The sequence below is a fragment of the Cyanobium sp. CH-040 genome, from assembly GCF_024346135.1.
Classification (GTDB): domain Bacteria; phylum Cyanobacteriota; class Cyanobacteriia; order PCC-6307; family Cyanobiaceae; genus NIES-981.
In genome coordinates, this window is sequence record NZ_JAGQCJ010000008.1 from 1 (window position 1) to 57,369 (window position 57,369).

Sequence of the window (57,369 nt, forward strand, 5' to 3'; positions counted from 1 at the left end):
ACGTGCTGAACCGCGCCAACCTGGGTATGGAAGTGATGCACGAGCGCAACGCCCACAACTTCCCGCTGGACCTGGCGGCCGCTGAAGCCACCCCGGTGGCGCTCACCGCACCCGCCATCGGCTGAAGCTGCCTTTTCGGCTCAGTCAGTCTGTCAACAACGCAGGACCTCCGTCTCTCCCGCTTCCCCCCTCCTTCTTCGAGGAGGGGGGATTTTTTGTGCTGAGCTTCATTGCCGAGAGCGGCATGATTCCAAGCCCACCTGTGCTGTCCGGCGGATCACGCCTGCCGCCATCACGCCCGGGGAGATGGGCGCCGCCTGATGGCCGGCTGCGCAGAGCAAAATGGACGTGAACGGATAGAAAGGAACTCTGAAGGCATTGGCATGTCCCGGTTGCCGCCGGCCTCTGAGGATGAACGGCGACAGACCGACGAGGGACAGAAAGGTCCATAACCAGGGTGCAGTACGACAGGGCTTTACCGAGAAGCTGGCCTGAGCGAATTTCTGTGGTGTGGCTGCGGATGGTGATCGTGCCCTCGATGGTCTGATAGCGCTGCCTGATCTCCATCACGACATTTCCGGATTGCCTGTCCCAGCGGCCGGACGGGTGGCCCTCCGCGCGGGCTGGAACAACCCAGAAATAGCCTCAGGCGTCAGGGGGCCTGATTTCGGCATCCGCCTTCCAGTCGCCCATGGCAAAGGAGTGGGACACGACACGTGTGCCCGGTGGCATCGCCAGGGACGCAATGTCTGGATTGGATTCAATGCCCACGCCACGAGCGCCAAATTCCTTCACCATCTCATCGGAAGTGGGTATCCAGATCACATTTTTCCCATCCTGGCCCCTGACCGGCTGGTACAGCTCATCGCCGGATTCCTGGGAGTAGGCCATGTCCGGCGCCATCATGCAGGGGAGAGCGCTGAGAACGGCGGCCTCCAGCTGGTGATGGCATCTACCTGCTCGCTTGAAGAAGAATGATTTGTGAAGTATCTGGCATATATCTCTCCAGAAGTCGTTGTCGCTGCGTCTGTGATTCCAGGTTGCCCGCGTCGACCATGGCGGCCAAGGTATTCGGCGATAGGACAGCTCACTTCAGGCGTCGCAGGTCCAGCGAGCTCTCACTTCTGCTGTGAGGTCCCGTTGGGCTAAGTCGAGGAATAAGCCGATGGTCGGACTTGAACCGACGACCTACTGATTACGAATCAGTTGCTCTACCGCTGAGCTACACCGGCGATGCCAAGAAACTAGCATTCAGAGCACCGGTCTGTCCCCGGCGCTCACCCGCACTCCCGCATCCATGGGTTCCCCTCCGCCGGCTCAGTCGGGGTCAAAGGCCGCTCCCCGCTCCTCCAGCGATCTCGACCCGGCACTGCGTGCCCGGTTGCTGCAGGAGGCCCGCACCCCCTGGCGTGGGCTCCGCCGGGGCCTGTGGCTTGCCCTGGCCGCCTCGGCTGCCCTCGGACTGGCCGTGATGACCATGCGGCTGGCAGCTGGAGAGGGCGTGGCCTCAGGCGATCTGCTCATCCAGCTCACGGCCCTGCTGCTGTTCGGCGGTCTGCTCTGGTTCGATCGCCGTGGCTCCCGGCGGGGAGACGACGAGGGCCTCTGAGCGCAAACTCAGGTCATCTCGGGGGGTGTTCAGGTCTCGGCCTGTCCAGGTTCGTCTGCTGGGTCGCTCTCCCCGGGGATCTCGGCCGGCGGCTGCGGGTGGGCGCCGGTGGACTCCGCGGCGGGCGCAGGGCACTCAGCTTCAGTCGGTTCGGGTGGTTCAGTCGCCTGCGCTGGCTCAGCCTGCCCAGCTGGCTCGGCTGGCTCAGGCGGGTCCTCGACGGCGGCCGGCTCGATGGGGCTCCGGTCCTCGAGCGGCGCCGGTGGTGCGTTGTTCAGCAGCGGCTCGAGAAGCAGCAGGGGCAGTCCGAGGCTCAGCCGCTGCTGCTCGATCTGCTCCTGGGTAAGGGGGGTGAGCCCCCGGAGACCCTCATCCGGCAGATAGAGCAGGGCCGCGGCCTGGAGCACCTGTTGCAGCTGCCACACCATCAGGGCCAGGACGGGCGTGGTGAGCAGCAGCGCCAGCATGCGGTTGGCATCCGCGAGCGGGGCCACGGGCCCGGCAAGGGCAGCCCGGGCATCGATCCACCAGAGCACGGGCAGCAGCACCGCCCCTGCCATCACCCCGGCCAGGCGGGCCGCCAGGGTGGGCGCCGCCAGCAGCGTGCGCTGGGCGGTGCTGCGGGCCCTCAGGGGCACCTGCACCAGCAGCAGGGAAAACGGATCCGCCGGCCTGCGCCAGAGCAGCACCGCCGGGGCCAGGGCGCCGATGGCCCAGGCCAGCAACCGTTCCAGGGCAGGCAGCCCACCGGGGTCGCTGCCAGCCAGGAGCAGCAGCAGCAGCAGCAGCTCCAGGGGGAGTGCGGCCAGTCCGACCAGCTGCAGCCAGATCAGAGGTTCTCGACGGGCTGCGGTCACGCGTGCTCCGGCATGGGCTCAGGCCTGGTGGTGCGCCGGCGCCTCAGCTGCTGAGGCTGCGGCGCTGGGTCACCAGTTTGTAGGCCTCGATGCGGTCTCCCTCCTGCCAGCTGCTGAAGCGATCGCAGGCGACACCGCACTCGAACCCACTGGCCACCTCCTTGACGTCGTCCTTGTTGCGACGCAGGGAGTCGAGGTCGCCCTCGTAGACCTTCTCCGTGCCGCGCCAGACACGCAGCTTGGCATTGCGCTGCAGCTTGCCACCGGTGACATAGCAGCCCGCCACGGCGTTCTTGCCGATCGTGAACACGGCCCGCACCTCGGCTTCGCCCAGACCTTCCTCCACCAGCTCCGGCTCCAGCAGGCCTTCCATGGCCAGCTGGATGTCCTCCAGCAGCTTGTAGATCACGTCGTAGTCGCGCACGTCGACGCCGGTGGCATCGGCGGCCCGCTTGGCACCGGGGGCCATCGAGGTGTTGAAACCCACGATCACTGCACCCGAGGCGGCCGCCAGGTCGACGTCGGTCTCGGTGATCTCGCCCGGGGCCGAGAGCAGCACCCGCACCTGCACTTCGCCCTGCGGCAACTGCTCCAGGGCGCCGAGGATCGCCTCCACCGAGCCCTGCACATCGGCCTTGAGGATCAGGTTGAGCTCCTTGAGCTCGCCCTCGCTGGCCTGGCCGGACATCGAGGCCAGCGACACCCGCCGCGAGGCCATCTGCTGGGCCAGGCGGGTGGCCCGTGCCTCGCTGGCACGGTCGCCCACCACGGCCCGGGCCGATTTCTCGTCCGGATACACCTCGAATTCGTCGCCGGCTGTGGGCACCTCGCTGAAGCCCAGGGCCTCCACGGCGTAGGAGGGGCCGGCGGCTTTGACCCGTTTGCCGGTGTCGTCCACCATGGCGCGCACCTTGCCGAGCACCGGGCCGGCTGCCACCACATCACCGGTGCGCAGGGTGCCGTTCTGGATCAGCAGGGTGGCCACAGGGCCCTTGGCCTTGTCGAGGTGCGCCTCGATCACGGTGCCACGGGCCAGGCGATCGGGGTTGGCCTGCAGGTCCTCCACCTCGGAGACCAGCAGGATCATCTCCAGCAGCGTGTCGATGTTCTCGCCCTTGATGGCGCTCACCGGCACCATCACGGTGCTGCCACCCCAGTCCTCGGCCACCAGTTCCTGGGCCGAGAGCTCCTGCTTCACGCGGTCGGGAGATGCTCCCTCCTTGTCGATCTTGTTGATCGCCACCACGATCGGCACCTTGGCGGCGCGGGCATGGCTGATCGCCTCCAGGGTCTGGGGGCGCACGCCGTCATCGGCGGCCACCACCAGCACGGCGATGTCGGTCACCTTGGTGCCCCGGGCGCGCATGGCGGTGAAGGCCTCGTGGCCAGGGGTGTCCAGGAAGGTGAGCTTGCGGGGCTCACCGCTGTGCTCGATCTCCACCTGGTAGGCGCCGATGTGCTGGGTGATGCCCCCGGCTTCCCCAGCCGCCACCCGGGTCTTGCGGATGGCGTCGAGCAGGCTGGTCTTGCCGTGGTCCACGTGGCCCATCACGGTGACCACGGGCGGACGGCGGATCAGGTGCTGGAGGTCGCTCTCCTCGATCATCTCCACCGTCTTGGCGGCGGCCTCCTCGACGTCGTCCTCGAGCACCGGCACGCCGAACTCCTGGGACACCGTCTCGATCGTGGAGAGATCGAGGCTCTGGGTGACGGTGGCGATGATGCCCTTGAAGAACAGGCTCTTGATGATCTCGGAGCTCTCCACGCCGAGCTTCTCGGCCAGCTCCTGCACCGTGAGGTTGCCCTCCGGCACGATCAGCATCTCCGGCCGCTGCTGCTTGGCCTCGCGCGCGGCGCGCAGTTCCATCGCCCGGCGGCGCTGGCGCTGACGGGTGGTTTCCTTCTTGCGCTTGCGCACCGCCACCGTGGGCTTGGCGGCGCTGCCCGGGGTGCTGCGGGGCTTGGCCGGACGGGCGAGGCTGGCCTGCAGCACCACCGCTTCCTGTTCGCCTGCGTAGCCGCTGGTTTCGGCGGTGAGGGCATCATCGTTCTCGCCGATGATGTGCACCTTGGGCCGTTGCTTCTGCGGCGTGCGGCTGCGCAGGGCCTCCAGCTTGGCGCTGTCGTCCCAGTCGGGCCGGCGGGGGCGGCCGGCGGGTCCCACCGGCGGCCGGAAGCCGGGACGGCGGGGGGCCGACGGTGGTGTGGCGGTGGGCCGCACGAACTCCGTGGTCTCGGTGCCACCGGCGGGCGCCTCGCCGCGCTCGCCCGGCCGGCGCGGCGGCGGAGCCGGTGTGCGTCCCGACGGCTTCTGCAGCTGCATCAGCTCCCCGGGCGCCATTGGTTTGCGCATGCCCGTGGGCAGGCCAGGTCGCACCGGAGCTCCGGGCCTGGGGGTGCCGCCCGGTGCGCTGCTGTCGCGGCGGATGGGTTTGCCCACCAGCTCCAGCCTGCTGGCAACGGGGCGGCCGGTCTGGGCCGGACGGCTGGGAGCCGGAGTGCCCGAGCGCTTGGGCGGGCTGGGGCGCGGGCTCACCGCAGGCCGGTTCACCGGCGGGGCAGGCGGGCGGCTGCCGGGAGCCGGGCCGCTGATGGGCTTGCCGACGATCTGGGGCCGGGCCGTGCCCCCCGGCCGGGAGGGAGTCTCGGGCTTGCGGCCCGGGGTGGGGAGTGTGGGTCGTGCCGGCTTGGCGGCGATCTCCACCGGCGGCTTGGCCGAGGGAGCCGGGCGGCCGGCGGCCGGGCGCGGCTCGGGGGCGGCGGCGGCGGGCCGCACCGGAGCGGCGGGTTTGGCGGGTGCGGGTGTCGCCGGGCGGGCAGGCGGGGGTGCGACGGCCCTGGCGGCTGCCGGGGCGGGGGGTGCGGGAGCGTTGGCTGCGGATGATGCGGCCGGCGGCTTGACGGCGGCGGTCCTCTCCGGCGCCCTGGCGGGGGCCGCGGGCCTCATCGCCACCTGCGGCTGGGGCCTGGCGGGCGCGGCTGGCTTGACCTCGCCCTGCGGTCGGGCCGGGGCCGGTGGGGCCGGCCGGGCCGGCGCGGCGGGGGAAGCGGCGGCTGCCTTCTTCACGGTGAGAATGGCCTTGGGCGGCGGCGTGACGGCGGCGGGCTTGGCAGCGGAGCCGTTGCTGCCCTTCTCCAGCAGCTGGCGGATCCGGGAGGCCTCCGTGTCGCTGATGGAGCTGCTGTGACTCTTCACGGCCAACCCCAGCTTCTCGGCGGCGTCGAGCACGTCCTTGTTCTCCAGGCCCAGGTCCCGGGACAGCTCATAAATTCTGACTTTGCCGCTGCTGGTCATTCAGATCTCCAAAGGACGCGGCCTCTGGGCCGCCAGGCGGCTCCAGGGGACACCAACCGCACGCGCTCTGCGGCCAAAGGCCATCTTGCCTCAGGGGGGGGCAATTCAGCTCCGTGGAGCCACCGCCAGTCGCTGCTCGAGCTGATCGAGCAGCCCGTCGTCCACCGGGCAGCGCAGGGCACGCTGCAGGCGCCGCCGGCGCCGTGCCTCCTCCAGGCAGGCGGGATCAGGGCAGAGGTAGGCCGAACGGCCCATGCCCTGATCCAACTGCACCCCTCCCCCGGCCAGGCGGACCACCCGCCAGAGCAGGCTGCGGTCGCTCAGTCGGCGGCAGGCCACGCAGCGCCGCAGCACCGGCTTGCCGCCCATGGCGCTCAGCTCTCCTGGAGAACGCCGGCTTCCTCGACGACGTCAGCCTCGTCCTGCAACTCCTCCTCCTCGTCCTCCGGCAGGGGATAGAGCTCGCGCAGACGGGCGTCCTCCTCGGCCCGGGCCGCCTGTTCGGCGGCCAGCCGGGCCTCGGCCTCGGCCTGCAGCCGCTCCTCCTCCTCCCTGTGGGAGATCAGCTCGGCCACCACGGCGTCCTCGGCCGACTGGTCGTATTCGGCGGCGTTCTTGATGTCGATCTTCCAGCCCGTCAGCCGTGCCGCCAGGCGCACGTTCTGGCCCTCGCGCCCGATCGCCAGGCTGAGCTGGTCGGGCGGCACCAGCACGTGGGCGTGCTGGCCCTCCGGATCCACCAGCCGCACCATCTCCACCCGTGCCGGGCTGAGGGAGTTGGCGATGTACTGGCCGGGATCGGGCGACCAGCGGATCACGTCGATCTTCTCGCCGCGCAGCTCGTTCACCACCTGCTGGATGCGGGAGCCGCGGGCGCCGATGCAGGCCCCCACCGGATCCACTTCGCGCTCCACCGAATCCACGGCCACCTTGGTGCGGGGGCCCACGGAGCGACTGGGGGGATTGGCTTCGCGGGCCACCGCCACGATGCGCACCGAGCCCTCCTGGATCTCCGGCACCTCGTTCTCGAACAGGTACACCACCAGCCCGGCGTTGGCGCGGCTCACGAACAGCTGGGGGCCGCGTCGGGGCACCTCGCTCACCTCCTTGAGGAACACCTTGAAGGTGGCGTTGGCGCGGTAGTTGTCGTTGGGCAGCTGGTCCCGGCGGGGCAGCTCGGCCTCCACCTCGGGGCGGCCCAGGCCGCTGCTCACGGCCATGATCACGCTCTGGCGCTCGAAGCGGATCACCCGGGCGGTGAGCACCGGATCCTCCAGGTCGGCGAACTCCTCCTGGATCATGCGCCGTTGCTGGTCGCGCAGCTTCTGGGCCAGCACCTGCTTGGTGGTGGCGGCGGCCATGCGCCCGAAGTCATCCTTCTCCGGCGTCACATCGAGCACCACAGTGTCGCCCACCTGGGCGTCCTCCGCCACCTGACGCACTTCCTCGATGGCGATCTGGTGGTCGTCGCTCTCCACCTCCTCGACGATGATCTTGGAGGCCAGCACCCTGTAGCCCTCCTCGTCGAGGTCGAGCTGCACGTCGAAGTTGGAGAAATACTCCTCGTCGAACGGGTCCTCGCTGATGCCCAGGTACAGGGTGCGCCGGTAGCGCTCATAGCCCTTGAGCAGGGCCTCACGCAGGGCGGCCTCGACCACCGCGGGCGGCAGTTTCTTCTCTTCGCTGATGTCCTCGATGAGGTTGTTCAGCCCGGGGAGCAGGACCAGAGCCATGGGTCTTCGGTTTTGAGGTGATTCGGTTGTCTGGAAAGGATTCAGTCGTGCTCGGCGGCGCTGACCAGGCGAACCCCGATCACGGCCTCCCGGGGGATTCTCCGGGTGCGGCCGCGGACGTTGATCTGCAGCTCGCTGTCCGTGCGCTCGAGCAGCAGCCCGTCGCAGTGTGTTTCGCCTCCCCTGGCATCGCGGTAACGCACGGCCACCGGAAATCCGCGGAAGCTGCGGAAGTCGCGGTCGTCGTGCAGCTCCTCGCTCACGCCGGGGCTGCTCACCTCCAGAACATAGGGCGCCTCCCCCAGCAGCCCCGCCGCCTCGAGGGCCTCCCCCAGCGGCGCGCTGAGACCGGCGCAGTCGTCGAGGCTGATGTCACCGCCGTCGCCACGGGCCGCCAGCACCTGCAGGGTCATGGGGATCCTGTGGGTGTGCAGCTGCACGCCGCGCAGCTCAAAACCCGCCGCCTCCAGGGTGCTCCGGGCGAGCCGCTCCAGCTCGGGGATCAGCGGATGGGTCACGGCGTGGCGCGGACGCTGATCTCAACCTAGGGAGCCTCGGAACCGCCCCCGGTCTGCCCCATGGCACCGCCCATGTCCAGCAGCGGCGCCTCGGCGTAGTAGTCGCTCTGCACCACGGTGCCGCGCAGGGCCGCGTCCTGGTTGAGGCACTGGGCGCGCTGCTCGTCGCTGCGCAGGTACTGGCACACCCGGGCCCAGAGCTTGGCCCGGGTGCCCGGGGCGCCCTGGCTGAAGTGCACCAGGTCGTTTCCGCCCACCATGCCCTGGATCTCCACCTGGCAGAGGCTGCAGCGCTGACGGCTGCCGGGGGGAATCGCTGCCATGGTGCGCAGGAAGGAGGCACAGCAACTTAGGCGGATGCGACTGCTGCAGCTCAGTGACCCGCACCTGCTGGCCGATGGGGAGGGCACCTACCGGGGGCGCCGCCCCGCCGCGCACCTGGCCGAGGCCCTGCGCCGGGGCGCGGCCCTCGATCCCCCGCCCGACCTGCTGCTGATCAGCGGTGATCTCTGCCAGGACGAGAGCTGGAGCGGCTACCTGCACCTGCGCCAGCTGCTGCAGCCCTGGCCCACGCCGGTGGCGTTGCTGAGCGGCAATCACGACCATCCCCAGCTGCTGCGCGCCGCCCTGGGCCGGCGGGCCGTGCTGGCGCCGGCGGTGCTGGAGCGTGCGGACAGCCGTGTGCTGCTGCTGGCCAGCCACCAGGCCGGGCGCACGGGCGGCGCTCTGGGAAGGCGTCAGCTCGGCTGGCTGGCCGGCCTGCTGCAGGGCTGGGCGCGGCAGCCGCCCCGCCCGCTGCTGGTGGCGGTGCACCACCCGCCCGTGCCGATCGGCGATCCCGTCATGGATGCCATCGGCCTGGACGACGGCGCGGCTCTGCTGGAGCTGCTGCGGCCGGTGCCCTCGCTGGTGGGCGTCGTCTTCGGTCATGTCCACCAGCACTGGCAGGCCGATCTTCCCGGCCGCGCCGGCGTGCCGCTGCTGGGCTGTCCCTCCACCCTCTGCGGCTTCGGCCCGGTGCAGCCCTGCCCTCTCGGGAGTCCTGACGATCCGGGGGGCCGCTGGCTGGAGATCGACCGGCGGGGCAGGCTCCACCACCGCCTGCTGCGCTGGCCGGCGCCCACCCGGGCCTCTGCCTAGCCTCGGGACCTGTCGGCCGCTCTCTTCAACCGTGTCGCTGTTCCCGGTCCGGCTCCTGGCGCTGCTGCTGGCCTGCCTGCTGCTGATCGGGCCGCCCCCGGCCCTCGCTGCCGGTGCCGCCGACGTCCTCGGACCGGCAGGGGGCGATGCCGCGGCACCGCACAGTTTCGTGGCCGCCGCGGCGCGAACCGTCGCGCCGGCGGTGGTGCGCATCGACATCGAGCGCAGCGTGGCGCGTCAGCCCTTCGATCCGGTGCTGCTGGACCCGCTGCTGCGGGACCTGTTCGGGGATCCCTCCGGTAGCCGGCGGGAGCGCGGGCAGGGGTCGGGTGTGGTCATCGACGCGCCCCGCGGCCTGGTGCTCACCAATGCCCACGTGGTCGATCAGGTGGACAGCGTCGAGGTGACCCTGGCCGACGGCCGCCAGGTGGACGGGGAGGTGGTGGGTGCCGACCCGGTGACCGACCTGGCGGTGGTGCGGGTGCGGGGCGTGCGCGATCTGCAGTCGGCACCGCTGGGGGATTCCGAGGCCCTGGAGGTGGGTGACTGGGCGATCGCCCTGGGTAGTCCCTACGGCCTTGAGCGCACGGTGACCCTCGGCATCGTCAGCAGCCTGCACCGCGACATCAACAGCCTCGGCTTCTCCGACAAGCGCCTCGACCTGATCCAGACCGACGCCGCCATCAACCCCGGCAACTCCGGTGGTCCCCTGATCGACGCCGCCGGCCGGGTGATCGGCATCAACACCCTGGTGCGCTCGGGGCCCGGTGCCGGGCTGGGCTTCGCCATCCCCATCAACCTGGCGCGGCGGGTGGCCGATCAGCTCGCCAGCGGCGGCCAGGTGGTGCATCCCTATCTGGGCCTGCAGCTGGTTCCGCTCACGGCCCGCCGCGCCCGCGAGAACAACCGCGACCCCGACGCCCTGCTGCAGCTTCCCGAGCGCGATGGCGCCCTGGTGCAGCGGGTGCTGGAGAACAGCCCCGCCGAAACCGCAGGGCTGCGGCGCGGCGACCTGGTGATCGCGGTCGCCGAGCAGGCTGTGCGCGATCCGGCCGCGCTGCTGCAGCGCGTGGAGCGCTCGGCGGTGGGCGAGCCGCTGCCGATCACCGTGCTGCGGGGCCAGCGGGAGCTGAAGCTCTCGATTCGTCCCGCCCCCTTGCCTCAGGCCGGATAAGCGTTGCTACGGTCGCGGGCCCCCGGCCCCGGATGGATGGCGGATCTTCAGGATCAGATGAAGCAGGCGGTGGCGCTGGCGGCAGCCGGCCAGATCCGCAGCGGCATGGTGGTGGGCCTGGGCTCCGGCTCCACCGCCGCCCTGATGATCCAGGCCCTGGGGGCCAAGCTCAGGAGCGGTGAGCTCACCGACATCGTGGGCGTGACCACCTCCTTCCAGGGCGAGGTGCTGGCCGCCGAGCTGGGCATCCCCCTGCAGAGCCTCAATGCGGTGGATCGCATCGACCTGGCCATCGACGGCGCCGACGAGGTGGATCCGGCCTTTCAGCTGATCAAGGGTGGCGGCGCCTGCCACGTGCAGGAGAAGCTGGTGGCCGTGCGGGCCGAGCGCTTCGTGGTGGTGGTGGACTCCACCAAGCTCGTCGACACGCTGAACCTGGGCTTCCTGCTGCCGGTGGAGGTGCTGCCTGGCGCCTGGCGCCAGGTGCAGGGCCAGCTCGGGGAGATGGGCGGCGAGGCCCAGCTGCGCATGGCGGTGAGGAAGGCCGGTCCGGTGGTCACCGACCAGGGCAACCTGGTGCTCGACGTGAAATTCGCCGGCGGCATCGGCGATCCGGTGGGCCTGGAGGCGGCGATCAACAACCTGCCCGGCGTGCTCGAGAACGGCCTGTTCGTGAACCTCGCCGATCAGGTGCTGGTGGGTGAGGTGGTCGACGGGGTGGCCGGCGTGCGCGATCTGGTGAAGCGCTGAGTCCGCCGCTCAGCCCTCAAGCCGCCGTCGCACCGACTCGGCGTGGCTGTGCAGCCCCTCGCTCTCGGCCAGGGTGATCACGGCCGCGCCGGTGGCCTCCAGGGCCTGCCGGTTGAAACGGATCAGGCTGGTGTGGCGCAGGAAGGTCTCCACGCTCAGGGCTCCGGCGAAGCGGGCGGTGCCGCTGGTGGGCAGGGTGTGGTTGGGCCCCGCGAGATAGTCGCCCACCGCCTCCGGGGTGTAGGGCCCCATGAAGATGGCGCCGGCGTGCTGGATGCGTCCGGCCAGGGACTCGGGATCCTCCACCAGCAGCTCCAGGTGTTCAGGGGCGAAGCGGTCGCTCAGCGCGGCGGCCGTGTCCAGGTCGTCGCAGACCACCACCAGCCCCCAGTCGCGGATGGCGGTCCGCGTGATCCCGGCGCGCGGGTGACCGGCCAGCTGCTGCTCCAGCGCCTCCGGCAGGGCGGCCGCAAGCTCGGCGCTGGTGGTGAGCAGGATGGCGGCGGCCAGGGGGTCGTGCTCGGCCTGGGCCAGCAGGTCGGCCGCCACCTGATCCACGCGGGCCGTGTGGTCGGCGATCACCAGCACTTCGCTGGGGCCGGCCAGCGAGTCGATCGCCACGCGTCCGTAGACTGCCTTCTTGGCCAGGGTCACGTAGAGATTGCCGGGACCGCTGATCACATCCACCCGGGGAATGCTTTCGGTGCCGTAGGCCAGGGCGGCGACCGCCTGGGCTCCGCCCACGCGGTAGATCTCCTCGATGCCGGCGAGGTGCGCCGCCGCCAGCACGGTGGGGTTGGGGTCCCCCCCCGGACCGGGGGGAGTGACCATCACCAGACGCTGCACACCGGCCACCGTGGCCGGCACGGCGTTCATCAGCACGGTGCTGGGGTAGGCGGCGCGGCCGCCGGGCACGTAGAGCCCGGCCCGCTCCACGGGCCGCCAGCGCCGGCCCAGCCGCTCGCCGTGCGGGCCCTGGACGTCCAGGTCGGCGGGAAGCTGGCGCCGGTGGAACTCCAGGATGCGCCGGTGGGCCAGCTCCAGGGCCTCCCGCAGCTGGGGATCGCAGGCGTCCCAGGCCTCCGCCAGGCGTTCGGCCGGGATCCGCAGGGGCTCGGGCCGCACGCCGTCGAAGCGCTCGCTGAGCTCCAGCAGGGCCTGGTCCCCCTCCCGGCGCACCTGCTCGAGGATGGCCTCGACGCTGGCGGCCGCCGCCGCCATCTGATCGCCGCCGGTGCGCCCGGCGATCGCCTCCAGCCGTGCGGCGGCCTCGGCCTGACTCAGACAGGTGATCGTGGCCGCAGCGCCGGCCTCCGGACCGGTCGCCGTGCCGGACGTCATGCCAGTCGCGGTGGCTGGGGAGGCAAGCACGGCAGGGCCTGAAGGGAGATCTCCTCAAAGTAGGTGGCCTGCCGCGGGGGATAGCCCGACGGCCTGCCGGTAGGATCTTCGTTTGCCGAAACAGCTCCCGTCAGCCAGTGGCCAATAACAAGTCGTCGAAGAAGCGCATCGAGATCGCCGAGCGCAATCGCCTGCGCAACCGTTCCTACAAGTCTGCGCTGCGCACGCTGATGAAGCGCTGCTTCAGCGCCTGCAGCGCCTACGGCCAGGAGCCCGGCGACGCGGGCCGTCAGGCCGTGCAGGACAGCATGAACGCGGCTTTCAGCAAGATCGACAAGGCCGTCAAGGTCGGGGTGCTGCACCGCAACACCGGCGCCCACCAGAAGTCGCGGCTGAGCGCGGCGGTCAAGACCGTGCTCGAGCCCGCCGCCAAGGCCTGAGCGGCTGCGCCACCATGGCGTCGTCCGCCCCGGCCCGCCGGTCTGCGCCATGACTCCGCCCAGCTCCAGCGTCGCCGCCCCGGCTTCGGTCGAGGCCCCGCCGGTCGAAGCCTCTGGGGTGTCTCAGCCTCTGGTCGATTCCCATTGCCATATCGTGTTCCGCAATTTCGACGCGGATCTCGATGCCGTCGCCCAGCGCTGGCGTGACGCCGGCGTGAGGGCCCTGGTCCATGCCTGCGTGGAGCCCTCGGAGATTCCGGCGATCCGGGCTCTGGCCGATCGTTTCCCCGAGTTGCGCTACTCGGTGGGGGTGCATCCCCTGGACACCCGCCACTGGGCCCCGGACACCGCGCGGGTGCTGCGCGAGGCCGCCGAAGCCGATCCACGGGTGGTGGCCATCGGCGAACTGGGCCTCGACCTCTACCGCCAGACGAACCTGGAGGAGCAGCTGGCCACGCTGCGTCCCCAGCTGGACCTGGCCTGGCAGCTCGATCTGCCGGTGATCATCCACTGCCGCGATGCGGCCGCGCCGATGCTGGCCGAGCTGCGCGAGCGGGCCGGGCGTGGCTGCTGCCCCCGGGGGGTGATGCACTGCTGGGGCGGCACTCCCGACGAGATGGAGGGCTTTCTGGAGCTGGGGCTGTACATCAGCTTCAGCGGGGTCGTCACCTTCCCCAAGGCCGACGCCACCCATGCCTGTGCCCGCCAGGTGCCGGCGGATCGCTACCTGGTGGAGACCGACTGCCCCTTCCTGGCCCCGGTGCCCCGCCGCGGCAAGCGCAACGAACCCGCCTACGTGGCGGCGGTGGCCGCCCGGGTCGCTGACCTGCGCGGCGAGTCCATCGAGACGGTGGCGCGTACCAGCAGCGCCAATGCGGCACGGCTGTTCCGACTCGACCTTCACAATGTATGATGATCCATTGGCCTGGAAGCGAATCCGCTCCTTGTTGTCGAAGCCTGCAGCCTTGAAGCGAGTTCCCTGAGGGCGCCTGCCGGCAGCCGCTCCCGCGCCGGGAGCGGCTATTCGCGTGGGCATCGGCGTCCCTCTCCCTTCCCTGCTGTCAGGCCGACAGGCCAGTCTCCTCCATCCGTTCCTGCAGGTTCACCGCATGAGCAGCGCGATCCAGGTCGCCAAGACCGCCACTTACCTGCCCGATCTGGTGGAGGTGCAGCGGGCGAGCTTCAAGTGGTTCCTGGAGAAGGGCCTGATCGAGGAGCTGGAGAGCTTCTCGCCGATCACCGACTACACCGGCAAGCTCGAGCTGCACTTCATCGGCAGTGAGTACCGCCTGAAGCGGCCCCGCCACGATGTGGAGGAGGCGAAGCGTCGCGACGCCACCTTCGCCTCGCAGATGTATGTGACCTGCCGCCTGGTCAACAAGGAGACCGGTGAGATCAAGGAGCAGGAGGTGTTCATCGGCGAGCTGCCGTTGATGACCGAGCGCGGCACGTTCATCATCAACGGCGCCGAGCGCGTGATCGTGAATCAGATCGTGCGTTCGCCGGGCGTCTATTTCAAGGACGAGCAGGACAAGAACGGCCGCAAGACCTTCAACGCCAGCCTGATCCCCAACCGGGGCGCCTGGCTGAAGTTCGAGACCGACAAGAACGACCTGCTGCACGTGCGGGTCGACAAGACCCGCAAGATCAACGCCCACGTGCTGATGCGGGCCATCGGCCTGTCGGACAACGACGTGCTCGACAAGCTGCGTCACCCTGAGTACTACCACAAATCGATCGAGGCGGCCAATGAGGAGGGCATCTCCTCGGAGGACCAGGCCCTGCTGGAGCTCTACAAGAAGCTGCGTCCGGGCGAGCCGCCGTCGGTGAGCGGCGGCCAGAGCCTGCTGCACAGCCGTTTCTTCGATCCCAAGCGCTACGACCTCGGCCGGGTGGGCCGCTACAAGATCAACAAGAAGCTGCGTCTCACCATCCCCGACGCGGTGCGCACCCTCACACCCGAGGACGTGCTCAGCACCATCGATTACCTGATCAACCTGGAGCTCGATGTGGGCGGGGCCAGCCTCGACGACATCGACCACCTGGGCAACCGCCGCGTCCGCTCGGTGGGCGAACTCCTGCAGAACCAGGTGCGCGTGGGGCTCAACCGGCTGGAGCGGATCATCAAAGAGCGGATGACCGTGGGCGAAACCGAATCGCTCACCCCGGCCCAGCTGGTGAACCCCAAGCCCCTGGTGGCGGCGATCAAGGAGTTCTTCGGCTCCAGCCAGCTGAGCCAGTTCATGGACCAGACCAACCCCCTGGCCGAGCTCACCCACAAGCGCCGCATCAGCGCCCTCGGGCCCGGCGGCCTCACCCGCGAACGGGCCGGCTTCGCCGTGCGCGACATCCATCCCTCCCACTACGGCCGCATCTGCCCGATCGAGACGCCGGAAGGCCCCAACGCCGGTCTGATCGGTTCGCTCGCCACCCACGCCAGGGTGAACGAGTACGGCTTCATCGAGACGCCGTTCTGGAAGGTGGAGAACGGCATCGTGCTCAAGCAGGGTGATCCGATCTACCTCTCGGCCGACCTGGAGGACGAGTGCAGGGTCGCTCCCGGTGACGTGCCCACCGACGCCGAAGGCCGCATCACCGCCGAGCTCGTGCCGGTGCGCTACCGCCAGGACTTCGAGAAGGTGCCGCCCGAGCAGGTGGATTACGTGCAGCTCTCACCGGTGCAGGTGATCTCGGTGGCCACCTCGCTGATTCCGTTCCTGGAGCACGACGACGCCAACCGGGCCCTGATGGGCTCGAACATGCAGCGCCAGGCGGTGCCGCTGCTGCGCCCGGAGCGGCCGCTGGTGGGCACCGGTCTGGAGACCCAGGTGGCGCGCGACTCCGGCATGGTGCCCGTGACCCGGGTCGCCGGCACGGTCACCTTCGTGGATGCCACGGCGATCGTGATCCGCGACGACGACGGCGTCGATCACACCCACTACCTGCAGAAGTACCAGCGCTCCAACCAGGACACCTGCCTGAACCAGCGCCCGATCGTCAAGCAGGGCGACCGCGTGATCCCCGGCCAGGTGCTGGCGGATGGATCGGCCTGCGAGGGCGGTGAGATCGCCCTCGGTCAGAACGTGCTGATCGCCTACATGCCCTGGGAGGGCTACAACTACGAGGACGCCATCCTGGTGAGTGAGCGTCTGGTGACGGATGATCTCTACACCTCGGTGCACATCGAGAAGTACGAGATCGAAGCCCGCCAGACCAAGCTCGGGCCCGAGGAGATCACCCGCGAGATCCCCAACGTCGCCGAGGAGAGCCTGGGCAACCTCGATGAGATGGGCATCATCCGCATCGGTGCCTTCGTGGAGAGCGGCGACATCCTGGTGGGCAAGGTGACGCCCAAGGGCGAATCCGACCAGCCGCCCGAGGAGAAGCTGCTGCGGGCGATCTTCGGCGAAAAGGCCCGCGATGTGCGCGACAACTCCCTGCGGGTGCCCGGCACCGAGCGCGGCCGGGTGGTGGACGTGCGCATCTACACCCGCGAGCAGGGCGACGAGCTGCCGCCCGGCGCCAACATGGTGGTGCGGGTCTACGTGGCCAAGCGCCTGAAGATCCAGGTGGGCGACAAGATGGCCGGCCGCCACGGCAACAAGGGCATCATCAGCCGCATCCTTCCCCGGGAGGACATGCCCTACCTGCCCGACGGCACGCCGATCGACATCGTCCTCAACCCTCTCGGTGTGCCGAGCCGGATGAACGTGGGCCAGGTGTTCGAGTGCCTGATGGGCTGGGCCAGCTCCCACCTGGGCTGCCGCGTGAAGGTGGTGCCCTTCGATGAGATGCACGGTGCCGAGAAGTCGAAGCAGACGGTGCAGACCTTCCTCGAGGAGGCCGCCGGCCAGCCGGGCAAGGACTGGGTCTACGACCCCGAGAACCCCGGCAAGATCCAGCTGATCGACGGCCGCACCGGCGAACCCTTCGATCAGCCCGTGACCGTGGGTTACGCCCACATCCTCAAGCTGGTGCACCTGGTGGATGACAAGATCCACGCCCGCTCCACCGGCCCCTACTCCCTGGTGACCCAGCAGCCCCTGGGCGGCAAGGCCCAGCAGGGCGGCCAGCGTCTGGGCGAGATGGAGGTGTGGGCCCTGGAGGCCTACGGCGCCGCCTACACCCTGCAGGAGCTGCTCACCGTCAAGTCCGACGACATGCAGGGCCGCAACGAGGCCCTCAATGCCATCGTCAAGGGCAAGCCGATCCCGCGGCCCGGCACCCCCGAGTCGTTCAAGGTGCTGATGCGCGAGCTGCAGTCGCTCGGCCTCGACATCGCCGTCTACACCGATGAAGGCGAGGAAGTGGATCTGATGCAGGACGTGAACCCCCGTCGCAGCACCCCCAGCCGCCCCACCTACGAATCCCTCGGCGTCGCGGACTACGACGACGACTGATTCCGGATCGCACCGCCGGCGGGATGCCGATCCCGCCCCCGGCCGCTGAGTCTTCTCCGCTCCACTCCTCACCGCCGCGCCTGCCGCCATGTCCAACAGCAATCTCCGCACCGAGAATCACTTCGACTACGTGAAGATCACGCTCGCCTCGCCCGAGCGGATCATGCAGTGGGGCCAGCGCACGCTGCCCAACGGCCAGGTGGTGGGTGAGGTGACGAAGCCGGAGACGATCAACTACCGCACGCTCAAGCCGGAGATGGACGGCCTGTTCTGTGAGCGGATCTTCGGCCCTGCCAAGGACTGGGAATGCCACTGCGGCAAGTACAAGCGGGTGCGTCACCGCGGCATCGTCTGCGAGCGCTGCGGCGTGGAGGTCACCGAGAGCCGGGTGCGCCGCCATCGCATGGGCTTCATCAAGCTGGCCGCACCGGTGAGCCATGTGTGGTACCTCAAGGGCATCCCCAGCTATGTGGCGATCCTGCTGGACATGCCCCTGCGGGATGTGGAGCAGATCGTCTACTTCAACTGCTACGTGGTGCTGGATGCCGGCGATCACCAGTCCCTCACCTACAAGCAGCTGCTCACAGAGGATGAGTGGCTGGAGATCGAGGATGAGATCTATGCCGAAGACTCCACCATCGAGAACGAGCCGGTGGTGGGCATCGGCGCCGAGGCGCTCAAGCAGCTGCTGGAGGATCTCGATCTCAGTGAGACCGCCGAGCAGCTGCGCGAGGAGATCGCCGCCAGCAAGGGCCAGAAGCGGGCCAAGCTGATCAAGCGCCTGCGCGTGATCGACAACTTCATCGCCACCAGCGCCCGGCCCGAGTGGATGGTGCTGGATGTCATCCCGGTGATTCCGCCGGATCTGCGGCCGATGGTGCAGCTCGATGGCGGCCGTTTCGCCACCAGCGATCTCAACGATCTCTACCGGCGGGTGATCAACCGCAACAACCGCCTGGCGCGGCTGCAGGAGATCCTCGCCCCCGAGATTATCGTGCGCAACGAGAAGCGCATGCTGCAGGAGGCCGTCGACGCCCTGATCGACAACGGCCGCCGCGGCCGCACCGTGGTGGGCGCCAACAACCGGGCGCTCAAGTCGCTCAGCGACATCATCGAGGGCAAGCAGGGTCGCTTCCGTCAGAACCTGCTCGGCAAGCGGGTCGACTACTCCGGCCGTTCCGTGATCGTGGTGGGTCCGAAGCTGAAGATGCACCAGTGCGGCCTGCCCAAGGAGATGGCGATCGAGCTGTTCCAGCCGTTCGTGATCCATCGCCTGATCCGCCAGAACATCGTCAACAACATCAAGGCCGCCAAAAAACTCATTCAGCGCGCCGACGATGAGGTGATGCAGGTGCTGCAGGAGGTGATCGAAGGGCATCCGATCCTGCTCAACCGCGCCCCCACGCTGCACCGCCTCGGCATCCAGGCCTTCGAACCCAAGCTGGTGGACGGCCGCGCCATCCAGCTGCATCCGCTGGTGTGTCCCGCCTTCAACGCGGACTTCGACGGTGACCAGATGGCCGTGCACGTGCCCCTGGCGATCGAGGCCCAGACCGAGGCGCGCATGCTGATGCTGGCCAGCAACAACATCCTTTCGCCGGCCACCGGCGAGCCGATCATCACCCCGTCGCAGGACATGGTGCTGGGCGCCTACTACCTCACGGCGGAACAGCCGGGAACGGCGAAGCCGGCCTTCGGGGACCGGGCCCGCACCTTTGCCGGTCTCGAGGACGTGATCGCCGCCTTCGAGGAGAAGCACCTCACCCTCCACGACTGGATCTGGGTGCGCTTCAACGGCGAGGTGGAATGCGACGACGAGGAGCACGAACCCCAGAGCCGGGAGACTCTCAGCGACGGCACCCGCATCGAGCAGTGGCTCTACCGCCGCGATCGCTTCGACGAGGACGGCGCCCTGATCAGCCGCTACCTGCTCACCACCGTGGGCCGCGTGGTCATCAACCACACCATCATTGACGCGGTGGCTGCCACCTGAAGTCCGACCAGCCCTTCTCTTCTGTCTTGTCCCGTTCGCCCGCAGCCATGACCGCCACCCCCGTCAATCCCGCCAACGCCGGTGCCCTTTCCCGCCAGGCGCCCCCCTTCCGCAACCGGGTGATCGACAAGAAGGCCCTGCGCAACTTGGTGGCCTGGGCCTACAAGCACCACGGCACCGCCGCCACGGCCTCCATGGCCGATGAGCTCAAGAACCTGGGTTTCCACTACGCCACCCAGGCCGCCGTGTCGATCTCGGTGGACGACCTGCGCATCCCCGGCGACAAGGCCGCGCTGCTGGAGGAGGCTGAGGAGCAGATCACCGCCACCGAGGAGCGCTACCGGCTCGGGGAGATCACCGAGGTGGAGCGCCACACCAAGGTGATCGACACCTGGACCGAAACCAACGAGCGTCTCGTGATGGCGGTGCGCCGCAACTTCAACGAGAACGATCCGCTCAATTCGGTGTGGATGATGGCCAACTCCGGCGCCCGGGGCAACATGTCCCAGGTGCGGCAGCTGGTGGGGATGCGGGGCCTGATGGCCAATCCCCAGGGCGAAATCATCGACCTGCCGATCCGCACCAACTTCCGTGAGGGGCTCACCGTCACGGAATACGTGATCTCCTCCTACGGCGCCCGCAAGGGTCTGGTGGACACCGCCCTGCGCACCGCCGACTCGGGCTACCTCACCCGCCGTCTGGTGGACGTGGCCCAGGACGTGATCGTGCGCGAGGAGGACTGCGGCACCACCCGCAGCATCCCGATCGACGCCGATGAGCGCGGCCGCTTCGCCAGCAAGCTGATCGGCCGCCTGGCCGCCGAGCCGGTGCTCGATGCCAATGGCACCGTCATCGTCGACCGCAACGGCGAGATCGACGCCCCGGTGAGCCGCCGCATCGAGGCCGCCGGCGTGAGGACCGTCAAGGTGCGCTCGCCGCTCACCTGCGAGGCCTCCCGCTCGGTGTGCCGCCGCTGCTACGGCTGGGCCCTGGCCCACAACGAACTGGTGGATCTGGGCGAGGCCGTGGGCATCGTCGCCGCCCAGTCGATCGGGGAGCCCGGCACCCAGCTCACCATGCGCACGTTCCACACCGGTGGTGTGTCCACGGCCGAGACCGGTGTGGTGCGCTCCCACGCCGGCGGCAGCGTGGAGTTCGGGGCCACGGCCCGGGTACGCCCCTTCCGCACCACCCACGTTGTCGATGCCCAGATGGCCGAGACCGACTTCACCCTCACCCTCAAGCCGAGCGGCCGGGGCAAGGTGCAGAAGCTGGACATCACCCCCGGCTCGATCCTGTTCGTTGCCGACGGGGAGACCGTTGCCGGCGACACGATCCTGGCCCAGATCTCGTCCGGCGCCGCCGTGAAGAAGAGCGTCGAGAAGGCCACCAAGGACGTGATCTGCGACCTGGCCGGCCAGGTGCGCTACGAGAGCGTGATCCAGCCCAAGGAGGTCACCGACCGCCAGGGCAACATCACCCACAAGGCCACCCGCCTGGGCCGGCTGTGGGTGTTCTCGGGGGATGTGTACAACCTGCCCCCCAATGCCCTGCCGGTGGTGGAGGGCAACAAGCCCGTCAAATCCGGTGATGTGCTGGCCGAGAGCCGGCTGGTGAGCGAGTACGGCGGGGCCGTGCGCCTGCGCGAGAGCGCCGGCGACTCCCGTGAGGTGCAGATCGTCACCGCCAGCCTCACCCTCAAGGACCTCAAGCTGGTGGGCGAATCCAGCCATACCGGTGAGAGCTGGCATCTGGAGGGCAAGGAGGGCACCCGCTACCGCCTCAACACCATTCCCGGCAGCAAGATCGGCACCGGTGAGGTGATCGCCGAACTGGCCGATGACCGCTTCCGCACCCAGACCGGTGGTCTGGTGAAGTTCGCCCCGGGGCTCACCATCAAGCGGGCGCGCAGCGCCAAGCACGGCTACGAGGTGAGCAAGGGCGGCACCCTGCTCTGGATCCCGCAGGAGACCCACGAGATCAACAAGGACATCTCCCTGCTGATGATCGAGGACGGCCAGTGGATCGAGGCCGGCACCGAGGTGGTGAAGGACATCTTCAGCCAGACCGCCGGCATCGTCACGGTCACCCAGAAGAACGACATCCTGCGCGAGATCATCGTGCGCTCGGGCACCCTGCACCTCACGAGCGACAGCAAGACCCTCGCCAAGTACGGCGAAGGCAAGCTGGTGATGCCGGGCGAGGAGATCGCCAAGGGCCTCAAGGCCGAGGCGATGGCCTTCGTGGAGGCGGTCGACACCCGCGACGGCGGCGCCCTGCTGCTGCGGCCGGTGGAGGAGTACACCATTCCCGATCAGGCCCACCTGCCTGAACTCGGCACCGTGAAGCAGCCCGGCGGGCCCTCGCTGGGGCTCAAGGCCACCCAGCGGCTGGCCTTCAAGGACGGCGAGCTGATCAAGAGCGTGGAGGGGGTGGAACTGCTGCGCACCCAGCTGAGCCTGGAGACCGTCGACACCACCCCTCAGATGACGGTGGACGTGGAGGTGGTGCCGGACAAGCGCGCCAAGACGATCGAACGGCTGCAGCTGACGATCCTGGAGTCGCTGCTCGTGCGCCGCGACACCCTCTCCGACGCCAGCCATGGCTCCACCCACACCGACCTGCAGGTGGCCGATGGCGACTCCGTGAAGAGGGGCGATGTGGTGGCCACCACCCAGATCCTCTGCAAGGAGGACGGTGTGGTGCAGGTGCCGGAGGTGGACGAGGCCGAGCCCGTGCGCCGGCTGATCGTGGAGCGCGAGGGCGACACGCGCCGGGTGTCCCTGGGTTCCGCCCAGCCCCTGGTGAGCGTGGACCAGCGGCTGGTGGAAGGCGATCCCCTCGCCGATGGCGTGCCGGCTCCCTGCTGCGGCCAGGTGGAGGCCATCGACGGCGACACCGTCACCATCCGCCTCGGCCGGCCCTACATGGTGTCGCCCGATTCGGTGCTGCACGTGCGCGACGGCGAGCTGGTGCAGCGCGGTGACGGTCTGGCCCTGCTGGTGTTCGAGCGCCAGAAGACCGGCGACATCGTGCAGGGTCTGCCCCGCATCGAGGAACTGCTGGAGGCGCGGCGTCCCCGCGACTCGGCCGTGCTCTGCCGCCGGGGCGGCACGGTGGAGATCAAGCAGGGCGAGGACGACGACTCGATCACCGTCACGGTGATCGAGGCCGATGACGCCATCGGCGAGTATCCGATCCTGCTGGGCCGCACCGTGATGGTGAGCGACAGCCAGCAGGTGAAGGCCGGTGATCTGCTCACGGACGGCCCGATCAATCCCCACGAGCTGCTGGAGTGCTATTTCGAGGATCTGCGCAGCCGCAAGCCCACCCTCGAGGCGGCCCAGGAGGCGATCTCCAAGCTCCAGTTCCGCATGGTGCAGGAGGTGCAGAACGTCTACAAGAGCCAGGGCGTGTCGATCGACGACAAGCACATCGAGGTGATCGTGCGTCAGATGACCAGCAAGGTGCGGGTGGAGGACGCCGGTGACACCACCCTGCTGCCGGGCGAGCTGATCGAGTTGCGTCAGGTGGAGCAGGTGAACAGCGCCATGGCGATCACCGGCGGTGCTCCGGCCGAGTTCACGCCGGTGCTGCTGGGCATCACCAAGGCCTCGCTCAACACCGACAGCTTCATCTCGGCGGCCTCCTTCCAGGAGACCACCCGCGTGCTCACCGAAGCCGCCATCGAGGGCAAGAGCGACTGGCTGCGGGGTCTCAAGGAGAACGTGATCATCGGTCGCCTGATCCCCGCGGGCACCGGCTTCAGCGGCTTCGAGGAGGAGCTGCGCGCCGAGGCCGGCCCCCATCCCGACATCCTCGAGGAGGACGGCATGGGCTACCGGCGCATGCAGAACCTGCGGCCCGACTACACCGTGGAGATGCCCACACCGGCCGCCTCCACCGCCGTGCTCGACGATCCCTCCGATGCGGATCTCGAGGCCACCCGCAGCCGCCATGGCATCGAGGCCAGCAGCAGCAACCTGGCCGCCTTCACCCGCCCCAGCGTGGAGGAGGGCCTGGAGGAGGAGCTGATCGCCGATCCGGCCGCCCTCGAGGGCCTGCAGGAGGAGGGTCTGCTCACCGATGACTGAGCCCGTCCTCACCGAGCTGGGGACGCCCATTCCCCAGCGGCGCCTGCCCCGCTTCGGCTTCCACACCCACACCGAGCGGCTCAACGGCCGCCTGGCCATGCTCGGCTTCATCGCCCTGGTGGCGGTGGAATGGAAGCTCGGCCACGGGCTGCTGGTGTGGTGACGACGTCCGAGCCGGCGGCCGCTGTGCTCAGCCGTCCCCTGCTGGGCCTGGGCCGCCAGCAACTGGAGACGTGGGCGGAGCTGCAGGGCCAGCCCGCCTTCCGCGGTCGCCAACTGCACGACTGGCTGTATGCCAAAGGGGCCCGCAGCCTGGACCAGATCACGGTGCTGCCCAGGGCCTGGCGCCAGCAGCTGGCCGCCGCTCCGCCGACAGGCGCCGCCGACTGGATCGGCCGCTCCCGGGAGGTGCACCGCAGCGTCGCCCGCGATGGCACCACCAAGCTGCTGCTGGCCACCGCCGACGGCCACACGATCGAAACCGTGGGCATTCCCGCCGAGGGCCGGCTCACGGTGTGCGTCAGCAGCCAGGTGGGCTGCCCGATGGCCTGCCGCTTCTGCGCCACCGGCAAGGGGGGTCTGCAGCGCTCGCTGGCGGTGCACGAGATCGTCGACCAGGTGCTGAGCGTGCGCGAGGCCATGGACGCCCGTCCCAGCCATGTGGTGTTCATGGGCATGGGCGAGCCCCTGCTCAACAGCGAGGCCGTGCTGGCGGCGATCGACTGCCTCTGCACCGACCTGGGCATGGCCCAGCGCCAGATCACGGTGAGCACCGTCGGGGTGCCGCAGACGCTGCCCCGGCTGGCTGAGCTGGCCCTGGAGCGCCTCGGGCGGGCCCAGTTCACCCTGGCGGTGAGTCTCCATGCCCCCGATCAGCGCCTGCGCGAGGAGCTGATCCCCACCGCCCACGCCTATCCCATCGGCGAGCTGCTGGCCGATTGCCGCCGCTATGTGGCGATCACCGGCCGGCGGGTGAGCTTCGAGTACATCCTCCTGGGCGGCCTCAACGACCAGCCGCGCCATGCCGAGGCCCTGGCGCGGCTGATCCGCGGCTTCCAGAGCCATGTGAACCTGATCCCCTACAACCCGATCGCCGAGGAGGAGTTCAAGCGCCCCACCCCGGCGGCGGTGGAGGCCTTCCGCCACGCCCTTCAGCAGTGCCGCATTGCCGTGAGCGTGCGCGCCAGTCGAGGCCTGGACGCCGATGCCGCCTGCGGCCAGCTGCGCCGGCGCCTGGAAGCCAGCCTGGAGCCGGCCCCGGCCGGCCGGTCTTGACCCACCCGCTGCCGCTGCCGCTGCCGCGGGCGCCGCGCCCGGTGCGCCCCCGCCCCCCGTTCCTGCGGGCCCTGGGGCGGCAGGAGCCGCCGGTGCTGATCGAGGTGGAGGGCCGCAGCTGGCGGCTGGAGCGGGTGTTCAAGCACGATTCCTGGGCCGCCACGGCCCTCTACCGGATCGCTCAGCGGACCGCCACCACTACCGCCGCCGCCCCGTTCCAGGATCCCGCTGCCGCTCCGGCTCCGGCCCTGGTATGCAAGTTCAACCGTCAGGCGGCGGTGTTCGGTCTGCCGCTGGCCTGGCTGGGGCCGCTGCTGGCCCGGCGGGAAGCCTGGTTTCTGGAGTCGCTGGCAGCCACCGGCCGGGTGCCCAGGCCCCATCACCGCATCACGACGGAGGGCCGGCTGCTGTGCCATGCCGTGGCCCATGACTTCGTGGACGGCGAACCGCTGTCACGCCGCTCCCACCTTGATGACCGCTTCTTTCCGGCTCTGCGGGAGCTGCTGGAGCAGATGCACGCGCGCGGCCTGGCCTATGTGGACCTGCACAAGATGGAGAACGTGCTCGTGGGTCCCGACGGCCTGCCCTGGCTGATCGACTTCCAGGTGTCCTTCGCCCTGGCCCGGCGTCAGCCCTGGCGGGCTCTGGGCCGGCCGCTGTTCAAGCTGCTGCGCAGCGGTGACACCTACCACCTGATGAAGCACTGGATCCGCCTGCGACCGCAGCAGTGCGGCCTGGGCCCGGCGGATCTCGATCGCTACCGGCCCCGCTGGATCCGCTGGCACCGGCGCATCGGCGTGCCCCTGCGCCGCCTGCGCCGCCAGCTGCTGGTGTGGCTCGGGGTGCGGGATCGCAGCGGCCATGCCCACAGCGAGGAGTTCGCGGAGGACGCCATCCGCCGGCGCCATCAGAGCTGATCACCACACGTTCTCGATCACGTTCATGGCCTTGAGGTAGGCCGGGATCTCCTCGCTGCTCTCGCTCTCGTCGCTGCCGCTGTCATCGGGGATGGCCCGGCGGGCGTTGTCGGCCACCACGGCATTGGCCAGCAGCTCGAGGGCGCCGGGGCGATCGAGGTTCTGCAGGGCCTCGGAATAGCGGCGGCTGTGGGAGGGGCGCACCGATTCCTGGCAGTAGTTGGAGAGTTCGCGGCTCTCGGTCATCACCCGGAAGGCGATCGCCTTGGTGTCGCGCTTGCCGAAGATCGCCATGTAGAGCAGGTTCACCATCGAGGCGTCGTGCACCTGGATGCCGTAGTTGCGCAGGATCTGGGGCCAGTAGCGCAGGGCCTTGAGGCCCTCCAGCCCACCCTTGTGGAGCCCGCCCAGCTCGCACCAGCGCTCGAATTCCTCCACATCCTGCGGGCAGCGGCCCAGCCGCCGCATGCCCTCGGCCAGCACCCGCCCGGCCTGGAAATTGCGGGTGGGCTTGCCCACCACCGGCAGCATCATGCTGCCGCGCACGTCGGCCACCATCGCCGTGAGCTGGGTGAACGTGTGGTCGCGCACCTTCTCCATGTCGCCGCCGCGGTTGAGGGCGGCTTCGATGCGCTGCACCCCGTAGCCCAGTTCGGTGAGCGGGAAGGGCTGGCGGCCGTAGAGCCGCTGGCGGTCGCGGCGCCGCATCGACACAGACGAGGCCTGATCGAGGCACTGGTCGAGCAGCAGCGTGAGCAGGGTGGGCAGGATGCCGGTGTTTTCGGCGTGATATGTGTAACCGAAGCCGGCGAAGATTGAGGAGATGTTCTTGGCGGCCTTGATGTACTGGGCCTCCACGTTGTGCACTCCCGGTGACACCTGGATGTTCGGCGAGATGCGATCCAGCAGCCGCGCGCCGAGCAGGGCGGTGATGGCGTTGGGATGGCAGAAGTTGGCGGTGAAGCTGTCCACCGGATCGCGCAGGGCGTCGTGGCGGTGGAAGCCGGAGAAGAAGGCCAGATTCGGCTGCCGCTCGCAGAGCACGTAGGAGTCGTTGCTGAGCGGGTCGTGGCTGAAGGAGCCCGCCAGACAGGCCAGCACCACCTGCTCCCGGCCCAGCTCACGGCGCAGGTCGCAGGCCTCCTGCAGATCCTGTTCGATGTGGTTGCTGTTGGCGCTGAGCAGCACCAGATCGCAGTCCTCGATCAGCGAGGCCAGGCTGTGGGGCCGCGGCCGGCCCTCCACCCGGTGCCAGGCCATGCGTTCCATGGTCGCCACGTGGGCCGGGTCCATCCCCTGGCGGTCGCGCTCGGAGAAGGCCCCGAACAGGGAGCGGCCGGGCCGGGCGGCCATCCTCAGCCGGTCGGCCCCACCGTGCATGGCGCTGTTGTAGGCCATCGAGGCCGGGTAGAGGCCGATGCTGTAGAAGCCCACCCGGCCCCGCTCCAGCTCCAGGATCCGCCGCTTCACCGTGTCCTGATCCAGGGAGTCGGCAAAGAAGCTGTTCTGCATGGGGTCTGCTGAGGAGGGCGGTGCAGCGGCAGCGCTGCGTCAGGTTCTCTGAAGGGGCCGGCCTGGGTGCAGCCTTCATACTGCGGCCACCGGCGGCACGCGGTGTGCACACGATCGACTGGCTGATCCTCATCGGCTATCTGGTGGCAAGCCTGCTGCTGGGCCTGTGGCTGGCGCGCCGCAACCGCAGCGAGGACGACTACTTCGTGGCCGGTCGCCAGCTGAGCGGCTGGCTGGCCGGCGCCTCGATGGCCGCCACCACCTTCTCGGTGGACACCCCGCTGTACGTGGCCGGGCTGGTGGGGGTTCGGGGTCTGGCCGGCAACTGGGAGTGGTGGAGCTTCGGGGTGGCCCACGTGGCCATGGCGGTGGTGTTCGCACCCCTGTGGCGGCGCAGCGGCGTGCTCACTGACGCCGCCTTCACCGAACTGCGGTACGGCGGCGCCACGGCGGCCTGGCTGCGGGGCATCAAAGCCTTCCTGTTCGCCCTGCCGATCAACTGCATCGGCATCGGCTACGCCTTCCTGGCCATGGCCAAGGTGAGCGAGGCGCTGGGGCTGGCCCCCACACCCCAGGCGCGGCTGACGCTGCTGGCGATCGTGGGGCTGCTGGTCCTGATCTACACGGCCGCCGGAGGTCTGTGGGCGGTGGTGGTGACCGACATGCTGCAGCTGGTGATGGCCCTGGCCGGCGCCGTGGCGGTGGCGGTGTTCGCGGTGCAGGCAGCCGGTGGCATCGACGCCATGCTCACCAGCCTGCGGGAGCTGAACCGGCCCGAGCTGCTCTCCCTGGTGCCCTGGCAGCTGGAGGGCGGCCGGCTGAGCTGGATCGACAGCGCCGGCATCTCCATGGCCACCTTCAGCGCCTACATCGCCCTGCAGTGGTGGAGCTTCCGCCGCAGCGACGGCGGCGGTGAGTTCATCCAGCGGCTGCTGGCCACCCGTGACGAGCGCCAGGCACGCATCGCCAGCTGGGTGTTTCTGGGGGTGAACTACCTGCTGCGCAGCTGGCCCTGGATCCTGGTGGCCCTGGCGGCGGTGGTGCTCCTGCCCGACTCGACCGACTGGGAGCAGAGCTACCCGCTGCTGGCGGTGAAGCTGCTGCCGCCGGTGGCCCTGGGGCTGGTGGTGGTGTCGCTGGTGGCGGCCTTCATGAGCACCGTGAGCACGGCGGTGAACTGGGGGGCCAGCTACCTCACCCACGACCTCTATCAACGCTTCATGCGTCCGGCGGCCGGCCAGCGGGAGCTGCTGCTGGTGGGTCAGCTGGCCTCGGTGCTGCTCGTGGCCCTGGGGGTGCTCACGGCGCTGCTGAGCAACAGCATCGGCACCGTGTTCCGGCTGGTGATCGCGATCGGCACCGGCCCCGGGGTGGTGCTGGTGCTGCGCTGGTTCTGGTGGCGGATCAACGCCGCCGCCGAGCTGGCGGCGATGCTGGGCGGCTTCCTGGTGGGCTTCTCCACCTCGGTGGTGCCGCTGCTGCGCATCGACGACTACGGCCTGCGCCTGCTGGTGACCACCGCGATCACGGCCGTGCTCTGGATCCTGGTGATGCTGGCCACACCGCCGGAGAGCGCCGCCGTGCTGGAGCGCTTCGTGCACCAGGTGCGGCCGGCCGGGCCGGGCTGGGCGGGCTGGCGCCGCCGCACCGGGGTGGAACCCCAGGAAACGCTGCTCGATCTGCTCAGCCAGCTGCTCTGCAGCTGTGCGGTGCTGTTCGGGGCGCTGCTGGGGATCGGCGGCTTCCTGCTCAAGCTGCCCCTCTGGGGCTGGGGCGGACTGGTGGCGGCGGCGCTGGGGATCGTGGCGCTGCGTCAGCGGGGCCGGCTTCAGGGCGGGCTGCGCCAGGCACTGGGCCAGACGCCGCAGGGGTGATGATGGGCACGGTGACCGGCACCGCTGCTGCCCGTGCAATTTCTCCGCTCCACCCTGCTGCCGGCGGCGATCGTGCTGCTCTTCGCCCTCGCCCTGGTGGCCGTCAGCGCCCGCATCTGGCTGCCCGGTGACATGGCGGCTCCCGCCCCCCTGGGTTGAGCGCGGTCGTGACCAGCGGCCCCTATCCCGAGCAGAGCCCGCAGGAGCTCTACCTCGATCCCGAGGTGCTGGCCCAGGAGCTGGCCCAGGAGCTGCTCGGCGATCCCCTCGACGAACTCGACAGCAGCGATCCGGCCCCGGGCGCCGTGGCGGCCGAGTGCGACCGGGGCCTGGACCTGCTGCGCACGGGGGACCCCAGTGCCGGCCACGAAGCCCTGATGCAGGGGCTGCGCATCTTCTGCGAGCACCGTGACCCGCGGGCCGTGCCGCTGCTGCTGCCGCTGCTGGCGGCCAGCTGCCCGATCCTGCGCATGAGCGCGGTGTATGCCCTCGGCCGCAATCCCAGCCCCATGGCCGTGGAGGCGCTGCTGGCGCTGCTGGCCGGCGACGACAACGGCTACGTGCGCAAGGCGGTGGCCTGGAGCCTGGGCAACTACCCCGACGCGCCGGTGCTCAACCCGCTGATCCGCGCCCTGCAGGTGGACATCGCCGCCGTGCGCCTCTGGGCCGCCAGCTCCCTGGCCGACGCCGGCGGCACGGGGCCGGCCAAGGCCGATCCCGCCGCCGCGCAGCTGTTGCTCAGCCTGCGCATCGACAGCGAGCCGGCGGTGCGCAGCAACAGCGCCTGGGGACTGGGGCGGCTGTACCCCGATCTGGTGGAGCCCCGCCAGCGCGAAGTGGTGGAGACCCTGCTGCACACCATGCTTCACGACGGCGAGTCGGGCGTGCGCGACGAGGCCCGCCTGGCCCTGGAGCAGCTGGAGCGGCCCGAGGTGCTGGAGCGACTCCAGACCCTGGTGGATGAAGGGCTGCTGAGTTGAACCAGTCTGCTGAGTTGAGCCGGTCTGTTGCGTTCAGCCCAGCCGCCGCTGAACGCGGCTAGCATCCGCCAACCCCACCTTGGCCTGGGATGGCACAGCAAACCATCCGCTTCCGCATCCGGCCCGACGGTCGCGTCGAGGAGCTGGTGGAAGGCGTGGCCGGTGCGGCCTGCGAGCAGCTCACCGAGCGACTCGAAGCTCGCCTCGGCGCCGTGCAGCAGCGTCAACCCACCGCCGAGGCCTTCCAGGCCGCCAGCGCACCGCAGCGCCTGGTTCAGCCGGCCTCCCAGTCCACCCCGCTTCCCTGACGGAACCTCTCTGCGCCATGTCCCACTTCAGCACCGTGAAGACCGAGCTGCGCGACCTCGACGCCCTGCGCGCCGCCCTCGGGGATATGGGCCATGAGCCCCGTGAGGGCAGCATCAGCGTGCGCGGCTACCGCGGCCAGACCGAGACCGCCGAGCTGGCCATCGCCCAGCCGGATGGCACCGACATCGGCTTCCGTCTCAATGCCGACACGGGCTGCTACGAGCTGGTGGCCGATCTGCAGCTGTGGAAGCAGCCGGTGCCCGTGGAGCGCTTCCTGGCCCAGCTCAACCAGCGCTACGCCCTGCGCAGCATCCTGGCGGCCACGGCGGAGGAAGGCTTCCAGGTGAGCGAGCAGACCAACAGCGCCGACGGCAGCATCGAGCTGGTGGTGACCCGCTGGTCCTGAGCCCGGGGGCGCTGCCTCTGACCGATCGACGCGTGGAGTCCCCCCTGGTGAGCCCCGTGGATCCCGCACTCGCCTTTACCGCGGTTGCCGCGGGGGAGGAGGGTCCCAGCGGCGACGAACCCCTGCTCGGCGGTGAGCTGCGGCAGAAGGCCGTGTGGGTGGATGAGGCGGTGTGCATCGGCTGCCGTTACTGCGCCCACGTGGCCTGCAACACCTTCGTGGTGGAGTCCGAGTGGGGCCGCTCCCGTGCCATCCGCCAGGACGGCGACAGCACCGAGCGGATCCAGGAGGCGATCGACACCTGTCCGGTGGACTGCATTCACTGGGTGGCCTACGAAGACCTGCCAGGGCTGGCCGAGCAGCTGGCACAGCAGGACATCCAGCCCCTCGGGCTGCCCACCCCCGCCCGGCTGAAGCGCACCCTGCCGCGACGCGAGTCCACCTGAAGACCCTGAAGCCGATGCCCGGTGTGTCTCCGGCGCCGATCCCCACCCGGCGGTTCGGCCGCACCGGGCTGCCCATGCCGGTGCTCTCCCTGGGTGGCATGCGCTTTCAGCAGAGCTGGAGCGATCTGCCGCCCGAGGAGATCACGGCGGAGAGCCAGGCGAACCTGCGGGCGCTGCTGGAGAAGGCGGTGCGCCACGGCCTGCACCACATCGAGACGGCGCGGCACTACGGCAGCAGCGAGCGCCAGCTGGGCTGGCTGCTGGAGCAGGTGCCCGATCCCCGGCGCATCCTGCAGACCAAGGTGCCCCCCCATCCCGAGCCGGCCGCCTTCGAGGCCGAGCTGGCCACCAGCTTCGAGCGGCTCGGGGTGGAGCGGGTGGACCTGCTGGCGATCCACGGCCTCAACCTGCCCGAGCACCTGGAGCACACCCTGCGGCCCGGGGGCTGTCTGGAGGTGGCACGGCGCTGGCAGGCCGAGGGGCGGGTGGGCTCGATCGGCTTCTCCACCCACGCCCCCCTGGAGCTGATCGGCGAGGCGATCGCCAGCGACGCCTTCGACTACGTGAACCTGCACTGGTATTTCATCCGCCAGGCCAACTGGCCCGCCGTCGAGCTGGCCAGGGCCCACGACATGGGCGTGTTCGTGATCAGCCCCACCGACAAGGGCGGCCATCTGCACAGCCCGTCGGCGCGGATCAGCGAGCTGTGTGCCCCCCTGCACCCGATCGTGTTCAACGACCTCTTCTGCCTCAGCGCAGCGGGCATCCACACGATCAGCGTGGGCGCCGCCCGGCCGGAGGATCTCGACCGCCACCTCGAGGCGGTGGCGCTGCTGGAGCAGGCCGATGCCCTGCTGCCGCCGCTGCTGGAGCGCCTGGAGGCGGCCCGGCTTCAGGCGCTCGGCGCCGACTGGCTGGCCAGCTGGGAGCGGGGGCTGCCGGCCTGGCAGGACACCCCGGGCCAGATCAACCTGCCGGTGCTGCTCTGGCTGCACAACCTCCTGGAGGCCTGGGATCTGGAGAGCTTCGCCCGCGCCCGCTACGGCCTGCTGGGCAACGGCGGCCACTGGTTCCCCGGCGCCAGCGCCGACGCCCTCGACGCGGCGGTGAGCGAGGCCGAGCTGCGGGCCGTGCTGACGGCCAGCCCCTGGGCCGGGCGGATCCCGGAGCTCCTGCGGGGGCTCAGGGAGCGCCTCGGCGGCCAGGCCGTGCGCCGCCTGATGGCCGAGTAGTCGGGCCCGTGGGGCCGGGGGCGGGGCTGCCCAGGGGCTGGCGCGCCGGCACGCCCACCGCCCGGGGGTAGGCGGCCGGGCAGGGGCCGGTGGGCTGCAGCACCACGGCATGGCGGATCCCCCGGCCGCAGGGCAGCTCGAGGGGCTGGCAGCGTTCCACCCGGGCCCGCAGCGGCAGCAGGGCCGCGTCCAGGGCCTCCCGGTCGGTCGGCTGCCACTGGCCCCGGTAGAGCAGGGCATGGCCGTCCGGCCTGAGCAGCGGCACCAGGTATTCCGCCACCACCGGCGCGCCGGCCACGGCCCGGGCCAGGGCCCAGTCGAAGCGGCCGCGGCAGGCAGGGTCGCGCCCGGTGCGCTCGATGCGTTCGCAGCGCAGGCTCAGGCGCCCTTCCAGCCCCAGGGCGGCGGCCATGGCCCGCACCGCCTCCAGCTTGCGGCCCACCGAATCCACCAGGGTGAGCCGGGCGCCGGGCAGGGCGATCGCCACCGCCAGGCCGGGGAAGCCGCCGCCGGTGCCCACGTCGATCAGGCGCAGGGGGTCTGCCGCGCTGACGGCCTGGTGCCCCTGGAGCAGCGGCACCAGGGGCCAGAGGCTGTCGAACACCTGGGCGATCCAGTAGTCGTCGCCCTCCACCAGGCGGGTGAGGTTGACGCGGCTGTTCCAGGCGCGCAGCTGCTCCTGCAGGGCCTCCAGCTGAGCCTCCTGCTCGCCGCTCGGCTGCCAGCCCAGCTGCTGCCAGAGCGCCTGGCGGCCGGCGCTTGCGGGGGATGGATCCATCCGGGCTGACGGGCGGGTGAGGCTCCCTAGGATCCACCAGATCGGCCTTTCCGCCGTTGGCCACCCCCGGCAGCACGCCCCCGTCCGGCCCCAGCCACCAGCCGTCCGGCGCCAGCCACTACCAGTTGCTGCAGCTGCCGATGAGTGCCTCGGAGCAGGACCTGCGGCGGGCCTTCCGCAGCCTCAGCAAGCTCTACCACCCCGACACCACCAGCCTGCCGGTGGCGGAGGCGGAGCAGGCCTTCCAGCGGCTGCAGCAGGCCTACGCGGTGCTCAGCGATCCGGAGGCCCGGCGCCGCTACGACGCCCAGCTGCGCCTGGCGGCCCTGGCCGCCGCCGCAGCCGCCCGCAGCCGGGCCGCCGCCCTCATGCCGCCGGCCGCCCCGCCCCCGGCGGCGCCGGATTCGGTGCGCCGGGCTCTCTCCGGCGGCGAATGGCTGGCCCTGCTGCTGCTGGGGATGGCGCTGGTGTTCAGCCTGGTGCTCGGCGTGGGGCTGGCCTGGGCGCGGGGGGCGGCCCTGGTGCAGTGGCCGAGCTGGTGGCCCTCCGCGTGAGACCCTGACCTCCATGAGCCAGCTGCCCAGCCCCGACACACCCCTCTACAACCATCCGCTACCCGCCCTGGAGGACTGGCTGCGCCAGCTGGGCGCCCAGCAGCAGCGCGGGGAGCCCTGCCTGTGGGACCTGCACCGGCCGGAGTGGAGCGCCCGCATCGAGCTGGAGGTGGAGGAACTCAAGGTGAGCTGGCATGCCGATGGCCAGGCGTGCGTGCGCCACTTTCCCTATGGCCTCTCCCGGGCGGACACCGAGGCGGCGATCCTGGCCGGCCCCTGAAGGAGTGCGGGCAAAAGGCTTCAGCGGCAGCGCCCGCTGTCGCGCCCAGCAGGGCTGCCCATCCCGCCGCAGCTGAACCAGCGCACCAGGGGGTCCTCCACGTTCGTGAACAGCACCAGGATGGCGGCGCAGATCACGAGCACGGCACCGGTCACCAGGCTGTCGCGGCGGGTCATGGCATGTGCTCCTGGGGCCAGTGTCGCTCCATCCCCAGCAGCTGCCACTGCTTCCTCAGGGTCGTGGCGGCGGGGGTGTCGAGCGTTGGCAGCTGAGCCAGCACCGGCACGCCCCCCAGCTGCTCGAGGGTGCGGGGATTGTCGGGGTGCGGCGGGCCGTTGAGCACCAGCCCCAGCACCGGAATGGAGCGCAGGCGCAGGGCCTCCAGTGACAGCAGGGTGTGGTTGAGGGTGCCCAGACCGCTGCGGGCCACCAGCAGCACCGGCAGACCCCAGCTGCGCAGCTGCTCGATCTGCAGCCACTGGCGGCTGAGGGGCACCAGCAGCCCGCCGGCGGTCTCCACCACCAGTGGCCCGGGCCCGGGCGGCAGCGCCAGCCGCTCGGGCTCGATCGTCACCCCGTCGATCTCGGCGGCCCAGTGGGGCGAGGCGGGCGTGCGCAGCCGGTAGGCCTCGGGCAGCAGCCGCTCGGGGGGCAGGTCCAGCAGGCGCTGCACCGCGGCGGTGTCGCCGCCGTCCTCCAGTCCGCTCTGCACCGGCTTCCAGTAGCGGGCCCCGAGGCCCTCCACCAGCCAGGCGCTCACCAGGGTCTTGCCCACGTCGGTGTCGGTGCCGCACACCACAAGCCGGCGGGGCAGGCCCGCCTGCGGCCATGCAGCCGCGCTCATCCGGATCTCTGGCCGATCAGCAGCAGCAGCTCCCATGTGACCGGCTCGTCGGTGGGCCAATGCTGCAGCAGCCGGCGCAGCTGTGGGGCGCTCAGGGGCGGGTGGGGGCTGGTGCCGGCCCCCAGGGCGCGCAGCTGCCGCAGGAAGCGGTGGCCTCCGCCGTGGCGGCGGCTGAAGCGCAGCCGCTGCTGCCGCCGCACCACCAGCTCACGCCTGGTGACCGCCTCCAGATCCGCCGCCCCGGGCAGCTCCAGGCCGGTGAACGGCACCCCGGACCGGGCGGCGGCACGGCGCCACTGGGGGAAGCTGGCGGCGGTGGGCACCGCCAGCGCCAGCCAGCCGCCGGGGGCCAGGTGCCGGCACCAGTGCTCCAGCTGGACCGCCGGCCGGCTGAGCCACTGCAGCGCGAAGCTGGAGCAGAGCAGGGCGGCGCCGCTCAGCTCCGCCGGCAGTCCCTGCTCCAGGTCCCAGTGCCGGCCTCCCCAGCGCCGCGCGGCAGGGTTGCGGGCCAGCAGCTCGGGGCAGAGGTCGAGTTGCAGCAGGCCCCGCCCCTCCAGCCAGCTGCAGCCTCTGCCGCTCTGGCTCTGCTGGCTCAGGGCCTGGGCGAGCAGGCCGCTGCCGGCCCCCAGATCGGCGGCCGGGCCCGCCGGCAGGGGCAGGTCGCGGCAGTGGCGGGCCAGCCGCCAGGCGATGGCGCGCTGCAGGGCGGCGTGGCGCTCGTAGGCGTGGGCCTGCGCGGCGAAGCCGGCCCGCACCCGGGCGCTTGGAACGCTGGCGCCCGGACTCATCGCGCTCAGAGGTCTTTGATCCACGCCAGCAGGTCGTGCACGACGGGGGTGCCCAGCAGGCAGTGGCCCGCCGCGGCGTAGTGGATCACGGCCGCGTGAGGGCGTTCCCGGCGCAGCAGCTCCCGGGCCTCGGGAACGACGATGCGATCGGCGCCGGCCTCCACGATCAGGCAGGGGATGGCGGCGGGCAGGGCCGCCGGCAGCCCCGAGCTGTGCTCCAGCAGCTCCAGATCCTCACGCAGCCGTTGCCGACCCTCGGGCGCCAGGGGCGCGTCGAGGATCGTCACCGGCAGCTGACTCACCGGCTGGGGGGCCGCCGCCTCGGCGAGAAAGGCCCAGAGCATGGTTTCCGGCTCCGGACCCGCCAGCGCCTCGGCCATGCCGGCCAGGGCGGTGCTCAGCCGGCGTCCGCCGGGTCCCGGGGGCACGAAGCGCCCGAAGCTGGCCAGCAGCACCACCGCATCGGCCGCCGCCAGCACCTCAGGGGGCAGCAGATGGGGCCCGAGGGAATGGACCAGCAGCACCCGGCGGCTGGCCTGCGGCTGCCACTGGGCCTGTTGGGCTGGGCTGGGGCCGTAGCCCCGGTCGGGGGCCTGCCACAGCCAGCCCCGCTCCCGGGCAGCCAGCGCGAACGGCTCCCAGCCGCGGCTGTCGCCGGCCCAGCCGTGCATGGCGAGCAGCTGGGTGGTCATGGCGGGTGCGCAGGCGGTGGAACGGTCAGGGCCTGCCGAGGGCGCTCAGCAGCCGCTCCAATGTGCCCGGTGGCAGGTCGGCCCGCAGCACCAGCCGCAGCCGGGCGGTGCCCTCGGGCACGGTGGGCGGCCGGATCGCCACCGCCAGCAGGCCGGCCGCCTCCAGCTGCGACTGCAGTTCCAGGGCCCGCCCGTCGCTGCCCACCAGCAGCGGCAGGATCGGCCCTTCCCCCGCCGGCCGGGGCCAGCCGGCGGCCTCGAGGCCATCGCGCCAGCGCCGCGCCCGCTTCAGCAGATCGGGCAGGGCCGGTGTGCTGCCGTCGCCTTCGGCGGCGGCATGGCTTTCCCGCCGCTGGATCAGCCGCAGGGCCGCGAGGGCGCCGGCGGCCAGCGGTGGCGCCAGGGCGGTGGTGTAGCGGAAGGCGCCGCTGCTCTGCAGGAGCCACTCCATCACCAGCTCGCCGCCGGCCAGAAACGCCCCGCCGCTGCCGAAGGCCTTGCCGAAGGTGCCGCTGATCAGGGCGATCGAACCGGCGCCGTGTCCCAGCCCCCGCCCGCCGGGACCCAGAACCCCCAGGGCATGGGCCTCATCCAGCAGCAGCGCCGCCCCGAAGCGCTCGCAGAGGGCAGCCAGGGCCGGCACGTTGGGGCTGGTGCCCTCCATCGAGAACAGGCTCTCGCTGAGCACCAGCAGCCGCTGCTGGGGTCTGGCGCGGCGGGCCTCACTCAGCCGGTGCTCGAGCTGGGCCAGGTCGTTGTGGGCGAAGCGCCGCAGCCGGGCGCCGCTGGCCGCCACGCCGGTGAGCAGGGAGTGGTGGATCAGCCGGTCGGCGATCACCAGGCTGTGGCGGTCGGCCAGGGCCAGCACTGCGGCCAGGTTGGCCTGGAAGCCGCTGGGGAACAGCAGCGCTCGCTCGCGCCCCAGCCAGCCCGCCAGCTCCGCCTCCAGTTCCATGTGCACCGGCCGGGTGCCGGTCACCAGACGGGACCCGCCGGCGCCCACACCGTCACGGGCGGCGGCCGCCTGGGCGGTGGCGACCACCACGGGGTGGCGGCTCAGGCCGAGGTAGTCGTTGCTGGCGAGGTCGAGGAGGGGGGTGTCTGGCGCTTCCGAAAGTTGTTGGAAGGTTGCCTGCGAGACTGCTCTCATCGGCTGCAACTTGCGGCGGCGAGCAAGAGTTAAGAGGGTGAGGGGATGTCGGATGTGTCCCTGCCAAGGGGATTTCAGAAAGTGGTCGACGGCGCCAGGCATGGTCTGGTTGAGGTGAGAAAGGTACCGGAAAGGCACCCTTTCTATGGGAGTCTTCTCGACATGGAAATGCTTGCATACATTCACCCAAAGGCGTCGTTTCTCCCTTGTCGATCTTGAGGGGCTTGCGATCTTCTATGAATCAAGTAATTATTCGTCACCCTTCAAGGCGGGCTTGATTGTGCCTATGCCTTCCAGGGGCGGGCAGGATCACTCTGGCAGTGCGTTCTCAATGACAACAATCGAAGGCTGTAGGTTTGTCGTCACCGTAGGCTCGTCTCAGCAATGGGCCTGATCGTTTCTCCTAATGCTATTCTGTAGGTACCAATCACATGGGCATGACTGACCAAGAGGGTTCCTGTGGGCATGTCTGAAAGCCATGCAGGCGTGGGTCTTGATTTTGTCATCTGCGGCCTTGAGCATAGTGGCACAACGTTGGCTTCCGATCTGTTTCGACAGGTTCCGGGATGTGACTCGGGTTTTGAGTGTGGCGTTTTACTTTGTGAATCACCACGCGAGTTCCCTTCCTTGCAGCCGTTTTACAACAACATGATCGTTGGCTGGCAGATTACTGAAAAGGACTTAGAAAGTGCTTGCTCTACAGATAGCTTCACTGGCTTTTATGACTGTCTCTATAATTCGTCAGGTCTCTTCCGGGACAATAAGCCTAGCATACGATTCGACAAAACACCTCGTTACATCGTCAATCTTCCCGCAATCTGTGACACACTTGATGTTCCCTTTGTGGTAATGATTAAAGACCCTAGATCTTTGCTTTGGTCGGACTTTCGTCGCTCTAAGAGACCCCTTGAAGAGATTCATTTATGGTATGAGGAGTGGGCACCTGCCAAGCTTGGTTATATGGAGAAAGCCTATAAAGGTTATTTGGAAGCTTGGCAGAGTGATCAGTGTATCGTTATTAGGCTTGAAGACCTGTGCCTCAGGGCTAGAGAGACTTTTGAATCAATGTTTGCACATGTTAACATCGAGCCTCGAGTTAATTATATGTGCATAAGAGATAAGCGGTATCTCAATACCGTCGGCAAAAGTATTAGTGTATCTGTGGCTGTTGAGCACCTGCTTGGGCTCCCTCCGGAGATTCAACAAAGGGTACAAACTGACTTTGGCCACCTTGATCGCTGGTTTTATGATTTCTAAGTGACTATTCGAACTGTATTCAATCACTATGTCTTTTGCCTGCATTGACATGACACAAGAGGGGCATGAGCAAGAAGCGGCGCAATCGCATTGTGCCGTGATTCAACTTGAAGGTGTTCATGAAGAAGTTATACCCTCTCTTGTGTTGGCACTGAATGCCTGCGGCTATAAGCCAGACGTCTACGTCAATAAACGTTGCAAACAGCAAAGGGGAGATATCTTCAAGAGGCTAAAGACCCCATTGGACTGTACTATTCGCTATGTCTCCATTACAGAGCCTCAACATTGGAAGAATCTGGCGAGAAAAATAAAATCATCTGGCTACAACTTTATTGTGTTGTCTACGTATCAGCATGAAAGTATCGCCAAGTGGACCGCGGCTATTGACCTGCCAATCATTGGTCTAGTCCATAATGTAGAGCTCTTTCTTAGATCTCCTTCTTGTCTTTCGTCTTTTCAGGCAAAGCAAGCTCAGGTTCTTCTTTTGGCTCCGCATGTTGCAGCATTCCTGAATCAGCATATAGGCTTAGAGTTGGTTGATAGGACAGGGGTTGTTGAATCAGTTTATTGGGGCGAAAATGCTACTATTAGATCTAAGACCCAATCTGAAGAAGGTAGACGTGTTGCCATACCTGGTGGTGTTAACTTTAACGTACGAGCATTCAGAGAGCTAGTAACCTGCCTTGATTCATACCGTGATTTCCCAATCAGATTCTGGTTTCAGATACTCGGAGGCGGACCGGACCGAGAGTCCCTTGAAAAGCTTATTCTGGAGAACGACCTGTGTGATTTTTTCAGATTTTCAAAACTAGGTACTACAGGTAGAGTCCGCTACAAAACCTATATCAAAGATCTGAGAAAATCAGATATTGTGCTTCCTTTGGTTCCCCTCGCGAATATCCCTTATCGTGAGCACAAGATCACATCAGCAATCCCTACAGCTGTGGGATTTGGTGTGCCACTCATGGTGGACCGATGGACTGCTCGCATCTATAGAGTCCCCGCAATCGAGACAGATGAAACTGTCTCTGCTGCGTTGAAAGCCATAGTTGAAACCAGCAATGATGATTTAAAATTCTACAAGAATGAAATTCTGGAGTATAGAAAAATAATTCTTCGCAAGAATGCTTCTGAGATGGGAAGGCTTGTTGGGCAGATCGCCTAAGAATTGATATTAACTAATCTGCCCTTGGGAACCTTCTTAAGTTCAGCATGCACTACCCTGGACCTCGGATATACGTTGAGAGAATGTCGCTATAGTTCAATCAGGTACTTCTTGCATCAAGAGTCTTGCCGGGTTCCGCCTAAATCCCAGGATAGGCTGTATTGATGGCTGCGGCGTACAATAAGAGCTTTACTGGCTAATCTAGCTCTCGATATTCTTCGTTATGAGCATAGATAGGCTCCGATGGCATGGAATAATTGTAAGTATCGAAAAGCCAAGAAGAAGTTGCCCGAACTCTTTGGGATGAGATTATGAAATGTATTGTGCGTCAAGATGCTAGATAGACAGGGTGGCTATATCTGCTAATCTCAGGAAAAGTCCGAATGTAGTCTTTGTGCCAAGAACTGACTGATGAGATGTCGTCTAGATGAGAACTCATGTCTTCTTCCGCTGTGAACACGACTAGGCACCCTAGGTTCTAATGCCGACGGTCTCATCTTTGAAGTGCGCACGTCGCCCTGAATCCTCAAACTTCTCAACTGCTAGCAAAAAAGAATTGACTAAGTTCTCGCTATAGTGAGCTTTTATGATCCGACTATAGTCATTGATCTGACTCTCCGTAAGGCGAGTGACATTAGTCCAAGGCATCAGCAAGGCATCGGCTAGAGCGCTTTCAACTTCCGATACAGGCATCCCCTCCAGTCTTAATGCACCAATATCGTCCTGACTGCTTCGCAGTCTGAGCCGAGACGGAAACTGGTCAAAAAGATACTTTGGACCAATGCCAATAACTGGGTTTTGCTTCTTGAATAAATCTAAATCATCAAGGATCACAAGCTTGCCCGATACGAGATATGGAAAAACTGCAATTAAATCTAGAGTCGGCCATGGATGCTGATGATTTGCGTCGATGAAGCACATTTCAAAGCGATGCCCAATATCAGGAACATCCTTGGAGGTGGTAAAGGGCTTGAAGTCGACATGGACTTCGCCGCCATCGTATATATCTCGAATCAGAAAACCATTGGGTTTGGTTGGGTCCCCGAAAAATGAATTATCATGGTCAATGGTTATGAGATGTCTCCCATTGTGATCAGACATGAAATTAGCAATAAACCCTCCACTTAGGTCGGATGCGGTCCCGACTTCAAGAAAAAGGGAGGGACTGTATGTGGCGACCAGGTCCTGAATGAAAACTAAATCGTCAATGCTTGCCGAGCCCCAACCTTTCCTCCAGTGCTGACGAAAAGTCGATGCAATTTCAGCTTTGGCTAGCATTTTCTTTTGATCAGCTCGCGCAATCTTAAGCCAAGACAGTCTTCTTCGCCTAGGGGAAACCTAGAACCCCCCGCTTGATCACGGGATATAAGCGCTGTGATGATAGGCCCGGACTAGGGTGATGACCCGCAAGCAGTTGGAGTTCGGCGATGACGAGCAGACCAGTGCCAAGACAGACCAGTGCCAAGCAGCGCACCAAGCGTGAGAACTGTCGGACCGAAATGGAGCCTGCTGAAACTTTGAATCAGTCCTGCGCCTGGAAAGCAGGCCGCACAGTGACATGCATCCCTTTGTCGCTCCAGGCCTAATGAGAGTGGGTGGTCATGCATGAGCCGCCTCCAGGCCCGTACACCCCTGGAGATCCTCCAGCAATGGAAAGCGCCCTGACCACCCACCAGCTCTCAGAGAAACTGAACCAGTCATGGGGGTCACGGTACTCTGGTGGTGCGGTGGGTTCATCCGCCATCTTACATTGAGGAGAGTGATTCTTACTGGACAGCCTCGCTATAGCGACACATTGCTCATCACCTCAGGCCCCATCGTGACCAGAAAGGGAAGACAACAACTTTCCTGAGGGAGAGGGGCATGAAGGTATGCTGAGCGGGCTCAGTATTCCTTCTTCTTAGATATCAGTCGACCTGCTTGGTTGGTAAAATGATTGCAAATCGTATTCCCCGATCAATGTTGTCTGGCCTCGCCGCTTAGGCGTGCAGTAGCTTAGGCGTAGCGATGACACGATTACTCGCTCTAAATGAACTCGATTCGTTCAAACAAGTCAACGGGTGGATGCACTCCAGCGTTCCATGCGCAGTAGATGCTTGGGCGGATTATTATATTAACGAGCTTAAGGAGAATTTTTCTTCTACTCTTGAAATTGGCGCTCACCATGGTAAGCTCTTTCTTGTTTTAGAGGCGGTCACTCCTCTGCCCATTGAATGCTACGCATACGATCTCTTTGAGGATCTGCAGAGCCTGAACATTGATTCTTCCGGGAAAGGAAGCAAAGTCAACTTCATTGAGAATGTATCCTCCATAGCCAAAGGGCCTGACCGCTTAATTCCTATCCATGGAGATAGCTTTTCAATTCGCCACTCCCAATTGCCTCATCGATATAGCCTCCTATCGATTGACGGCAGCCACACCCGGGAGCATACTTGTTTTGACCTTCAATATGCTAACGACACTATCTCGCCGGGCGGCCTAATCATATTGGATGACTTCACCAATCCCCATTGGCTCGGAGTTATGGAAGACACTCTTGATTTCCTTGATAATTCAAATCGCAGGATCAAGCCCATTTTGGCGGGCTACAACAAGTTGTTTTTTACAACAATCTCTCAAGCGAGTACAACCCTCAAGGCGATAGACTCAAGGATTCCTCAGCATCTCAACAGACTTTCAACGCTCAAGGGTCATGTAGTTAGATGTGCTTTCTCACCAGGTCATTCAGCGATCTGCAGCCGCTTGAGCGACTGACGGGGCGTGATGCCTCCCAGGGCCATGTGGCACCTGCGACCGTTATAGATCCCGAGATACCGGCTCAGCCACTGGTTGCGCTCCTCGGAGGTCTGGAAGGGCATGCCGTAGGCCCATTCCTCCAGCAGGGTGCGGATGAATCGCTCCGCCTTGCCATTGGTGCGGGGTGTGTACGGCCTGGTGCGGATCGGCTTGAGCTCCAGGGCCTTGCAGGCTTTTCGCCAGTCGCCGGATCGGTAGGCCGAACCGTTGTCCGAGAGGATCCGCTTGCAGGTGATGCCCTGATCGGAGAACCAGCCCACTGCCCGGGCCAGGAAGCCCACGGTGGTGGCCTTCTTCTCGTCGGGGAGCACCTCGACGTAGGCCAGCCAGGTGGCGTCATCAATGGCCACGTGGGCCTTCTCATAGCCGGCACCACGGGAGGAGCCCAGCCGCCGATCGCCGGTGATCCGGTGCCCCACCTGGCGGAACCGCGCCAGCTGTTTGGTGTCGACGTGGATCATCTCGCCGGGCCGCTGCCACTGGTAGCGGCGCACCGGTGGCCTGGGCTCCAGGTTCCGGAGACGGCCCAGGCCGAGCGCCTTGAGCACCCTGCCCACGGTGGAGAGGGGCGCCTGCAGCGACCGGGCGATGCGGCGCAGGGTGCAGCGCTGGTGCCGTAGGTCCACAGCGTGCGGCAGTTGCTGCGGATCGAGCGTCCGCCGTTGGCTGCGGCGGACGCTCCGTCGATCCGCCAGTGCCGCTGGACCGCCTTCACGGAACCGGCCCAACCACTTGTAGGCGGTGCGGAGGCTGATTCCCGCAGCGGCAGCAAGGGCCTTGAGCGGCACGCCCTCATCGAGGTGCCGACGTATCAGGCGTTGTCGACTGATCAGTGTCAGTCGCGCATTGGGGTGGCTATGCATGGGGGGTGAGGTCTTGGGACGGGCGGTGACACCCCGACCCTGGCGACCTCACACCCCCTTGTCAGCTGAACAACCTGGTGGGACTACACAGTTAGAGGACTTGGTAAGGTACCCCTTGCATGATCATGCATCTCGGCGCCCCATATTCTGCGGTTCCCTTCAGAACATCTCCATTCTTTGTGCATAAGAAAGTCTGAATGAATGAAGGAAGACTTAATTGAGCGTTTAAGTCTTTCTAGGTACAGCCTCGCAGGAATGCGTCTAATTTACGAGCGCAGGAGTTGAACGCTATTCCCCTCAAGCTCAGAAATCGAGGTAGCCAGCAATTAGATCCTCTGTTGGACCAATAGAGTCTTTACTAGTCACTTGGTGATGGCAGCAACTCAGTATAGTCCTGCGCTCCTGTTATCAATGAAGGAACCTGCTCCTCACATGTATAACTCAGAGTCTTTGCGGTTATTGTGATCTTGCCAGTCCAGCTGCCGTCATCGCCGTCGGGCCTGGGCGGCAATGCTTAGACTTGACTACGTTATCCTTGCTCAAGCCCACCTCAGTAATCAATGGACTCATCCTCACAATCTGCTAGCCATTCCGACCACAAGAATCAACTTCCAATTGTTGTTTATGATATTGGTGCTCGTGGAGGGCTGGGGGCTGAGTGGAATGAATGCCCTGAGCCCATACATGCTGTTCTCTTCGAACCAGATCTTGATGAATACAACAAACTAGTCGCCCGAAGCAACTCGCTATTCCAGCAGACAGTCCTTCCGATTGCCTTGTCAGACCAATCTGGCGAGTCCCATTTCTTCGTAACTACAAACCGGCAATGCTCTTCACTGCTGGAACCAAATATTCAGCTCTTGGAGGCTAGGTATGGAGCCTTTGCAAGGCACTTTCATGTCGAAGAAGTAATCAAAACTAACGTCCGTCGACTTGATGAGGTTATTCTGGAACAGAATCTCCCAACGCCTGATGCCATCAAGTTAGACATTCAAGGCGCAGAGAGCTTAGTTCTTTCAGGCTTGGGAACCATGCTGACTGACGTCAAAGCTGTGCGGCTAGAGGTGCACTTTCGCGAACTGTATTTAGGTGAAGATCTCTTTGACAGAATTCATGCCTATATGGACTCCCATGGCTTTGAGCTACGCCGAATCCTTAATGACAAGGGTAGGCGTTTTCGAGGAGGCGAGATTGTCGAAGTCGATGTATTCTACGTTAATCACAAATATCTACTGCCTAGTGCACAGGCTTGCGCACGACATATCACCAACACTATCTTGCATGTATGGAATATGTAGTTGTGTCTTTTCCCTAAGGGTGCTTCAGCCGTAAGTGTCCCTTGATAGTTTAGACATTTAAGACCCTCTACGTAATTACCGGATTACTCCAATGAGGGTTTCCTTGGGGCCAGACAGCATTAGAGCATAGCATTACCCTTGCAATGGAAGTATTCATGAAGGTAGCTGACGTAGTATGTAGTTTCTATCTTCCCATGAGTTGGCTCTACAGCCAGACTTGTTTGATCGTCATTCTCTTGAGCGTGTTCAGCTGGGCTGGCCGATCTGCCCCGTCCCAAGAGTATCTGAACAGACAACTCAATCTTTTGCTGAAGATCTCTACTGTTTCTGGGGGTCACCCTAAAACCGTTGACGCCATCAACGATATCCTCTGCTAATGCTCCGGCTTCAGAGGCAATGACCCAAAGCCCTGCTGAAAGAGCTTCCCGGACAACCAAGCCAAAACTTTCCGGCCAGATTGAGGGAGCTATTAACATATCATATCCTGAGTAAAACTCTGACATTCTTTCCATGGGAACTATGGGAATAAAATTGGTACATGTTGATCCCCATGTGACTTGCCGAATGGTGTTGTTGTTGGAATGAAGGCGGTGGTCAACAACGTCAACAACTAGATTGTCTACCTCAGAAGAAAGCAGTGCATCGCGAAGTACAAAATAACCTTTGTGGGCTGAAATGCCTCCGATGAAACAGGCACGTATGGTCTCGGATTGATCTCTTCGATTGACAGGTCCATCTCCTCTAGCCATGCTGTCAGCTCTGTTGGCGAGAACCTTTACATCATCTAGTCCACAGCTTCTGTAGATAGTTGCAAACACACTGCTCACGGCTAGGCGTTCATCGGCACCGCTGAGGACTGAAAAAAGATCATCTCTTCTCTTTCTAGCCTTAGCTGCAGCTGTTCTTGATGAATGGCGCCCAAGATGCGAACAGGCATCAGTTGGATCTATGCTGTTTCCATCTTCTGTAGTTAGAAATTGATATGGGCTCAGCCACCATGCATCATGAAGGCTGACAATATATGGAATGTTGCATCGTTGAGCAGCAACTAGTGGTGCAATTGTCACGCCTTGAAGGCAGTGAGCATGAATCAAGTCAAACCTTTCAGAGGTATACCAGGCTTCCATCATCTCTTGCAAGGGAATACTGGTCTTATTGCTCCAATATTGGCTCCACTTTAATCCCGGCAATTGAACTCTAACAATCCTGACATTCTCAACGTAGTTGATAATGATTCCAATTTCTTGGTTGGCAGAGTTGCACTGCTCTTGACACAGGAATGTCACATCATAGTCTTCATGATGTGTGTTCGGGCGAGATGCAGCTAGCGCTTGTTGTTCTGCGATACGCGTTGCCCCGCCATGTGAGTCAGGCCTGAAGAATACGTTTATAACTAGTATCTTCTTTCTCTGACTCTGAGCCGATCCTGCCTCTCTTTCAGATCCTGAGGCCAACTGTTCTGCGGACCTTACGAACTCCTCATAGACCCTTAATCCACTTGCCTTGCCATACTTGTCTTGAGCATCATACAGTGCGCGTTGTGCTATCTTATTGCGCGCCTGAGGATTGTTGATTAGAAACTCAATCTGAGAAATCCACTCCTCTGTATTTTCTGCAAAAAGTACGTTTTGTTTTTCTTCAATTTCTCGCTTGTGTGTGTCTGTAGGTGAAACGATCGACGCTAGTCCACAACAGCTATACTCCATCCATTTGATCGCACTCTTACAGTCTGTTGCAGCATTTCTTTCCACTACTGAGACACCAATATCGCCCCTGCTCATTGCCTGTATATAGAACTCGTAATCCTGAAAAGGAATCCTTTCTATTCTATCTTCGTATGGGCCAAGGCAGGACGGGAGATCAATTCTCCCGAGCAGTAATAGTTTTGTCCGTTTGTGTTTCCGCAAAATCTTGGCTAGTGCAGGTGCAAGCTGATAGTTCCATGATTCTTTGTGGGCGAGTGTTCCCGACGTAAAGACGATCCCTAGCGAATCGTGAGGCTTGCTCTTGCAGGTGTATTGTATCTTGTCATTGGCAAGTGCCTGTCTAAGACTAGGCAACATCAGATTCCCAATGACGAAGGTTTTTGCTTCGGGCTGAAGACCTTCGGAGACTACATACTCTTTCAAGCAGGAAGTCGAAACTATACAACCTTCACTAAGTTCTAAAGCGTACCGAAACAGACCGGTCCCCAAAGCCAGGCTATTGTGAGTGTCTCTTGTAATTGTATTTCCGTAGCTTGTCAGTGCTGGTGGAAAGTGTGCATTCGAAAAGATGAGGTCGTCAATCTCGTAAAAAACCGGCCTTCCGATGCTTTTAGCGAGCGCATAAAGCTTTGCCGTCTGATACGTGTAGGGAAGCCTGCAGACAATGATGCCATCTGCCCATAACAAATGGCGAGTCCAGGCAGTCTGGCCATGCTTTGTCGTTTGAAGACATACGATCCTGGTCTCAAGGCCTAGAGACTCCAGATACTCTTTCTTCTGGAGTACCCGGTAAATCCAGCATTGGAATAAGTCTCGGTTGCCAATAATCAACCATCGCTTCAGCGTTGATTTGGGCTTCGTGGTTCTAAGGGCCGGACAAGCAATGAATTCCTCAGTGAGGCGATTTAGCTGCCCAACTAAACAATCCTGGTAGGATCTTGCTTTGGCAAGTGCAATGCCACTGCTAGCCAGCTTTTTGGCAATGCTGCGGTATCTTTTACAAAACATAAAGAGTTCTTGATCTACTATATGTCTCAGTCTGGACCCATATGGGTTGCCCCATGCTGCCTTGATCGCCAGCTTGGCTGATCTTCTGAACGACCTAAAGCTATCCTGAAAGTCATAACCCGATAGAACCAACTCAAGTTCTGAAAGTGCTAGACTTAGGTCTAGATCATTCCTTGCTGAGTTAACTTGCTGTTCGTCCAGGCCTTTGAGATGCTCTACGGCAGTAACAATTGATTCGTGATATCTGTTTTGCCTAATCTGCCTCAATAGATACGCCTTCGTGCTGCTGCAATAGCTTTCTTCGGTTAATCTACTGTTGCTCAGTAGTTTATTGGTCAAGCGATAGAAGAGTGTGCTGCCTTCGCACTGGCTGTGGCTTGTGTAAATGTACTCCGCCATCAGCCTCAAGAGATCTTGAATTTCTGGTTGGCCTGGATTGTTCCAGCGACCTCTTGGATTGTGGGGTGTATCCGCCATCCTGGTCCCGATTGCATGCTTGAACAATCGGTATGACACTGCACTCGTGAGCAGGCCAATCCTGCTTTTCCAAAGTAAGCCCTCGGAGTCTAGATGTGGGGTCGACATGCTTTCAATGAAGCATTCACTGATCATCTTTATTCCGCCAGCGCTTTCAATCCTCCTGAATCCAGCATCAATGCCATCTGGCTCCCCATTATCACTCGTTAGCGCGCAAAAGATGTTGGCCATATGCGCCGATCGTTCCAAGACCAGCTTGTCAATCCCGTCCAGGTGGGCAGCGCAGCTCAATATTTCTCGCGTACATGACTGTATACAACCGTCTTGAAGTCCAATATGTCTATCGAGTGCGTATCCGAGTGCTTCCAGGAGTGCATTCCTAAGAAATCCTTCCTCATTTCGGCGCTTCGCAAGCGCATGAAGCTCGTGTAGGCGATCTTCGTTGACCAGTCTTTTCAGGCCAATCGCCTGGAACTCGGCCGCTTCGAGCCGTCCTGCACGCCAGCCGCTCGACGGCAGAGGCTTTTCCTTGCCTGTTCTTTTTAGTAATACTGGTGCATCTTGGGAGATCAGCCAATCTGTGGGAGCTTTTTCAAAATCAACAGGAAACTCAAATATGGTTCTAGCATCTATTTCTGGCGTCTTCGTCTGCTGCGCGACGATGTCTCCAGATCCAATCAGCGTGTCGGCTACCCAGGCCTCTAGGGGAATTCTGCGCTTATGCGGATTGCTTAAAATCCCCTTCAGGAGTCCTGTTGATGTAATCGTAGTGATTTTTGCTCTACTCCTTTTTTCTGGCACGTCGGCCTGCGCGAAGCTTCCCACTGCTATTCTAAAGCTGCTTGAAAGTATCCTATCATTGCTATTCTCTTTGGTCAACGCTCCAACCTTTGGTCTGGCCTCTCAAATCTGACTTGCATAGTTTTCATTGCCCTTTGGTGCCGACCTGCGTGGAGCGCATGGTTAGGGTTCACCTGCCACGTTTCGCAGCCAGGCCGCTAAGCGGCAATTCTGTATTTTGGCTGTCCTTATTCTGTTCTCGTCATGGTGCAGGCTGGTCGCGCAATGGGCATTCGCGGAAACCTCTTGTCGTTGTGAGACAGAGTTCTGTCCTCTGCATTTGCTTCCGTTCAGTCCTGATCTTCCTTTCTGGACTGTTTTTGATTGTACTCTGCCACTCTGTTCTTGGCGCCGGTTGCTGTTAAGCCATGACTGGGCTGAGCGTTCTCATGGGCGTTGTTGATTCTGCATGGTCTTGTTTTTGCTCTTCAAGTGGCGCTTCGGTCCTGCGTCTTCTTCCCTGAATCGCTGAGACTGGCATCTGTTCAAGCCTTCCCCCTCAGCAGCTGTTCCTCTGGCTTTCATCTAGATTCTCAACATGACCACCGCCGCCCAGAGCCGGCCCGACCTGGCGGCCCTCTTCCCCTTCCCCCTCGACCCGTTTCAGCTCGAAGCGATCGACGCCCTCAACCAGGGGCACTCGGTGGTCGTGAGCGCCCCCACGGGTTCCGGCAAGACCCTGGTGGGCGAGTACGCCATCCATCGCGCCCTGGCCCATGGCCAGAAGGTGTTTTACACCACCCCCCTCAAGGCCCTCTCCAACCAGAAGTTGCGCGATTTCCGCGAGCAGTTCGGGGCCGAGCGGGTGGGGCTGCTCACAGGCGACATGAGCCTGAACCGCGAGGCCCAGGTGGTGGTGATGACCACCGAGATCTTCCGCAACATGCTCTACGCGGAGATTGACCACCCCGACGACGACCCCCTGGCGGGGGTGGAGGCGGTGGTGCTGGACGAGTGCCACTACATGAACGACTCCCAGCGGGGCACCGTGTGGGAGGAGTCGATCATCCATTGCCCACCCTCGATCCAGCTGGTGGCCCTCTCGGCCACTGTGGCCAATGCCGGCCAGCTCACCGACTGGATCGAGCGGGTGCACGGTCCCACCCGGCTGGTGCACAGCGACCACCGGCCCGTGCCGCTGGCCTTCAGCTTCTGCAGCGCCAAGGGCCTGCACCCCCTGCTCAACGAGGCCGGCACCGACCTGCACCCCAACGCCAAGGTTTGGCGGGCCCCCAAGGGCAGCCGGCGCAATGGCCCAAAGGTGCCCCGGCCGCCCCAGCCCGAGGCGCCCCCCCTGGGCTTCGTGGTGGCGCGCATGGCCGAGCGCGACATGTTGCCGGCCATCTACTTCATCTTCAGCCGCCGCGGCTGCGACAAGGGGGTGCGCGATCTGGGCAAGCTCTGCCTGGTGACTCCCGACGAGCAGGGCCGCATCCAGGCGCGACTCGACGCCTTCATCGCCGCCAGCCCGGAGGCGGTTCGCGAGGGCCACGCCGAGCCGCTGCTGCGCGGCATCGCCTCCCACCACGCCGGCGTGCTGCCGGCCTGGAAGGAGCTGATCGAGGAGCTGTTCCAGCAGGGCCTGATCAAGGTGGTGTTCGCCACCGAAACTCTCGCCGCCGGCATCAACATGCCCGCCCGCAGCACCGTGATCTCGGCCCTCTCCAAGCGCACCGAGCGCGGCCACCGGCCCCTGATGGGCAGCGAGTTCCTGCAGATGGCCGGCCGCGCCGGCCGCCGCGGGCTCGACTCCCAGGGCTACGTGGTCACGGTGCAGAGCCGCTTCGAGGGGGTGCGCGAGGCGGGTCAGCTGGCGCTGGCGCCGGCCGATCCGCTGGTGAGTCAGTTCACCCCCAGCTACGGCATGGTGCTCAACCTGCTGCAGCGCTACGACCTCGCCAAGGCGAAGGAGCTGGTGGAGCGCAGCTTTGGCCGCTACCTGGCCACCCTCGATCTGGCCGACGACCAGGCCCGCATCGCCGAGCTCGAACAGCACCTGCAGAGCCTGGAGACCGGTGCCGATGCCGTTCCCTGGGAGGACCTCGAGGACTACGAGAAGCGGCGCGGCCGCCTGCGGGAAGAGCGCCGGCTGCTGCGCACACTGCAGCACCAGGCCGAGGAGACCCTCGCCCACGAGCTCACCCTGGCCCTGCAGTTCGCCAGCGAAGGCACGCTGGTGAGCCTCAAGGCGCCGCCGCTGCACGGCCGCGTCACCCCGGCGGTGATCGTGTCCAAGGTGCCCGGGCCCGGTCAGTTCCCGCTGCTGCTCTGCCTCACCGACAGCAACCTCTGGATCCTGGTGCCCTGCAGCGCCGTGGTGAGTCTGCACGCCGAACTCAGCTGCCTGCAGGTGAGCCAGATCGATCCGCCGGAGCTGCAGCGCCTCGGTGAACACCACCACGGCACCGAGGCCAGCGCCGGTCTGGCCCTGGCGGTGGCCTCCAGTGCCCGCCGCCACGACATGGCCACCCCCCAGTACGACCTGGCCGCCGAGGTGCAGGCCCAGGCGCGTCTGGTGCAGCAGCTGGAGGAGGAACTCGAACTGCACCCCGCCCATCGCCGCGACGACCGCCGCCAGCTCAGCAAGCGGCGGCGCCGCATCGAGGAGCTGGCTGCCGAACTGGAGGAACTGCGGCGGCTGCTGCACTTCCGCTCCAACCGCCACTGGGACACCTTCCTGGCCCTGATCGAGGTGCTGCGCCACTTCGGCGCCCTGGCCGGTGCCGATGGCCTCGAGCCCACCGAGGTGGGCCGCACCGTGGCCGCCCTGCGCGGCGACAACGAGCTCTGGCTGGGGCTGGCGTTGATGAGCGGCCACCTCGACGATCTCCACCCGGCCGAGCTCGCCGCCGTGCTGGAGGCGATTTCCACCGAGGTGAACCGGCCCGATCTGTGGTGTGGCTGGCCGCCGCCGCCGGCGGTGGAGGAGGCCCTGCACGATCTGCGCGGCCTGCGCCGCGAGCTGGGGCGCCAGCAGGAGCGGGCCCACGTGGCCTTCCCGATCTGGTGGGAGCCGGAGCTCACCGGTCTGGTGGAGGCCTGGGCGCGGGGCACCGGCTGGAGCGAGCTGATCGCCAACACCTCGCTGGATGAGGGTGATGTGGTGCGCATCATGCGCCGCACCGTCGACCTGCTGGCCCAGATCCCCTACGCCGAAGCCGTGAGCCAGCAGCTGCGCGACAACGCCCGCCGCGCCCTGCGGGCGATCAACCGCTTCCCGGTGTGCGAGCTGGAGGATCTCGTACCGCCTTCGGCCGACGTGCTGCCGGAACCGCCGGCCTTCGCCAGCCCCCACAGCGACCTGCCATGAGGCTGGAGCGGCGGCGGCTGTGCCGGGTGGCGCTCGACCCGCCCGCCAGCACCGAGCGGCTGGCCCTGTTTCTCTCCCGTCCCATCCGGCCCCTGCGCGGCCTGCTGCACCCCGACCGTCTGCACCAGGCCGGCCCCCATCGCTACGACTACGTGTCGCGCCCTTACGGCGTGGCCGGCTGGACCCTGCAGCCCCATGTGCGTCTGGAGGCGCGCTGGCAGGCGGGGGTGCTGCATCTGCGCCAGCTGGAGAGCCGGGTGGAGGGCCTGGGGGAGTGGCAGGAGCGGCTGCAGTTCGGCCTGGAGGCCTGGCTGAGGCCCAGGGAGCTGGACGCCGGAGCTCCGGAACGTGGGGTGGTGCTGGAGGCCGAAGCTCTGGTGTGGGCCGAGTTGCCGGCGGCGGCCGTCGTGGTGGCCGGCCCGGTGCTCAGTCTCGGCCTGCAGCAGCTGCTCGATCGCCTCGAGCGTCGCTGCCACCAGGGCCTGCGCCGCCGGGCTGAGGCCTGGCTTGGACCCGTGGAGGTTGCACAATGACCTCAATCTGCGATCGCAGCAACGTGACTGTCTCCGCCGCGATGGCCCTGCCTGAGGAGGCACCGCCGCTCTATGGCCCGCCGAAGCTCCGCTCCGGAGCAGGGCTCGAACGCGCGATCCAGTCGATCACGGTGTCACTTCAGGCCTTGGAACGTCGGCGGCTGCGCTTCCGCCTGGCGGCCTTCACCCTGGCTCGCACCGGCATCCTGGTGATTCGCCGGGCCGTGGACCCTGACGTCCTGGAACCGATCGCCGCCCTGGCTGAGCGGACCTGGGCTGAGGTCTCTGCCCTGGCCCCCGGTCAGTCCCATCCGGTGGCGCTGCTCAACCGTGATCAGCACCGCGTGCTGAAGGGGTACAAAGCCCTTGAGGAGAGTGTTCAGCCGGTGATCAACGTTCGTCATGGCGAAGACGACGGAATGATGGATGTATTCCATCCCGAGGAGCTGGCGGCAGAGCTGCGGGAGCCGATTCTCAGCTGCCTGCATGAGCGGTTAGTGGCTGATCTGGCCGGCTTGGCTTTTGGACAGAAGCTTGAGGTGTCCTGCCGCAACCTCTACGTGAACCGGGGTGTGCGTCACACCCGCTTCTTCCATTGCGATGGCCAAGGTCTGAAGGTGAAGACCTTCGTGTATCTCACACCGGTGCGATCCCTGGAGGACGGACCTTATTGCTACATCCCAGGATCCCATCTCGATGTGCTGTTGCGGCGACGCAACCAGGCCTTCAATAAAGATCATCAATTTAACCTGCATGAATATCGCCAGGTGAGCGATAAGCATGCGCTGCCGATTTTTGCAGAGCCTGGCGATCTCGTGATCTCAGCCCAGCATGGCGCTCACCGCGGCTTGCCTCAGGCGCCGTCTGCACGACGCGCCGTGCTCGTCAACGTATTCAAGCCATGACCGGATGCTCTGCGAGATGCGGGGCAGCACGATGGGTCTGCGAACGACAATAAGCCTCCTTTTATGGGCTTGCCTTGAGGCGCAGCTCATCACTGTCCCGGTCGATCATGGAGGAATCAAGTGGTGACACTGGATCCAGGCTCTGCGATGCACCCTAAGCTTCAGTCACGCCAGGATCCCATCACTTGAACGCGCCTTCACTGTTTTTGCATGTAGGGATTCACAAAACGGCATCAACCTATATCCAGCATCGGCTTAAGCGGAATGAGTCGTTTCTGCTTCGGCACCAGCTGCTTTATCCGAAAACCCGGCGCGACCATCTCCAGTTGGTCAATGCTCTGCGCCAAGGAAACATGCAGCCTTGGCAGAAACTGTTGGACCGAGCAGAGAGAAAGAAGCTGCGGCCGCTGATTTCGGAAGAGGTTCTTTCCTTGCTGCTTGGCCAGCCTAGCCGCTCCAATAATAGCAGCATACTCTCTTGTTTCCTGGATTTTCTGGATCAGCGTGGCTTTCAACTGAAGTTGGTTGGCTTTCTGCGAGACCAGCCCGATTATTTGAATTCGCGCTATACGCAGTTGATCAAGCGTCTTTATTTCACTCGATCCTTTGAGTCATATGTTGCCCAGGTAATGCGTTCGAGCGGAGAGAGTGCTTGTGATTTTGAAGAGTTGTTTGGAGAGGCTCTGGATTGCGATCGAGTGCATTGCACGTTCATCCCCTTTCTTTCCGCTGAAGGTGATCCTTGTGAGCGGTTGCTGAGCGCTCTTGGCCTTGTTGACTGCGCAGGCCTAATGCCTCTGACTCAACGGATCAACCCTCAGCCAGGCTGGAAGGGGGTATGGATTGCCCTTCGAATTGCACGAAAGCTGCGTCAAAATCATCCTCAGGCCTGGCGAAATGCTGCCTGCAAGGCGCGAATCCGCCAGTCCCTGGAGGCCATTGCCCTCAAGGAGGGTTGGCAGAATGAGCCATTTCAAGGACTTGATGAGCAGGTCTTGTGCAGTCTGGAGAATCGCTATGGTGCCAGTAACGATCGCTTTGCACAACGGGTGTGGGGCTGCTCCTGGCGCGATGTGTTTCATCGCCCCATGCCCCAGCTCAGTCCGATTAGGCCTCGCTCACAAGGAGAACGCCACCAACTTGTTGCGCTGTCGGAACGCTTGCTGGCTGAGGGATTGAGAGTCCAGAGGCGCTGAATGGGATGATGAACCAGGGTTTTCCTTGCAGTGGTTCGATTGCTGCATTCTTTTATCGCCCTGCCAATGATGGTCATCTGTGCTCCTGGCAGAATGTCTGCCATCTCAAACACTTTCCTTCCTGGATCAATGTTATTCGTGTCGGGAATGATGGGTTGCTGCCCATAGGGCGATGATCTCTCTCCGCTGATTCTGGCGTGCTATTTCTTGAGGCTTCTGGTGAATGCCTCCCCTCGTGTCGTGATTGAATCACTGCTCTGGTGGTTGGATTAATGCCGACTAGTAGTGATTGTCTGTGCTATTGAAATGCCTTGAATTGGGAGACTGAGTGCCATGGCAGTCGACTGCAGTGCTGTGCTATGTTGAGTGTGCTGACTGAAGAGCGCATCGGCCAGCTTTCCTTCGCTCCCAACTGTTGTAGACAGCGGATCAATGCCTGAATGTTTAGGTCGGCATGCGCCTCTGCCTCTGGAGAAGCACGTTTTCCTTCGCTTCACGACCACTGCCTGGCCTCTGCAGCGCCGTCGTTAGTCAGTCCGGCGCATGAATATCGACATCAGTCAACCTGGCTTGGCGTCATCTCTGGTTCTCACCATTCACTCTTTCTTAATGAGGTTCCCTAAGACTTCTTTTCTCCCCCGCTTTATTCCATTGCTCCCCAGAAACAAGGTGCATCGCAAGATCGAGCAGGGGTTGCGGGGCCTTCACGAGAATCAGGCGCGCAAGGGAGCCCACTACCTTCCCAATTTCATCATTATCGGTGCCGCCAAGTCAGCTACTACAACTCTAGCTACAATCCTTCCACGCCACCCCGATATCTTTCTGAGTCGCCCTAAGGAGCCTAAGTTCTTTGGCCGACGATATGCCAAGGGCTGGCGTTGGTATCGAAAGATTTTCCGTCCGGGCCGCGGGTTTATGTTCCGAGGAGAAGCAAGCACGATGTATGCCAGCACCTTGGGATCGTTTCGTTACGCACCAAGGCTGATCCATCGCTATCTTCCTGATGTAAAGATAATCTATGTTGTGCGCCATCCCATTGATCGCCTTGTTTCTCAGTGGCGCCACCTTAAAGGTCGCCGTCCTGACTATGTTGACTTTCAGGATATCCTGTCGAACCGTCGCGCCAGGGACTTGCTTCTTGGATGTTCAAAATATTTTTCTCGAATTGAAGAGTTCAGAAAGTACTTTCCCGATGATCAAATTCACTGCATCACTTTCGAAGATCTTATCGAGGACCCTAGCCGCGTACTCTCTGATCTGTTGACGTTCCTTGGTGCTTCTGCTCGCCCTGAGCTGCTGCTTGACGATGGACGCCTGCCTCGCGTGAACGAGGCAGGCGATAAGGGCCGCGCCTTCGTCGAGGTTCCTGATTTCCCCGCTAAGATGCGGAACAAAATCGCAAATCTACTGAAGCCGGATGCTGAATTATTTCTCGACTACATAGGAAAAGATCCGGATTATTGGGTTTGGTGACATGTCTTATGAGTCATTGGCCTAGTCCCCTTCTGTGTGGGGTTGACAGTCTGTCTGCTCAAATTAGCATGATACTGTAGTTGTGGACGAACTTTCTGGGATGCAAAACGTTGCCTCAGCGCATGGCAGCATTGTGCTTGAAGCCAGGCAGGCATCAAAGTTTTTGGCGCATGGAGTGGGTGAGGTCAAGAAGGCTTTTGTGGATCTTGATCTTGATGTCCATCGAGGTCAGCGCATAGCCATTTTCAGCGTCAATCCATATGAAGCCAGAACTTTGCTGGATTGTCTTTCTGGAGTCGAGCAACCTGATCAGGGCTCAGTACTGCATCATGGACTGGTTTCCTGGCCGCTGGGCGCCAACCAGGCATTTCACAAAAAGCTTTCCGGCTACATGAATGCCCGTTTCGCCGCAGAGATCTACAGCCAATCGGGCAGCATCGAACATGACTTACTGCTGATTCAAGAGCTCACCGGTGCCGATGACCGCACTTTTCATGAGCCATTGAGCTCATGGCGAGTACCGATGCGGAAAAGTCTTGAACTAGCTGTTTCGCTGGCCTTTGAGTTCGATGTGACTCTTGTCGGCAAAATCAGCGGCTGGGACCACCGCGCTGTTCATCCGGCTTCTGTTCGGATTCGAGATTTGTTTGAACGGAGGATTGACGGACGCACTCTTCTGATTGCAGCTCCAGGGCAGAACCGCCTGGCATTGGATTACTGTGATGAGGGGATGGTGATTCTCGACGGTCGACTGGCTTATCGAGGTGACCCCGAGGTTTGTCAGCTGATGGTCAAAGAAGAAACCCAGCGCTTGAAGGCTGAGCGCAGGCAGCGTGTCAATGCCCGCATTTCCCGCCTCGTCGCCGATGTGGAAGGAGATGACTTCGATTCCGAAGACCCAGACATGGAGGATGCTCAGGAGTCCTACAGCGATGCTGACCTGTTCCCCGGCAGCAGTTCAATGCCGTTTTCTGAATCCGTCGTTGCGTCCAACCGGCAGGACCGGCCTGTCTGACTTGCCATGCCGCTGGATCTGGGTCTGCTGCAGGGGGCTAGCCAGTCCGATAGCATGGTATGCAGCTGATCCGGCATTGACATGATTCGCCGGTCCTTGGGACTCGCCCTCTCGCAGCTGTTGCTGCAGATCAGAATTGTCGGCGC

General features: G+C 64.9%; 50 protein-coding genes, 1 tRNA gene and 1 pseudogene (1 of these 52 only partly in view). 33 read left to right on the forward strand and 19 right to left on the reverse strand.

Features of this window, described 5'->3' with window-relative positions; genetic code table 11:
- A pseudogene (locus tag KBY90_RS08710) lies at positions 1-125 on the forward strand (photosystem II q(b) protein); the annotation flags it as partial.
- 520 nt (positions 126-645) lie between these two features.
- On the opposite strand, the gene KBY90_RS08715 reads toward KBY90_RS08710, so the two are convergent.
- Positions 646-891, reverse strand: a complete 246-nt coding sequence (locus KBY90_RS08715) for a hypothetical protein (RefSeq protein ID WP_254968180.1) — start codon at positions 889-891, stop codon at positions 646-648.
- Between the two features lie 269 nt (positions 892-1,160).
- A tRNA-Thr gene (locus tag KBY90_RS08720) sits at positions 1,161-1,232 on the reverse strand.
- A 65-nt stretch (positions 1,233-1,297) separates the two neighbouring features.
- On the opposite strand from KBY90_RS08720, the gene KBY90_RS08725 reads away from it, so the two are divergent.
- Positions 1,298-1,609: a photosystem II assembly family protein gene (locus tag KBY90_RS08725; protein ID WP_254968182.1), complete on the forward strand. Its 312-nt coding sequence runs from the start codon at positions 1,298-1,300 to the stop codon at positions 1,607-1,609.
- 29 nt (positions 1,610-1,638) lie between these two features.
- Here KBY90_RS08725 and KBY90_RS08730 read toward each other — a convergent pair whose 3' ends face one another.
- The 6 genes from KBY90_RS08730 to KBY90_RS08755 all read right to left on the reverse strand — a co-directional run bounded on the left by KBY90_RS08730 (position 1,639) and on the right by KBY90_RS08755 (position 8,335).
- On the reverse strand, positions 1,639-2,466 hold the full coding sequence (locus KBY90_RS08730) for a low-complexity tail membrane protein (RefSeq protein ID WP_254968184.1): 828 nt from the start codon (positions 2,464-2,466) through the stop codon (positions 1,639-1,641).
- Between the two features lie 43 nt (positions 2,467-2,509).
- A complete protein-coding gene (infB, locus tag KBY90_RS08735) occupies positions 2,510-5,761 on the reverse strand; it encodes a translation initiation factor IF-2 (protein ID WP_254968186.1) in 3,252 nt (1,083 codons plus the stop codon).
- 105 nt (positions 5,762-5,866) lie between these two features.
- Positions 5,867-6,130, reverse strand: coding sequence for a YlxR family protein (locus KBY90_RS08740; protein ID WP_254968188.1), 264 nt, complete (start codon positions 6,128-6,130; stop codon positions 5,867-5,869).
- A 5-nt stretch (positions 6,131-6,135) separates the two neighbouring features.
- Entirely contained in the window at positions 6,136-7,494 is a 1,359-nt protein-coding gene (nusA, locus tag KBY90_RS08745) for a transcription termination factor NusA (protein WP_254968189.1), read from the reverse strand.
- Positions 7,495-7,535: 41 nt separating this feature from the next.
- Entirely contained in the window at positions 7,536-8,012 is a 477-nt protein-coding gene (locus tag KBY90_RS08750) for a ribosome assembly cofactor RimP (RefSeq protein ID WP_254968190.1), read from the reverse strand.
- A 26-nt stretch (positions 8,013-8,038) separates the two neighbouring features.
- Positions 8,039-8,335 carry a hypothetical protein gene (locus KBY90_RS08755; RefSeq protein WP_254968191.1) on the reverse strand — a complete coding sequence of 99 codons (297 nt, stop codon included), beginning with the start codon at positions 8,333-8,335 and terminating at the stop codon, positions 8,039-8,041.
- Positions 8,336-8,369: 34 nt separating this feature from the next.
- Between KBY90_RS08755 and KBY90_RS08760 the strand changes: the two genes are divergently transcribed.
- Genes KBY90_RS08760 through rpiA form a run of 3 tightly spaced genes read left to right on the forward strand, consistent with a single transcriptional unit; the run spans position 8,370 to position 11,076 of the window.
- Positions 8,370-9,152 carry a metallophosphoesterase gene (locus KBY90_RS08760; protein WP_254968192.1) on the forward strand — a complete coding sequence of 261 codons (783 nt, stop codon included), beginning with the start codon at positions 8,370-8,372 and terminating at the stop codon, positions 9,150-9,152.
- A 37-nt stretch (positions 9,153-9,189) separates the two neighbouring features.
- A complete protein-coding gene (locus KBY90_RS08765; protein ID WP_261353197.1) occupies positions 9,190-10,326 on the forward strand; it encodes a trypsin-like peptidase domain-containing protein in 1,137 nt (378 codons plus the stop codon).
- 36 nt (positions 10,327-10,362) lie between these two features.
- Complete coding sequence (rpiA, locus tag KBY90_RS08770) at positions 10,363-11,076, forward strand: ribose-5-phosphate isomerase RpiA (RefSeq protein ID WP_254968193.1); 714 nt, start codon at positions 10,363-10,365, stop codon at positions 11,074-11,076.
- Between the two features lie 9 nt (positions 11,077-11,085).
- Here the strand turns inward: rpiA and hisD are convergent, their stop codons facing one another.
- The gene (hisD, locus tag KBY90_RS08775; RefSeq protein WP_254968195.1) at positions 11,086-12,417 is read right to left on the reverse strand and encodes a histidinol dehydrogenase; all 1,332 of its coding nucleotides are present in this window, start codon (positions 12,415-12,417) and stop codon (positions 11,086-11,088) included.
- Between the two features lie 137 nt (positions 12,418-12,554).
- Between hisD and rpsT the strand changes: the two genes are divergently transcribed.
- The 8 genes from rpsT to KBY90_RS08815 all read left to right on the forward strand — a co-directional run bounded on the left by rpsT (position 12,555) and on the right by KBY90_RS08815 (position 25,536).
- A complete protein-coding gene (rpsT, locus tag KBY90_RS08780) occupies positions 12,555-12,857 on the forward strand; it encodes a 30S ribosomal protein S20 (RefSeq protein ID WP_254968196.1) in 303 nt (100 codons plus the stop codon).
- 49 nt (positions 12,858-12,906) lie between these two features.
- Positions 12,907-13,770 (forward strand): TatD family hydrolase, encoded by an 864-nt coding sequence (locus KBY90_RS08785; protein ID WP_261353194.1) that lies wholly within the window; start codon positions 12,907-12,909, stop codon positions 13,768-13,770.
- Positions 13,771-13,966: 196 nt separating this feature from the next.
- The gene (rpoB, locus tag KBY90_RS08790; RefSeq protein WP_254968197.1) at positions 13,967-17,257 is read left to right on the forward strand and encodes a DNA-directed RNA polymerase subunit beta; all 3,291 of its coding nucleotides are present in this window, start codon (positions 13,967-13,969) and stop codon (positions 17,255-17,257) included.
- Positions 17,258-17,345: 88 nt separating this feature from the next.
- Positions 17,346-19,250, forward strand: coding sequence for a DNA-directed RNA polymerase subunit gamma (locus KBY90_RS08795; protein ID WP_254968198.1), 1,905 nt, complete (start codon positions 17,346-17,348; stop codon positions 19,248-19,250).
- A 47-nt stretch (positions 19,251-19,297) separates the two neighbouring features.
- A complete protein-coding gene (locus KBY90_RS08800) occupies positions 19,298-23,344 on the forward strand; it encodes a DNA-directed RNA polymerase subunit beta' (RefSeq protein WP_254968199.1) in 4,047 nt (1,348 codons plus the stop codon).
- Positions 23,337-23,507, forward strand: a complete 171-nt coding sequence (locus tag KBY90_RS08805; RefSeq protein ID WP_254968200.1) for a high light inducible protein — start codon at positions 23,337-23,339, stop codon at positions 23,505-23,507. The genes KBY90_RS08800 and KBY90_RS08805 overlap by 8 nt, the downstream gene beginning before the upstream one ends.
- Positions 23,504-24,619, forward strand: a complete 1,116-nt coding sequence (gene rlmN, locus KBY90_RS08810; protein WP_396122558.1) for a 23S rRNA (adenine(2503)-C(2))-methyltransferase RlmN — start codon at positions 23,504-23,506, stop codon at positions 24,617-24,619. The genes KBY90_RS08805 and rlmN overlap by 4 nt, the downstream gene beginning before the upstream one ends.
- Complete coding sequence (locus KBY90_RS08815; protein WP_254968201.1) at positions 24,616-25,536, forward strand: hypothetical protein; 921 nt, start codon at positions 24,616-24,618, stop codon at positions 25,534-25,536. Before rlmN ends, KBY90_RS08815 begins: the two co-directional genes overlap by 4 nt.
- Here KBY90_RS08815 and KBY90_RS08820 read toward each other — a convergent pair whose 3' ends face one another.
- Entirely contained in the window at positions 25,537-27,048 is a 1,512-nt protein-coding gene (locus KBY90_RS08820) for a hypothetical protein (RefSeq protein ID WP_254968202.1), read from the reverse strand. It lies immediately after the preceding gene.
- Positions 27,049-27,152: 104 nt separating this feature from the next.
- Between KBY90_RS08820 and KBY90_RS08825 the strand changes: the two genes are divergently transcribed.
- The 7 genes from KBY90_RS08825 to KBY90_RS08855 all read left to right on the forward strand — a co-directional run bounded on the left by KBY90_RS08825 (position 27,153) and on the right by KBY90_RS08855 (position 32,295).
- A complete protein-coding gene (locus tag KBY90_RS08825) occupies positions 27,153-28,922 on the forward strand; it encodes a sodium:solute symporter family protein (RefSeq protein ID WP_254968203.1) in 1,770 nt (589 codons plus the stop codon).
- Positions 28,923-28,955: 33 nt separating this feature from the next.
- Positions 28,956-29,081, forward strand: coding sequence for a hypothetical protein (locus tag KBY90_RS08830; protein ID WP_254968205.1), 126 nt, complete (start codon positions 28,956-28,958; stop codon positions 29,079-29,081).
- Positions 29,078-29,902 carry a HEAT repeat domain-containing protein gene (locus tag KBY90_RS08835; protein WP_254968206.1) on the forward strand — a complete coding sequence of 275 codons (825 nt, stop codon included), beginning with the start codon at positions 29,078-29,080 and terminating at the stop codon, positions 29,900-29,902. Before KBY90_RS08830 ends, KBY90_RS08835 begins: the two co-directional genes overlap by 4 nt.
- Before the next feature lie 89 nt (positions 29,903-29,991).
- On the forward strand, positions 29,992-30,210 hold the full coding sequence (locus tag KBY90_RS08840) for a DUF2997 domain-containing protein (RefSeq protein WP_254968207.1): 219 nt from the start codon (positions 29,992-29,994) through the stop codon (positions 30,208-30,210).
- Between the two features lie 17 nt (positions 30,211-30,227).
- On the forward strand, positions 30,228-30,617 hold the full coding sequence (locus tag KBY90_RS08845) for a DUF1257 domain-containing protein (protein WP_254968208.1): 390 nt from the start codon (positions 30,228-30,230) through the stop codon (positions 30,615-30,617).
- A 32-nt stretch (positions 30,618-30,649) separates the two neighbouring features.
- Complete coding sequence (locus tag KBY90_RS08850) at positions 30,650-31,063, forward strand: ferredoxin (protein ID WP_254968209.1); 414 nt, start codon at positions 30,650-30,652, stop codon at positions 31,061-31,063.
- A gap of 14 nt (positions 31,064-31,077) precedes the next feature.
- On the forward strand, positions 31,078-32,295 hold the full coding sequence (locus KBY90_RS08855) for an aldo/keto reductase (protein ID WP_254968210.1): 1,218 nt from the start codon (positions 31,078-31,080) through the stop codon (positions 32,293-32,295).
- Here the strand turns inward: KBY90_RS08855 and KBY90_RS08860 are convergent.
- The gene (locus KBY90_RS08860) at positions 32,246-33,073 is read right to left on the reverse strand and encodes a 16S rRNA (guanine(527)-N(7))-methyltransferase RsmG (RefSeq protein ID WP_254968211.1); all 828 of its coding nucleotides are present in this window, start codon (positions 33,071-33,073) and stop codon (positions 32,246-32,248) included. The two genes, KBY90_RS08855 and KBY90_RS08860, sit on opposite strands and share 50 nt — an antisense overlap.
- Before the next feature lie 56 nt (positions 33,074-33,129).
- On the opposite strand from KBY90_RS08860, the gene KBY90_RS08865 reads away from it, so the two are divergent.
- A complete protein-coding gene (locus KBY90_RS08865; protein ID WP_254968212.1) occupies positions 33,130-33,627 on the forward strand; it encodes a J domain-containing protein in 498 nt (165 codons plus the stop codon).
- 13 nt (positions 33,628-33,640) lie between these two features.
- Entirely contained in the window at positions 33,641-33,907 is a 267-nt protein-coding gene (locus KBY90_RS08870; protein WP_254968213.1) for a DUF3143 domain-containing protein, read from the forward strand.
- A 20-nt stretch (positions 33,908-33,927) separates the two neighbouring features.
- Here the strand turns inward: KBY90_RS08870 and KBY90_RS08875 are convergent, their stop codons facing one another.
- Genes KBY90_RS08875 through KBY90_RS08895 form a run of 5 tightly spaced genes read right to left on the reverse strand, consistent with a single transcriptional unit; the run spans position 33,928 to position 37,381 of the window.
- Entirely contained in the window at positions 33,928-34,083 is a 156-nt protein-coding gene (locus tag KBY90_RS08875) for a hypothetical protein (protein ID WP_254968214.1), read from the reverse strand.
- Positions 34,080-34,751, reverse strand: coding sequence for a dethiobiotin synthase (bioD, locus tag KBY90_RS08880; protein WP_254968215.1), 672 nt, complete (start codon positions 34,749-34,751; stop codon positions 34,080-34,082). The genes KBY90_RS08875 and bioD overlap by 4 nt, the downstream gene beginning before the upstream one ends.
- The gene (locus KBY90_RS08885; protein WP_254968216.1) at positions 34,748-35,539 is read right to left on the reverse strand and encodes a methyltransferase domain-containing protein; all 792 of its coding nucleotides are present in this window, start codon (positions 35,537-35,539) and stop codon (positions 34,748-34,750) included. Before KBY90_RS08885 ends, bioD begins: the two co-directional genes overlap by 4 nt.
- A 5-nt stretch (positions 35,540-35,544) precedes the next feature.
- The gene (locus KBY90_RS08890) at positions 35,545-36,231 is read right to left on the reverse strand and encodes an alpha/beta hydrolase (protein ID WP_254968217.1); all 687 of its coding nucleotides are present in this window, start codon (positions 36,229-36,231) and stop codon (positions 35,545-35,547) included.
- A gap of 25 nt (positions 36,232-36,256) precedes the next feature.
- The gene (locus KBY90_RS08895) at positions 36,257-37,381 is read right to left on the reverse strand and encodes an aminotransferase class I/II-fold pyridoxal phosphate-dependent enzyme (protein ID WP_254968218.1); all 1,125 of its coding nucleotides are present in this window, start codon (positions 37,379-37,381) and stop codon (positions 36,257-36,259) included.
- A gap of 465 nt (positions 37,382-37,846) precedes the next feature.
- Here KBY90_RS08895 and KBY90_RS08900 point away from each other — a divergent pair, with 465 nt between their 5' ends.
- Together KBY90_RS08900 and KBY90_RS08905 are read left to right on the forward strand one after the other, a co-directional pair.
- Complete coding sequence (locus KBY90_RS08900; RefSeq protein WP_254968220.1) at positions 37,847-38,638, forward strand: sulfotransferase; 792 nt, start codon at positions 37,847-37,849, stop codon at positions 38,636-38,638.
- A gap of 49 nt (positions 38,639-38,687) precedes the next feature.
- On the forward strand, positions 38,688-39,803 hold the full coding sequence (locus KBY90_RS08905; protein ID WP_254968221.1) for a hypothetical protein: 1,116 nt from the start codon (positions 38,688-38,690) through the stop codon (positions 39,801-39,803).
- A 471-nt stretch (positions 39,804-40,274) separates the two neighbouring features.
- On the opposite strand, the gene KBY90_RS08910 is transcribed toward KBY90_RS08905, so the two are convergent.
- Positions 40,275-41,081, reverse strand: a complete 807-nt coding sequence (locus KBY90_RS08910) for a class I SAM-dependent methyltransferase (RefSeq protein WP_254968222.1) — start codon at positions 41,079-41,081, stop codon at positions 40,275-40,277.
- A gap of 786 nt (positions 41,082-41,867) precedes the next feature.
- Here KBY90_RS08910 and KBY90_RS08915 point away from each other — a divergent pair.
- Positions 41,868-42,557 carry a class I SAM-dependent methyltransferase gene (locus tag KBY90_RS08915; RefSeq protein WP_254968223.1) on the forward strand — a complete coding sequence of 230 codons (690 nt, stop codon included), beginning with the start codon at positions 41,868-41,870 and terminating at the stop codon, positions 42,555-42,557.
- Here KBY90_RS08915 and KBY90_RS08920 read toward each other — a convergent pair.
- Complete coding sequence (locus tag KBY90_RS08920; protein WP_254968225.1) at positions 42,524-43,462, reverse strand: IS481 family transposase; 939 nt, start codon at positions 43,460-43,462, stop codon at positions 42,524-42,526. The genes KBY90_RS08915 and KBY90_RS08920 overlap by 34 nt on opposite strands.
- 560 nt (positions 43,463-44,022) lie before the next feature.
- Here KBY90_RS08920 and KBY90_RS08925 point away from each other — a divergent pair.
- Positions 44,023-44,760 carry an FkbM family methyltransferase gene (locus tag KBY90_RS08925; protein ID WP_254968226.1) on the forward strand — a complete coding sequence of 246 codons (738 nt, stop codon included), beginning with the start codon at positions 44,023-44,025 and terminating at the stop codon, positions 44,758-44,760.
- 119 nt (positions 44,761-44,879) lie between these two features.
- Here the strand turns inward: KBY90_RS08925 and KBY90_RS08930 are convergent, their stop codons facing one another.
- Positions 44,880-48,830 (reverse strand): glycosyltransferase, encoded by a 3,951-nt coding sequence (locus KBY90_RS08930; RefSeq protein ID WP_254968228.1) that lies wholly within the window; start codon positions 48,828-48,830, stop codon positions 44,880-44,882.
- A gap of 499 nt (positions 48,831-49,329) precedes the next feature.
- Here KBY90_RS08930 and KBY90_RS08935 point away from each other — a divergent pair, with 499 nt between their 5' ends.
- From KBY90_RS08935 to KBY90_RS08965, 7 genes are all read left to right on the forward strand, one after another.
- Positions 49,330-52,101 (forward strand): RNA helicase, encoded by a 2,772-nt coding sequence (locus tag KBY90_RS08935; protein ID WP_254968230.1) that lies wholly within the window; start codon positions 49,330-49,332, stop codon positions 52,099-52,101.
- Complete coding sequence (locus tag KBY90_RS08940; RefSeq protein ID WP_254968231.1) at positions 52,098-52,634, forward strand: DUF1997 domain-containing protein; 537 nt, start codon at positions 52,098-52,100, stop codon at positions 52,632-52,634. The genes KBY90_RS08935 and KBY90_RS08940 overlap by 4 nt, the downstream gene beginning before the upstream one ends.
- A 23-nt stretch (positions 52,635-52,657) precedes the next feature.
- Positions 52,658-53,539, forward strand: a complete 882-nt coding sequence (locus KBY90_RS08945; RefSeq protein ID WP_254968232.1) for a phytanoyl-CoA dioxygenase family protein — start codon at positions 52,658-52,660, stop codon at positions 53,537-53,539.
- A 185-nt stretch (positions 53,540-53,724) separates the two neighbouring features.
- A complete protein-coding gene (locus KBY90_RS08950) occupies positions 53,725-54,735 on the forward strand; it encodes a hypothetical protein (protein WP_254968233.1) in 1,011 nt (336 codons plus the stop codon).
- 543 nt (positions 54,736-55,278) lie between these two features.
- Positions 55,279-56,208, forward strand: coding sequence for a sulfotransferase (locus KBY90_RS08955; RefSeq protein ID WP_254968234.1), 930 nt, complete (start codon positions 55,279-55,281; stop codon positions 56,206-56,208).
- Between the two features lie 100 nt (positions 56,209-56,308).
- Entirely contained in the window at positions 56,309-57,223 is a 915-nt protein-coding gene (locus KBY90_RS08960; protein WP_254968235.1) for a hypothetical protein, read from the forward strand.
- An 81-nt stretch (positions 57,224-57,304) separates the two neighbouring features.
- Positions 57,305-57,369, forward strand: the 5' portion of a protein-coding gene (locus KBY90_RS08965; protein ID WP_254968236.1) for an ABC transporter permease. It continues 778 nt past the right edge of the window; 65 of the gene's 843 nt are visible here — the first part of the coding sequence; the start codon lies at positions 57,305-57,307; its stop codon lies off the right edge, out of view.

Coding starts and splice junctions, on each gene's coding strand:
- KBY90_RS08715 (WP_254968180.1), bottom strand. CDS start 891: ATGGCCTACTCCCAGGAATCCGGCGATGAGCTGTACCAGCCGGTCAGG.
- KBY90_RS08725 (WP_254968182.1), top strand. CDS start 1,298: ATGGGTTCCCCTCCGCCGGCTCAGTCGGGGTCAAAGGCCGCTCCCCGC.
- infB (WP_254968186.1), bottom strand. CDS start 5,761: ATGACCAGCAGCGGCAAAGTCAGAATTTATGAGCTGTCCCGGGACCTG.
- KBY90_RS08740 (WP_254968188.1), bottom strand. CDS start 6,130: ATGGGCGGCAAGCCGGTGCTGCGGCGCTGCGTGGCCTGCCGCCGACTG.
- nusA (WP_254968189.1), bottom strand. CDS start 7,494: ATGGCTCTGGTCCTGCTCCCCGGGCTGAACAACCTCATCGAGGACATC.
- KBY90_RS08755 (WP_254968191.1), bottom strand. CDS start 8,335: ATGGCAGCGATTCCCCCCGGCAGCCGTCAGCGCTGCAGCCTCTGCCAG.
- KBY90_RS08760 (WP_254968192.1), top strand. CDS start 8,370: ATGCGACTGCTGCAGCTCAGTGACCCGCACCTGCTGGCCGATGGGGAG.
- rpiA (WP_254968193.1), top strand. CDS start 10,363: ATGGCGGATCTTCAGGATCAGATGAAGCAGGCGGTGGCGCTGGCGGCA.
- hisD (WP_254968195.1), bottom strand. CDS start 12,417: ATGACGTCCGGCACGGCGACCGGTCCGGAGGCCGGCGCTGCGGCCACG.
- KBY90_RS08785 (WP_261353194.1), top strand. CDS start 12,907: ATGACTCCGCCCAGCTCCAGCGTCGCCGCCCCGGCTTCGGTCGAGGCC.
- rpoB (WP_254968197.1), top strand. CDS start 13,967: ATGAGCAGCGCGATCCAGGTCGCCAAGACCGCCACTTACCTGCCCGAT.
- KBY90_RS08795 (WP_254968198.1), top strand. CDS start 17,346: ATGTCCAACAGCAATCTCCGCACCGAGAATCACTTCGACTACGTGAAG.
- KBY90_RS08800 (WP_254968199.1), top strand. CDS start 19,298: ATGACCGCCACCCCCGTCAATCCCGCCAACGCCGGTGCCCTTTCCCGC.
- KBY90_RS08805 (WP_254968200.1), top strand. CDS start 23,337: ATGACTGAGCCCGTCCTCACCGAGCTGGGGACGCCCATTCCCCAGCGG.
- KBY90_RS08820 (WP_254968202.1), bottom strand. CDS start 27,048: ATGCAGAACAGCTTCTTTGCCGACTCCCTGGATCAGGACACGGTGAAG.
- KBY90_RS08840 (WP_254968207.1), top strand. CDS start 29,992: ATGGCACAGCAAACCATCCGCTTCCGCATCCGGCCCGACGGTCGCGTC.
- KBY90_RS08845 (WP_254968208.1), top strand. CDS start 30,228: ATGTCCCACTTCAGCACCGTGAAGACCGAGCTGCGCGACCTCGACGCC.
- KBY90_RS08855 (WP_254968210.1), top strand. CDS start 31,078: ATGCCCGGTGTGTCTCCGGCGCCGATCCCCACCCGGCGGTTCGGCCGC.
- KBY90_RS08860 (WP_254968211.1), bottom strand. CDS start 33,073: ATGGATCCATCCCCCGCAAGCGCCGGCCGCCAGGCGCTCTGGCAGCAG.
- KBY90_RS08870 (WP_254968213.1), top strand. CDS start 33,641: ATGAGCCAGCTGCCCAGCCCCGACACACCCCTCTACAACCATCCGCTA.
- KBY90_RS08875 (WP_254968214.1), bottom strand. CDS start 34,083: ATGACCCGCCGCGACAGCCTGGTGACCGGTGCCGTGCTCGTGATCTGC.
- bioD (WP_254968215.1), bottom strand. CDS start 34,751: ATGAGCGCGGCTGCATGGCCGCAGGCGGGCCTGCCCCGCCGGCTTGTG.
- KBY90_RS08885 (WP_254968216.1), bottom strand. CDS start 35,539: ATGAGTCCGGGCGCCAGCGTTCCAAGCGCCCGGGTGCGGGCCGGCTTC.
- KBY90_RS08890 (WP_254968217.1), bottom strand. CDS start 36,231: ATGACCACCCAGCTGCTCGCCATGCACGGCTGGGCCGGCGACAGCCGC.
- KBY90_RS08895 (WP_254968218.1), bottom strand. CDS start 37,381: ATGAGAGCAGTCTCGCAGGCAACCTTCCAACAACTTTCGGAAGCGCCA.
- KBY90_RS08900 (WP_254968220.1), top strand. CDS start 37,847: ATGTCTGAAAGCCATGCAGGCGTGGGTCTTGATTTTGTCATCTGCGGC.
- KBY90_RS08905 (WP_254968221.1), top strand. CDS start 38,688: ATGACACAAGAGGGGCATGAGCAAGAAGCGGCGCAATCGCATTGTGCC.
- KBY90_RS08910 (WP_254968222.1), bottom strand. CDS start 41,081: ATGCTAGCCAAAGCTGAAATTGCATCGACTTTTCGTCAGCACTGGAGG.
- KBY90_RS08915 (WP_254968223.1), top strand. CDS start 41,868: ATGCACTCCAGCGTTCCATGCGCAGTAGATGCTTGGGCGGATTATTAT.
- KBY90_RS08920 (WP_254968225.1), bottom strand. CDS start 43,462: ATGCATAGCCACCCCAATGCGCGACTGACACTGATCAGTCGACAACGC.
- KBY90_RS08925 (WP_254968226.1), top strand. CDS start 44,023: ATGGACTCATCCTCACAATCTGCTAGCCATTCCGACCACAAGAATCAA.
- KBY90_RS08935 (WP_254968230.1), top strand. CDS start 49,330: ATGACCACCGCCGCCCAGAGCCGGCCCGACCTGGCGGCCCTCTTCCCC.
- KBY90_RS08940 (WP_254968231.1), top strand. CDS start 52,098: ATGAGGCTGGAGCGGCGGCGGCTGTGCCGGGTGGCGCTCGACCCGCCC.
- KBY90_RS08955 (WP_254968234.1), top strand. CDS start 55,279: ATGAATATCGACATCAGTCAACCTGGCTTGGCGTCATCTCTGGTTCTC.
- KBY90_RS08960 (WP_254968235.1), top strand. CDS start 56,309: ATGCAAAACGTTGCCTCAGCGCATGGCAGCATTGTGCTTGAAGCCAGG.